The following is a 57,671-nucleotide window of genomic DNA, read 5'->3' as shown; positions in this document are numbered from 1 at the left end:
CGACGCGCTGGCGGCTCGGCCGGCGCCCGTGGCGCCCCTGCCGTTGCCGGAGGCCGCCGGGGACTGACCCCACCGGCGGGCGCCGCTCACCGCTGGCGGGCGCCGCTCACCGCTGGCGGGCGGCGCTCACCAGCGCAGCGGCTCCACCGATCGCGAGTGGGCGGTGCGGCAGGCCCGGCAGTTGCCCCAGGTGACCAGCTGGAAGGGCGTGGTGGGCCGGCCGCACTCGGGGCAGGGGACGACGTCGCCGGCCTGCGCGCGCGCCTCGTCGCGTTCGCGGGCGCGCTGCTCGTGGACGGCGGCGTCGCCGCGGCAGGTGCACCCGAGGTGGGCGTCGGCGCAGCGGGACCGGGGGCTGGCGATGGGGTGCCTCCTGGGTGGGCGGGCGGATGAGCACGTGCCGTCGGCCGGGCACCGGGCCCGGGAACGGACGAGGCCCCGGCGCGGAACGCCGGGGCCTCGTCGCATCGCTCAGATCGGGCGGACGTTCTCCGCCTGCGGGCCCTTCTGGCCCTGCGTGACGTCGAACTCGACGCGCTGCGCCTCGTCCAGCGACTTGTAGCCGCTACCGCTGATCGCCGAGTAGTGGCAGAACACGTCGGGGCCGCCACCGTCCTGCTCGATGAAGCCGAAGCCCTTCTCGCTGTTGAACCACTTCACGGTGCCCTGGGTCATGTCGTCCTCGTCCCGGTGGGGGGGTGTCCGGCGCGACAGTCGTCGGACCGGGACCGCCGTACCGACCGGCAGGACCGAGAGGGAACGTCAGGCAGAGACGACTGCGGACGTCCGGGAACGAAGCAGAGGCACAACGGCGATCACCGTGGACTGTACGGCCTTGACGCCCGGCCGTGGTGGTCGGCAGGGACGACGGGCCCCGTCGCGCCCGCTGCGGCCCGCCGGGAAGGGACGCCCACCACCGTCGACGACGGCCTGGACCCGGCACCCCGTGCTCACGCCGGCCGGGCGGCCAGGACGCGCGCCGCCTCGCGTTCGGCCTCCCGGTTGGCGACGCCGGCCCGCGAGCCGGCGAGCTTCGCGCGGATGTGCTCGCCCACCGTGATGGGCGGGTACACCGACCTGCCCTGCGCGTCCCGGCAGGTCGGGAGCGTCTCGATGACCGCGTCGATGTTGCCGTCGTGGAAGAACGCCGCGGAGCGCCGGCGCTCGATCCGGCCGGCCACGATCGGCGGCTTGACCCGGTGCAGGGTCGACATCCAGCGCTCGCCGGTCCACCGGGCCATCAGGTCGCCGAGGTTGATCAGCAGCGCGCCGTCGGCGGGCATGACGTCGTGCCAGGCGCCGTCGCGGCCGAGGACCTGGAGGCCCTTGACCTGGTCGGCCCACAGCACGGTGACGATGCCGTAGTCGGTGTGCTCGCCCATGCCGGTGAGGTCGCCGTCGAGCGTCACGTCGCCGGGCGGCAGGGCGTAGTTGTTCATCCGCAGCACGTCGAGGCTGTGGTCGGTGTACGCCTCGAAGAACCGGGCCGGCAGGTCGAGGGCGTCGGCGAACAGGGTGGTCAGCGTCCGCGCCACCCGGCCCGCCTCGGCGAAGTACCTCTCCACCGCGGCGCGGAACCCCTCGGCCTCCGCCGGCCACACGTTCTCGGGGTAGTCGGCCACGGGCAGGTCCAGCCCCGGGTGGTCGGTGTGCGCGGCCCCGACGTTGAAGGCCTCGAAGAAGTCGTGCATCCGGTTCGAGGGCGCCAGCCCGAGGCTCAGGCTCAGCGACTCGGTCTTCGGCGGGCTGTAGCCGCGGTTGACCTCCGGCGGGGTGCGGTACGCCGCCTTGGCCTCCAGCGGCAGCCCGAAGAAGGCGTCCAGGGCGTCGGCGAAGGCATCGGTGACGTCGGTGGGCACGCCGTGCCCGAGCACCTGCACGAAGCCGACCGTGCTCGCCGCCTCGTCGAAGGCCTGCGCCGCCGCGCGCCGGCTCTCGGGTGAGCCCGCCGGGTCGACGTAGGGGGAGATGTCCACCGCGGGCACGCGGAAGTCGGTCATGGCTGGAGCTCCTTGGTCTGGGCGGGCAGGGCAGGGGGTGTCGGGCGAGGTGCGTCCGGCGTGGCGGCGACCATCTCCTCCGCGCGGGCGCGCAGGTCGGCCTTCTCGGTCGCGTCGAGCCAGCACGCGTCGATGGCGTTGGCGGTGAAGGTCGCCAGCTCGTCGCGGCGGTAACCGAGCGCATGGGCGAGCACCCGGAGGTCGTGGGTGGGGTCGGTGCCGAACATCGGCGGGTCGTCGGAGTCGATGGCGACGCACAGCCCGGCGTCGACCATCTGCGCGATCCGGCGGTGGGTGCCGTCGCCGCTGCCGGAGTAGCGGCCGATGTCGGAGCTCACCGGGGTGCAGATGAACGGGATGCGCTCGGCGACGCACCGCGCGGTGACCTCGGGGTCGTCGACGACGTGGTAGCCGTGGTCGACCCGGCTGCAGCCGAGCTCGTCGAGCAGGGTGCGGACGTTGCCGGGCGGACCGGACTCCGAGTGCGCCGTGCGACCCAGGCCGGCCCGCCCGGCGAGCCGGTACGCCTCGACGAACCGTTCGGGCGGGCCGTTGACCTCGGCGTAGTCCAGCCCGATGCCGACCACCTCGTCGACGCGGTGCTCGATCACCTGCTCGACCAGCTCGACGGCCTCGGCGGCGCTGCGCTCGCGGTTGATCCCGACCACCAGCCGGGCGTCGATGCCGGTGTCGGTGCGGGCGTCGCGCAGCCCGGCGAGGACGCCCTCCAGGATCCGCGGGTAGGGCACGCCCGGATGCCCCGGTGGGCTCAGCTGGATCTCGCGGTACAGGACGCCGTGGTCGGCGCCGCCGGCCGTGAGCGACTCGTAGGTGACCCGGTGGAAGTCCTCGGCGTCCCGGACCACCGACCCGACGACGTCCAGCACCCGGAGGAACTCGCCGAGGTCGGCGTAGCTGTCGTGGTCGTAGAGGTCCTCGGCCGAGCGGTCCAGCCGCACGCCGTGCCGCGCCGCGAGGTCGACCACCGTCTGCGGGGCGACCGAGCCGATGAGGTGGCAGTGCAGGCTCACCTTCGGCAGCGCGGCCACCATCGCGTCGACCGCGGGGTCGTCCGGGACCGGCCGGGAGTGCGGTGGGTACCGCGGAGTGCGGCGGGCGGTCGTCATGCCCGGTCGGCCTGTCCGAAGCGGCTGAGCACGGCCGTCTCGACCAGCTGGGCGACCAGGTAGAGCAGCAGGGAGACCACCGTGATCACCACGACCAGCGCCCACACCCGCCCGATCTGGGAGCGGGCGGCGGCCGAGACCACCGCGTAGCCGATCCCCTGACCGGTGGCCAGCCACTCGGCCAGGAGGGCACCGGTCATCGAGCCGGGCACGGCGATGCGCACAGAGGCGAACAGCGCCGGGAGCGCGGAGGGGAACCCGACCGTGCGCAGCACCGTCATCGGTGAGCCGCCGTAGACCAGCACCAGGTCACGCATCTGCGGGCTCACCGAGCGCAGCCCGACGACGATGTTCACCAGCGCCGGGAACAGCACCACGATGGCGCTCATCAGGGCGACGATCGGCCAGCCGCGGCCGACCAGCAGGATCAGCATCGGCGCCAGCGCGATCAGCGGCACGGTCTGCAGGACCAGCGCCACCGGCATCACCGCGCTCTCCGCGGCGCGGAACCGGACGACGGCGGCGGCCAGCAGGACGGCGGTCAGCATGCCGGCGACGAACCCGATCCCGGCGTCGAGCAGCGTCTGCCCCAGCAACCCCGCGATCTCGGCCCGCAGCTGGGGGGCGTCCTCGTCGAGGAAGAGGATCTCGACGACGTCGGCGGGCCCCTTGCCGACGAAGCTGGAGACGTCGAAGGCCCACAGGCCCAGCACCCACAGCGCCACGACCACGAGCAGCACCAGCGCCATGGTGCCCACGGTCCGGAGCGTGGCCGCCAGCAGCGGGTGGCTGCCCCGCGGCGCGGGGGAGCCGGCGGCGGGCCGGCCGGGCACCAGCAGGTCGGTGCTCATGCCGCTCCCCGGGACCAGGGCGTGGCGACCCGGGCGAGGAGGGCGAACAGCCCGTAGCAGGCGCCGGCCACCAGCGCGCAGCCGAGGCCGATCGCCCAGGCTCCGGCCACGTCGACGTTCTGCTGCGCGATCTTGAGGGTGACCGCCACGCCGCGCTGCACCCCGCCGACGTACTCCCCGAGGATCGCGCCGAGGAAGGCCAGCGGTGCCGCCAGGCGGAGGGCGGCCAGCACCGCCGGGAGCGCGGCGATCAACCGGACCTTGGTCAGCTGGCGGACGACGCCACCCCCGAACACCCGGACCACCTCCAGGCTGGCGGGGTCCGCCGACCGAAGGCCCAGGACGGTGCCGACGACGGTGGTGAAGAAGACCGACAGCGCCGCCAGCGCGGTGGCGGTGCCGGCCCGCTCGCCCTCGGCGGGGTTGCCGATCACGATGAACAGCACCGGTGCGATGGCGACCAGCGGGACGCAGTAGGTGATCACCGCGATCTGCATGACCAGCTGCTCCAGCGCGGGCACCAGGAGGGTCAGGGCGGCGAGCGCCACCGCCGCGACCGTGCCGTAGCCGAAGCCGATCGCGGCTTCCTCCAGCGTCATGCCGAAGTGCGTGGCGTAGTAGCTCCACCCCCGGTCGACGGCGGCGGAGACCACGCCCGCCGGGGAGGGGATGCGGGCGTCGGCGAGCACGGTCAGCTGGAGCAGCCACCAGACGGCGACCACGCCGGCGAGGCCGAGAGCGCCGAGGGCCGCCGAACGCAGCGAGTCGCGGGCGAGCACGGCGCTCACCCCGCCGCCGAGCCGTCGCCGAAGAGCAACTCCGAGGCGTGGTCGTGCAGCGCGTGGAACTCCGGTGTCCGCAGCATCTCGGGGTGCCGGGGGCGGGGCAGGTCCACCTCGATCACCTCCTTGACCCGACCGGGCCGCGGGCTCATCACCGCCACCTGGTCGGAGAGGAAGATCGCCTCGGAGATGCCGTGGGTGACCATCAAGGTGGTCGCCGGCTTCTCCGTCCAGATCCGCAGCAGCTCCACGTTGAGCCGTTGCCGCGTCATGTCGTCGAGCGCCCCGAACGGCTCGTCGAGCAGCAGCACCGACGGCTGGACCACCAGCGCGCGGGCGATCGAGACCCGCTGCCGCATGCCGCCGGACAGCTGCGCCGGCTTGGCCTTCTCGAAGCCGGAGAGGCCGACCAGGTCGATCAGCTCGCGGACCAGCGCGGCATCGGGCCGGGTGCCGGACACCTCGAAGGGCAGCCGGATGTTCGCCTCGACCGACCGCCAGGGCAGCAGCGCGGAGTCCTGGAACGCGATCCCGAGGGCGTGCTCCCGGCGGAGCTCCAGCGGGGTCATGCCGTCGACCAGCGCGGTGCCGCCGGTCGGCTCCTCCAGACCCGCGAGGATCCGCAGGATCGTGGACTTGCCGCAGCCGGAGGGACCCAGCAGGGACAGGAAGCTGCCCCGGTCGGTGTGGACGGTGGCGTCGGTCAGGGCCTGCACCTGCTTGCGGCCGGAGCCGAAGGCCTTGGTGAGGCCCTGGAGGTGGATGCCGGTGCCCCCGGCCGGCCGGGGAGCGGCCGGCCGGGGGACGTCGGTCTCGTCGAGCGAGGTCACGATGGGTAGCGCTCCGGGGTCGTCGGGGGACGGGAGGTCAGGAGGCCGCCGTGGGCACCTCGACGAGCTCCGGCTTCTCCTCCAGCAGCTCCTGCAGCAGCGAGAGGTCGAACAGGTCGGCGGCGTCGGTGACGTCGATGTCGGCCGCGGCGAGGGTCGCGAGGTTCTGCTCGATCAGCTCGTCGCTGATGGTGAGCAGCCCGTTGGTCTCGACGTCGGGCGTCACGATGAGGGTGCTCTGCACCTCCGCCTGCTGGACCTCCTTGGCCAGGTCGAGGTCGAGGTCGGCGCCGTACTCCTCGACCGCGAGGCGGGCGCCCTCCTCCGGGTCGCGCAGGTAGTCCTGCCAGCCCCGGATCTCCGCCTCCAGGAAGGCCTTCACCTTCTCCGGCTCGTCGGCGATCATCTCGTCGGTGGTGATGATGCTCTCGGCGACGAACGGCAGGCCGTTGTCGGCGAAGGGCAGGTTGGTCACCTCCTCGCCGGCGTTCTGCACGGTGATCGACTCGTTGGTGAGGTAGGCCAGGAAGCCGTCGACCTCACCGTCGATGAGAGGCGCGGGGTCGTACTCGACCGGCACCTTCTCGACCTCGGCGGGATCGATCCCGTTGACCTCCAGGAGGGCGTCGAACAGCGTCTCGTTGCCGCCGGCCTGGACGCCGATCCGCTTGCCGACCAGGTCCTGCGGCGTGGCGATGTCCCCGCCGCCGGCCAGCGACAGGATGGTGAAGGGGTTCTTCTGGAACTTGGTGCCGACGATCTTGAGGGGGGCGTCCTCCTCCGCGATCACCTGGGCGGTGGCGACGGCGTTGCTGAGCCCGAAGTCCGCCTCCCCGCTGGCGACCAGCGTCTCGATCGGCCCCGGGCCGGGGTCCATCGTGACGGTGCCGAAGCCCGCGTCGGTGTAGTGGCCGTTGGCGTCGGCGAAGTACTCGCCGGCGAACTCGGCGTTCTTGATCCAGGAGAGCTGCAGCGTCACCGGGCCGAGGTCGCCGTCGGCTGCGGCGCTGTCGCTCTCGCCGGAGCCGCCGCAGGCGGTGAGGAGGAGTGCGGCGCCGGTGAGTGCTGCGGCGGTGCGCAGCGTGCGCGTGGTCATGGGCGTCTCCTGGTCGCAGAGGGGCTGATCCGGGTGGGGGAGTGCGTCGCCCACCCGCCGGAGGAGGACGCTAGGAGCGGTGGGTTTCGGCGCCGGTGGCCGCGCGTTGCGGGTCTGTTAAGAGAAACGTCGATCTCACCGTGGAACGGTCGTCTCGCCCGGGACCGGCGTCAGTAGTCGACCCGCAGCGGGTTGTCGCGCCAGGCCAGGAACGGTGCGACCGCGGTGTCCAGGCGCAGCTCCTGCACCGGGGTCGGCCAGGACGGCGGCGGGGAGGCGAGCAGGTCGTAGAAGGCCCGGTCGTCGAACCCACCGTCGGCCGCGTCGTCGCGGTTGGCGGCGAACACGACCCGGTCCAGCCGCGCCCACAGGGAGGACGCCGCGCACATGGGGCACGGCTCGCACGAGGTGAACAGCGTGCAGCCGGCGAGCGTGAAGGTGCCCAGCTCCCGGCAGGCCGACCGGATGGCGACGACCTCGGCGTGGGCGGTGGGGTCCAGGTCGGGGGTCACCCGGTTCACCCCGCTCGCCACGATCGTGCCGTCCCGGACGACGAGCGCCCCGAAGGGGCCGCCGCCGTCGGCCACGTTCGCGGTGGCGAGGGCGACGCACTGCTGCAACCACTTCTCGTCGGCGACGGACGTCATGGTGTTCCTCCTCGGGTCAGGCGCCAGATGCGGTCCCGGCTCATCGGCAGCTCGGTGGGGCGCACGCCGACGGCGTCGCGCACCGCGTTCGCGATGGCCGGGGCCACCGGGTTGTAGGGGGCTTCGCTCATCGACTTGGCGCCGCGCGGGCCCAGGGCGTCGGAGGTGCCGGCGAACAGCACCCGGGTGGGCGGCACGTCCCCCAGCTGGGGCGTCCGGTAGTCCCGAAAGCCGCGGGTGAGCACGTGGCCGTCGGCCACGACCAGTTCCTCCTGGAGCGCCGAGCCGATCGCCTGGGCGACGCCGCCCTCGACCTGCCCGCGCAGCTGCTCGGGGTTGAGCACCACCCCGGCGTCGACGGCCTGCACCGAGTCGAGCAGGCGCACCTCGCCGGTGGCGGCGTGCACGGCGACGCGGACGGCGTGCACGTTGAACGCCACCGACCGCCCGGTACCGGTGTTCACGCCCGTTCCCGACAGCGCCCGGTCCAGTCGGCCGAGGCCGCCCAGCGCGTCCAGCCGGCGACGCACGTCCTCGGCGGCGTGCTGCACCGCCTGGCCGGCGACCACCGTCCCGGTCGACCCGAACGCGCCCGAGTCGTATCCGGCGGTCGCGGTGTCCGACGTGACCAGCCGGACGCGGTCGGGGGAGAGCCCGAGGACGTCGGCGACCAGCTGGGTGTGCACCGTGGCGGTGCCGTTGCCGAACTCCGCGGTGCCCACCTCGACGGTGGCGGTGCCGTCGACGTCGAGGACGACCCGGGCGTTCGAGTGGTGGCCGCGCGGGGGGATCGTGGCGATCATCGCCAGCGCCATCCCCTCACCGAGGGCCCACCCGTCGCCCTCCGGCACCGGGGTGGGCCGCTCGGCGAGCGCCTGCTCGGCGAGGTCCAGGCACTGGTCGAGCCCGTAGCTGCCGAACGCGAGATCGGTGTTCGGGTACCCGTCCACCACGAACGGGTCGCCGGGCACGACCACGTTGCGGCGGCGCAGGTCGAACGGGGAGATGCCCACCTGCCGGGCCAGCTCGTCGAGCGCGGACTCGATCGCGAAGACGACCTGGCCGAGGCCGTACCCCCGGAAGGCGCCGCTGGGCGGGTTGTTCGTGTACACGGCCTCGGCGTCGACCCGCTTGTTCGCGGCCCGGTAGACCGCCACCGACTCGTGCACGCCGTGGTACATCACCCCGGGCCCGTGGTTGCCGTACGCGCCGGTGTCGCTGAGGACGTCGACGTGCAGCGCGGTCAGCCGGCCGTCCGGGTCGGCGCCCACGGCGACCGAGACGCGCATCGGGTGCCGCATCGGCACGGCGGTGAACTGCTCCTCCCGGGTCAGCTCCAGCTGCACCGGCCGGCGGTCGCCGCGCTCGGCCAGGCGCAGCACGGCCAGCGCGACGACGTCCTCGACCAGCAGCTCCTGCTTGCCGCCGAAGCCGCCACCGACCCGGGCGGCGACCACCCGCACCCCCGCCGGGTCGCGGCCGAGCACCCGGGCGAGCTCCGCCCGGACCAGGAAGGGCACCTGCGTGCTGGTCCGCACCACCAGGGTGCCGTCGTCGTCGACCCAGGCCCGCGCCCCGTGGGTCTCCAGCGCGGCGTGGGTGACGCGGGCGCTGGTCCAGGTGCCGCGGACGGTGTGCGCCGACGCGCCCAGCGCAGCCGTGACGTCCCCGACCTCACCGTGCGAGGCCGCCACCACGTTCCGGCCGGGCTCGGCGATCCGGGACGCCGCAGGGTCCTTGTCCCCGTGCAGCAGCGGCGCGCCGGGCGACCGGGCCGCCTCCGGGTCGAAGACCGCCGGCAACGGCTCGTACCGCACCTCGACCAGTGCCGCCGCCCGCGCGGCGACGGCGGCGGAGACCGCCACGACCGCGGCGACCCGCTGCCCGCGGAAGCGCACCACGTCGTCGAACAGGCGGGTGTCGTCCGGGTCGTCGAGCCGGTTCTCGTGCCGGCCGGTGGAGTACAGGACGTCCGGGGAGTCGGCGGAGGTGAGCACCAGCTCGACCCCGGGGAGCGTCTCCGCCCGCGAGGTGTCGATCGAGACGATCCGGGCGTGCGCCTGCTCGGCGCGGACCAACCGCACGTGCAGCACCCCGGCGTCGGGCAGGTCCAAGGTGTAGGGCTCGCAGCCGGTGACCACCCGCGGGCCGGCGGGGGCGGCGACCGAGGCGCCGACCGCCCCGCAGCCCGGGCCGGCGTCCTGCACGTTGGCCCGGCCCGCGAGCGCGTCGCGGACGGACCGGTAACCGGTGCACCGGCAGAGGTTGCCCTTGAAGGCGAGCTCCGGCTCGTCGACGCCGACCGCCCCGTCCGCGTCGGCCAGCGCCGTCGCGGTCACCACCCAGCCCGGCGTGCAGAAGCCGCACTGGAAGCCGGCTGCCGCGACGAACCGACGCTGCACCGGGGAGGGCTGTTCCGGGGTGCCGAGCCCGGCGGCGGTGGTGACCGGCCGGCCGGTCGCGCGAACCGCCGGGGTGATGCAGGAGTGCACCGGCGCCCCGTCGAGCAGCACGGTGCACGCGCCGCAATCGCCGGAGTCGCAGCCCTTCTTCACCGCCGTGCCGCCGTTCTCGCGGATCCAGGTGCGCAGGCACTGACCCGCGGCCGGACGCCCGGGCACCTCGGCCCCGTCGAGGATCATGCCGCCCCTCTCGTCAGCTCGCCCCAGACCTGGGTCGCGAGCAGCCCGGTCTGGGCGGCCCGCCAGTCGGGGGCGCCGTGCGCGTCGGCGTACCAGCCGACCTCGGCCCCGGCTCGGGCCACCACGTCGCGGACCGCGCCCGCCGACGTCGCGGCCGGCAGCGCGAGCACGACCGGCCGGGGCACCGAGCCGGTCACGGTCAGGACGACGGCGCCGGCCTCGCGCCGGCCGACGACCAGCGCGGCGCTGCGGCCGTACGTGGTCAGTGCGGCTCGCCGGACCGCCGTGCGCGCCCGGAGCGCCGGGCCGGGCAGGTCCACGGCCCGGACCACCTCGCCGGGCCGCAGGTCGACCACCCCGGCGCCTCGGACGAACGCCGGCACGGGCACCCGCCGCTCGCCGCCGTCGGGCGTCCACACCACCACCTCGCCGGCCAGGGCCGCGGTCAGCGCGATCATCGCGCCCGCCGGGAGCGCCAGGCACAGGTTCCCGCCGACGGTCGCCGCGGCCTGCACCTTGAACGACATCAGCAGCGCGTCCGCGCACCGCCGCGCCAGCCCGGGCGCCGGCCAGGGCGCCTGTTGCACCTGCGCGATCGTGCAGGTCGCGGACAGCCGCAGCCCGCCGTCCGGCAGCGGCTCCCACGGCGCCCAGTCCATCGTGGTCAGGTCGACCAGTCCGGTGACGTCCGGCTGCGGCTCGGAGAACAGCCAGGTGCCGCCGGCCAGCAACCGTTCGCCCGGCCGCAGCGCGAGGCTGTCCCGGTCCGTCGCGTCCCGATGGGTCTCCACCCACGCGAGGTCCATCACTCCACCTCCGCCAACTGGTCGTAGGTCGCGCTGATCGCGGTGACCCGGTCGCGCCCGGTGCGCCCTCTCCGGGTCAGCACGCCGTCGGCGAGCACGGCGACCACGCTCATCGCGGCGGCGTAGGAGTCGTAGGCCAGCGCGCCCTGCACCGGGCACGGCAGCCACACCCGGGCCGCGCCGGCGTGCCCGGCGGCGGTCGGGTCGCCGAAGAGCAGGACGTCGGCCCCCGTGGCCGCGGCCGCGGCCAGGAACGCCGCGAAGCCGGCCGGCCGGCGGCGGAAGCCGACGGCGACCACCGCGTCGCCGGGCCCCAGATCGGCCAGCTCCTCACCGACCACCTGCCCGGGGAGCGGGGCGAGCGCCACCCGCGGGCGGGCCTGCACCAGCTGCCCGCGCAGGTGCAGCGCGACCGGGTGGCTGTTGCGCCAGCCGGCGACGAGCACCGAGCGGGCGTCGGCCAGCACCGCCACCGCGTCGGCGACCGCCGGCTGCAGCACCGCGGCGGCGACGGCGTCCGCCTCCGCCCCGGCGTGGGCCGCGAGGTCGGGCGGGCCGGCGACCCGCCCCGGCTCGCCCGCGCTGCGCAGGGCCCGCAGGTGCGCCCGGACCTCGTCGAAGTCGGCGAAGCCGAGCGAGCGGAACAGCCGGCTCATGGTCGCCTTCGACACGCCGGCCAGCGCCGCGAGCTCGGCGGCGCGGTAGATCGCGAGGTCGTCGAGGTGCTCGAGCAGCGTCTCCGCGGCGCGCCGCTCCTGGGCGGTCAGCTCGGTGCGGCGGCGGGCGATCCGCTCGTCGATGCGCGGCCCGGTCACGGCCGGGCCGCCGCGGTCGCCGCGACGCGCAGCACCGCCGCCGCGAAAGCGTCCAGCCCGCGGGCGACGTCGACCTCGCGGACGTCCTCGTCCGGGGAGTGGCTCACCCCGTCGGCGCAGCGCACGAACAGCATGCCGACGTCGGTCACCGCGGCGATCGCCATCGCGTCGTGGCCGGCGGGGCTCCACAGCGCCATCGGCTCGTCGGCGCCGACGTCGTCGGTGGCGCGGATGCCGTCGACCACGGCCTGCTGGAGCCACGGCGCGCATGGGGCGGCGGCGGCGCGGTGGGTCTCCTCGACCTCCAGGCGCAGCCCGCGCCGGTCGCAGATCGCGGTGATCTCGGCCTGCAGCAGCTCCCACATCCGGTCGCGCGCGCCGTCGGTGGCCGCCCTGAGGTCGAGGGTGAGGTCGACCCGGCCGGGGATGACGTTGACCGCCCCGGGGGAGACCTCCAGCCGGCCGACGGTGGCGATGCAGTCGCTGGCCCGGGCGAGCCGCTCGATCGCGACGACGGCCTCGCTGGCGCCGATCAGCGCGTCGCGCCGGCGGGGGTACGGGGTCCCGCCCGCGTGCCGGGCCTCGCCGAGGACGGCCAGCCGGAACCGGCGGGCTCCGGCGATGGCGGTAACGCAGCCCAGGGACCGGTCGGCGGCCTCCAGGTACGGGCCCTGCTCGATGTGCGCCTCCAGGTAGCCGACCAGCTCGGCCGGCCGGCGAGCGGCCTCGCCGACCCGGTCCGGGGCGAGGCCGAAGTCGAGGAAGGCCTGGTGCAGGGAGACGCCGTCCCCGTCGCGCAGCGACCACCAGGCGGCGTCCCACGTGCCGGCGGCGGCCTGGCTGCCGAGCAGGGCCTTGCCGAACCGGGCACCCTCCTCGTCGCTGAACCCGACCACCTCGAGGGCGAAGGGCAGCGGGGCCTCCCGCAGCCGCTCGGCCACGGCGATCGCCATGACCACCCCGAGCATCCCGTCGTAGCTGCCGGCGTCCGGCACGGTGTCCAGGTGGGAGCCGAGCACGAGCGCCGGCAGGCCGGCGGAGCCGCCCTCGCGCCGGCCCCACTGGTTGCCGGCGGCGTCCTGCCAGGTGCGCAGGCCGGCCTGGGCCATCCAGCCGGCCACGTGCCGGTTGGCCGCGGCGTGCTCCCCGGTGAGGTACCGGCGCTCGAGGTGGTCCGGGGCGGCGGAGAAGCGGTCCAGCTCCGCGCAGCGGGCCAGGACCTCGGCGGCTGACGTCCGGGGTGTGGTCATGCCCCGTACACCTCGCGCGCGGCACCGACCCCGCCGCCCGCGGGCACCGGCACCCCGCAACCGCGCAGCACCTGCTCCAGCGCGGCCAGCGTGGTGAGCACCGCGTCCCGGCGGGCGTTGTAGCCCATCGTGCCGATCCGCCAGACCCGGCCGTGCAGCGGCCCGAACGAGGTGCCGATCTCGATGCCGAAGTCCGCCAGCAGCGCGGTGCGCACCCGGTCGGCCGACACGCCGTCGGGGACCTCGACCGCGACGACGTTGGTCATCTTGTGCGCGACGTCGCCGAAGACCGCCAGGCCCAGGCCGCCGACCCCGGCGAGCATCGCCCGGCCGTGCAGCTCGTGCCGGGCGACCGCGCGCTCGATGCCCTCCTCGACCAGCAGCCGGGCGCACTCCCGGGCCGCGTAGAGCATGGTGGTGGCCTCGGTGTGGTGGTTGAGCCGGCGCGGCCCCCAGTAGGCCATCACCTGGGCCAGGTCGAAGTAGTTGGACGCGATGCGCGTGCCCCGGTCGACGTCGTCGTCGGCCCGGATGCCGGCCTCCACGTGCGTCCGGCCCCCGATCAGCTCGACCGCCCGCGGCGAGAGGGTGATCGGCGCGCTGCCCGAGGGGCCGCCGAGGCACTTCTGGAGGCCCGCGGTGACGACGTCGAGGCCCCAGGCGTCGGCCTCGAACGGGTTGCCCCCGAGCGAGGCCGTCGCGTCGCAGTAGAACAGCACGCCGTGCCGGCGGCAGATCTCGCCGATCTCGGCGAGCGGCTGGCACATCGTGGTGGAGGTGTCTCCCTGGACCACCACGAGCAGCTTCGGCCGGACCCGGGTGACCGCCGCCTCCACGGCCTCCGGCGGGACGACCTCACCCCACGGCGCCTCGACGGTGTGCACCTCGGCACCGCACCGCGCCGCGATCTCCGCGAGGAGGTGGCCGAACCGGCCGAACACCGGCACCAGCACCCGGTCGCCGGGCTCCAGCAGCGACACCAGCGCCGCCTCGATCCCGGCGCGCGAGGTGCCGTCCACCAGGAACGTCTGCTCGTTCGAGGTGCCGAACACGGTGCGGTACAGCGCCATCGTCTCGTTCATGGTCGCGGTCATGAACGGGTCGAACTGCCCGACCAGCTGCGCCGACATCGCCCGCAGCACCCGGGGGTCGACGGTGATCGGGCCGGGGCCCATGAGCAGCCGGGGCGGGACGTGCAGCTCTCCGGTGGCCATCAGGCGCTCCTCTCCAGCTGGGTGCCCCAGGTGTGGTCGGGGCGGGCGGGGTGCACGGCGCGCCCGCGGACCACCGTGTGCGTCACCCGGCCGGGGAAGGTGGCGCCGTCGTAGGCCGAGATCGGGTGGCGGTGGGCCAGCCGGTCGGCGGAGATCGCCGTGTCCGCGGCGGTGTCGTGCACGACGAGGTCGGCGTCGGCCCCCACCGCGATCCGGCCCTTGCGGGGGAGCCCGGCCAGGTCGGCGGTGTTCCGGGACGTCCACCGGCTGACGGTGGCGATGCCGATCCCGCGGCGGGCGGCCTCGGCGGCCACGGCGGTGAACCCGACCTGCAGGCCGGAGATCCCGCCCCAGGCCTGCTGCAGGTCGCCGTCGCCGCGGGTCTTCTCCTCCGCGGGCGCGGGCGAGTGGTCGCTCACCACGCAGTCGATGAGGCCTGCGGCCAGCGCCGACCACAGCTCGTCGCGGTTGCCGGCGTCACGGATCGGCGGGCAGCACTTGAACTGCGGCGCGGCGTCGGGGATCTGCTCGGCGCTGAAGGTCAGGTAGTGCGGGCAGGTCTCCACCGTGACGGGCAGCCCCTCGTCCCGGGCGGCCTGCAGCAGCGGCAGCGCCCGGGCACTCGACAGGTGCAGCACGTGCACCCGGGCGCCGGTGCTCCGCGCGCCGTCGACGACCTGCCGGATCGCCCGGGTCTCGGCGTCGTCGGGTCGGCTGAGCAGGAAGTCGGCGTAGGCCCGGCTCGGCCGCGCCGGTGCCGACTCCAGCACGCCGGCGTCCTCGGCGTGCACGATCACCAGCCCGCCGAACCCGGCGACGGTCGTCAGCGCGCGGGTGAAGCCGGGCGGGTCCAGCGGCGGGAACTCGTCGACGCCGCTGGGGGAGAGGAAGCACTTGAAACCGAACACCCCCGCCGCCCAGAGCGCCTCGAGATCGCCCTCGTTGCCCGGGACGGCACCGCCCCAGAACCCGACGTCCACGGCGAGCCGGCCGTCCGCCGCCGCCTGCTTGCCGCGGAGGTGGGCGACCGTGGTGGTGGGCGGGACCGAGTTGAGCGGCATGTCGACGAGCGTGGTGACGCCGCCGAGCGCGGCCGCCCGGGTGGCGGTGGCGAACCCCTCCCAGTGCGTGCGGCCGGGTTCGTTCACGTGCACGTGCGTGTCGACGACGCCGGGCAGGACGTGCGCGGTGTCCGGCACCTCCAGCACCGGGCCGGAGACCTCGGTCCCGGCGTAGGGCTCGATCGCGGTGATGACGCCGCCCGCGATCCGCAGCGTCGCCGGGCGGACCGTGTCGCCGACGAGCACCTGCCGCGCCCGGACGGCGGCGACGTCCGACTCGGCGGTGGTCACGCGATCTCCTCTGTGGCCGGCGTTGCGGCGACGCAGGTGGGGCGCTCGCATCGCGTTGCCTGAGCCGTTCCGCTCACGCGAATGCCGGGACGCCGGCCCAGGCGCGGGGTTCGGCGGGCGCGCCCGCCCGCTGGACGGTGGCCTGGATCAGCCCGTAGGGCCGGTCGGCGGCGAGGAAGACCTCACCGCCGTTGGTCATCCCGAACGGCGTCAGGTCGACCTCGAAGTGGTGCTTGTTCGGGCAGCTGATCCGCAGCTCCGCGACCTCGGGGACGGCGTCCAGCGCCGCGGCGCCCATGGCGTGGATGGTCTGCTGCAGCGCCAGGCTGTGGGTGCCGGCGAAGGCGTCGACCATCGCGGTGCGGATCGCGGCGGAGGCGGCGTTCCAGTCGAGGGCGGTGCTGGTGTACCGCCACCAGGCGGTGACGCTGGTGGCCAGGATCCGGTCGTCGGTCTCGGCGAGGGTGGTGAACCGGTCGCGCGGGAAGCCGGAGAACTCGCTGCCGGTGCTCTTCAGCACGACCAGGCCGGTCAGCCCACCGAGCACGAAGGTCTCGTCGCCGTCGGTCTGCACCACCGCGGTGCGCGTCTCCCGGCCGGTCCGGGCGAAGGAGTGCCCCGCGCCGCCCGTACCGCCGCCGATGCGCTCCCAGGCGTACTGCTCGGCGGACATCTGCGTGCCGGTCACCCAGGGCTGGCCGCGCCAGTGGCCGGCGAGGAGCAGCAGGAACGCCTCGAGGGAGCCGACGCCGTGCTCCTTGGCCAGCGCGTAGACGGTGTTCTTCTGCGTGTCGGTGGCGTGGACGTGCCCGTTGTCGCCGTCGGTGTAGGCCGGGGCGAAGTCGCCGCGCAGCTGGGTGCTGACGTTCAGGTCGGCGATCGCGTGCACGGGGGTGTCCCGGTCGATCCGGACCAGCCGGCACTCGGCCTTGCCGTACTGGTTGGGGCCCAGCACGTAGGAGTTGCTCATCAGGACCCCCGGTAGGTGGTGTAGGCGAACGGGCTCAGCAGCACGGCGACGTGGTGGTGCTCGCCCGGGGTGACGGTGAAGGCGACGGTCACCTCGGGGTGGAAGGTCTCGCGCTGCTGCGCGGAGAACCACGCGCCGGTCGCGAACCGGACGGTGTGCACGCCGGCCGGCAGGTCGGCATCCGGCCGGTGGCGCCCGTCGGCGTCGGTCCGGCCGGTGCGGGTGCTGCCGTCGGGCAGCGTCAGGACGAGGTCGACACCGGCCGCGGGCCGGCCGAGGACGGCGTCGAGGACGTGCGTGCTGAAGGTGCTCACGGGGTGAGGAGTCCTTCCAGGCGGAGCAGCGCGATCTCGGCCAGCTGGGCGCGCGTCACCGCGAGCTCGGTCGCGGGGTCGTTGCCGAGGCGCTGCTCGAGGAGGTCCAGCAGCTCCGGGCCGGTGCGTCCCGCGGCGCGGACCAGGTAGATCCGGCCGAACCGTTCCTCGTAGCGCCGGTTGCCCTCGGCGAGGCGCCGCTGCAGGTCGGCGTCGGCCGGGTCGACCCCGGCCTGCTCGCGGTCCGACCGGGCGTCGGCCGGACCGGTGCCGGTGGACCGCTCGCCGATGCGCGGGTGGTCGGCCAGGGCGGCCGTCACCTCGTCGTCGGTCCAGGTGGCCGCGTGTGCGCGGGCTGCGGTGAGCAGTGCGCCGACGTCGGCGTACGGCCGTCCCGCCACGAGGGTGGAGACGAACGAGGGGACGTCGGCGCACTGCCGGACCAGCGCCGCCGCGTCGGCGGCCGGCAGGTCGTCGAACTCGGCGAGGTGCACCCGGCGAACGTAGGAAACCGCGGTTTCACCCGCGTTGCGTCCGTTTCAGCGTTGTGTGTCCTGGGTGGCTCGAGCGTGATGGACAGCCCAGGCGAGCAGGTCCCGGTCCCGCCCGGCCGCGGCCACCAGGCAGACCCCGGCGGGGAGCCCCTCGCTGGTGCGGGTGGGGATGCTGACCGCCGGCAGCCCGGCGATGCCGGCCAGGCAGGTCAGCCGCATGGTGGCGTTGCGGTTCTCCGGCGTCGTGCCGGTGGAGGTCGGCGGCGCGACCGACGGCGCGCTGGGCAGCACCAGCACCCGGTCACCGACCAGCTCGCGCACCTGCGCGCGGGCCGCGTCCAGCACCGCGCGGGCCCGGGCAGCGGTGCCGGCGTCGACGGTCGCGGCGTGCGCGAACCGGGACCGCACGTCGGCGCCGAGGACCTCCAGCCGGCCGTCGAGCCAGCGGCCGTGGGCCGCCCAGGCCTGGTACGCCTGCCAGGTCTGGAAGGCCACGCGCCACTCGTCCAGGTCCTCGATCCGCGCGTCGACCTCCGTGGCGCCGGTAGCCGCCAGCCAGGCGTGCACCGCCTCGGTGACGTCCGGCTCGGCGAGGTCGAGCAGCCCGGGCACGAAGACCAGGTCGTCGCTGCCGCCCGGCGACCCGGACGGCAACAGCACGTCGCCCGCCGCCTGCAGCAGGGCTGCGGACCGGGTCAGCCAGCCCACCGCGTCGAAGTCCGGGGCGAGCGGCAGCAGGCCGGTGCGGTCGACGGCGCCGGAGGTCGTGCGGATGCCGTACAGCCCCTGGTAAGCGGCGGGTACGCGGATCGACCCGCCGGTGTCGGTGCCCAGGCCGATCGTGGCGTGACCCAGACCGACGGCGGTCGCGCTGCCGCTGGTGGAGCCACCCGGCAGGCGGTGCGGCGCGGCCGGGTTCGGCGGGGTGCCGGAGTGCGCGTTGGCGCCGGCCAGCGAGTAGGCGAACTCGTCGGTGCGCGCGATGCCCCGGACCGCCGCGCCGGCGTCGAGCAGCCGGGCGACGGCGGTCGCGTGCGCCGGCTCCGGCGGAGCTTCCGCCAGCCAGGCCGGATTGCCGGCGCCGACGGGATGGCCGGCGACCGCGTAGAGGTCCTTGACCGCGACGGTCTGCCCGGTCAGCGGGCCCTCGCCCGCCGGCGGGACGAGCGGATCACCGACGACCCGCCAGATCCGGGTGTCCAGCGCCGGTGGCGGCACGGACACGTGGGCGGCGGTGACCTGCCAGCCGCCGTGCCCGGCTCCGCCGGTGGACCGCGCCCAGAGCTGGGTCTGCAGCCCCCGCCCGCCCCGGGCCAGCTCGGTGACCGCGACGACGACGGCGTGGTCGTCGTCGATCACCTGGACGTGCAGCTCCGCCAGGGTGCGCTGCGGCGCCCCGCCACGGGCCGCGCGGAAGGCGGCGATCCGGTCGTGCCCGACGAGGACGCCGGCGGAGTCCGCGCGCAGCGTGGCCGGCCCCGGGGCGAACAGCCGGTCCAGCGTGGCGACGTCGTCGGCCATGAGCGCCGCCTCGTAGGCGCGGACCGCGTCCAGCAGGCCCGGCGGAGCGGGGGCGGTCACGCGAAGTCCGCCTTCCGGATGGTGGCGTGCACGCCCTTCACCACGTCGACCACCTGGCTGATCCGGAAGTCCGTGGCGGCGGACAGGTAGGCGTAGGCCAGCCGAGGGTCCATCCCGAACCGGGCCTGCAGCAGCGCGATCGCCGCCCGCACGCAGTCCTGCACGGCACGGTCGAGGTCCTCGTCCAGGCCGGTGGGCACCAGGAACTCGGCGGTCTCCGCGAGCGGGCCGGCCAGCTCGCCGAACCGGGCCAGCGCGTCCTCCCGCGCGACGACGTCGAACCGGAGGGTCGCGCGCAGGCTGGCCTCCATGGCGGTCAGGCTGACCTCGCCGTCGCCCTGGGCGAAGTGCGGGTCACCGACGCAGGCGAGCGCACCGTCGACCTGGATCGGGAGGTACAGCGTGCTGCCGGCCGTCAGCAGGGCGATGTCGAGATTGCCGCCGTGCCGGCCCGGCGGCACCGAGTGCGGTCGCTCGCTACCCGGGACGGCGACGCCCATGATCCCCAGGAACGGGCGCAGCGGGAACCGGACCGTCCGCTCGCTGCCCTCGGTCAGCGGCAGCAGGCCGTGCGTGCCCTCGTCGTCGACGGTGGCGAACGCGCAGTACAGCGCTTCCGCGTCGCGGGGGTACTCCCCGGCGAGGGCGCCACGGCCGTGCCGGTTGGAGATGACGCCGTACGGCACCCGCGGGGTGGCGTCGAGGACGGTGACCGCCAGCAGGTCACCGACCCGGGCGCCGTCGACCTCGATCGGCCGGCTGACCACGTGCGGCCCATCGACCCCGAACCGGTGCGGCGCCTCGCTGCGCGCCAGCGCGATCGCGTCGTCGAGCACGTCGTCGGCGCCGTGCCGGCCGAAGAAGGCCGCCGGGTCGCGCCCCTGGTCCTCCAGGATGCCCTCGTGGCTCACCGTGTCCACGGTGACCTCGGTGCCCGGGTCGACGGTCAGCACCGGCGCGTCCTGCTCGCACGGCAACCGGCCCCACAGCACGTGCTCCGGTACCGAGGAGAGGTAGGTGGCCGCGCGGATCGGGCCGCGCCCGGGCTGGAGGACGGGGTGGGTCACCGGCCGCAAGCTACGAGACCGACGTTTCCGGCGTGTTCCCGTGCGATGGCCGGGTGCGGGGGCCGTCGACAACCGGTCCGGAACGGCGGACCACAGCGCCCACCTGCACCGGTACGTCCGAGGCGAATGCGGCGCGATCAGAGAGGCCGCGACCCGCCCACCGGTGCGGCGTGGCTCCTAGGGTCGGATGGCACTGCCCGCCTGCGGACGGCCGGAGGAGCCGCATGCCGCGTCGACAGTCCACCTCCTGGCCCGCACCAGCCTCACGCCGGCCCGGCCCGGCCACCCCGTACCCAGGGCGGGCAGATGACCGTGCTCCTGCCCGTGCTGGGCCTGGCCGTCGTCGACAGCCTCAACCCGTCGGCGATCCTGGTGGCCTCAGCCGCACCCGGCCCGATGAGCCGTCACCCGCCTGCGCATGTCGAGCACGCGCCGGTGACGCCGGGGGCGGGAGGCAGCGGACCAGGAGGAGGACCTCCGCGTCCGGGTGAGATCGGCGACCGGGGGCACCATGCCGGAGCGGCCGCCGTGCCTGGAGCTGCTGGCCTCAGGCCAGGTCGTCGGCCAGGTCGTCGGCCAGCTCCGCGGGGAGCGGCAGCAGCAGGGACTCGACCGGCAGCCGCTCCCGCGGAGCGCGCTCCCGGGCCGCCAGCGCCTCGGGCAGCTCGGCCGCGTCGTCCCGGCGGCCGACGGTGAGGACGACGAGCGGCTCGACGGTGCCCGGCAGCTGGAGCAGCGCGGCGACCCGGTCGCGGTCGAAGCCGCCGAGCTGGTGGACCACGAGGCCCTCGTGCTGGGCCTGCACGTTCAGGTGCGCGACCGCCTGGCCGGTGTCGTAGGCCGCCCACGGGCGGGGACGGCCGTCCGCCCCGGCGGTCTCCGCCGCCACGACGACGAGCACGGACGCCGCGTGCGCCCACAACTGGTTGCCCGGGGCCAGGGCGTCGCGCACGGAGGCGAAGCCGGCGGTGCCCCGGCGGGTCACCGCGAACCGCCACGGCTGGGTGTTGCTCGCGCTCGGTGCCCAGCGGGCGGCCTCCAGCAGCGCGGCCAGCTGGTCGTCGCCGAGCTCGTGGCCGGCGTCCAGCCCGCGGGGGCTCCACCGCTCCGCGAGGAGAGGGTGCAGGGGAACGGCGGTCACTGCGCTCTTGCTGACGCTCATGCCACGGGCAGCGTCGGTCGCCGGCGCGGCCATTCCGTCACCTCGATCACGCCCGGCCGCTGCGGGCTGCCGGGAGGGCGACGGTGTCCGACGGCTCCGGCCCGGGAGTCTCACTGGCCCGGAGTCGGTCCCGCCCGAGCCGGCCGCCGAAGGGCGCGTCCGACGCGCCGATCCGGTCCCGTGATCGGGACGGCCCCGGAGGCGGGCACACTGCGGGGGTGACGGACCCCGGCCAGACCACGACCGAGCCCGGCACCGGTCCCGGGCAGTCCGCGTTGCGCGGCGACGGTGCGACGGAGCAGAGCGCCGCGATGCTGATCCCCGGCGAGACCTGCTGGCGGATCGACCGGGCCACCCGGTTCGCGGTCTTCGTCGACGCGGCCGGCTACTTCGCCACCCTGAAGAAGGCGGTGCTGCGGGCCGAGCGGCGGGTGCTGTTCATCGGCTGGGACTTCGACCCGCGCATCCGGCTCGACCCGGTCGACGGCGGCCGGCCCGAGGAGGACCGGCTCGGGGACGTCCTCGAGGGGGCGGTGCGCGCGAACCCCGACCTGGAGATCAAGGTCCTGCAGTGGGACCTGGGCATGCTGCGCGCGCTCGGTCGCGGGCTGCAGCCGATCGTCCTCCTCGACCGGCGCGCGCCCGACCGGCTCACCCTCGCCGTCGACACCCACCACCCGGTCGGGGGCGCGCACCACCAGAAGATCGTGGTGATCGACGACTGCCTGGCCTTCGCCGGCGGCATCGACGTCACCGCCGACCGCTGGGACACCTCCGACCACGCGGACGTCAACCCGCACCGGCGTCGGCCGGCCCCCGGTCGCGGCGACGGCCGGCCGACCGGGCCGTGGCACGACGCGACCAGCATGCTGACCGGGCCCGCCGCGCGGGCGGTCGCCGAGCTCGCCCGCGAGCGGTGGCGGAGCGGTACCGGGGAGCAGCTCGAGCCGCTGGCCGAGGAGCGGGACTGCTGGCCCGCCGAGATCGAGCCGCTGTTCACCGACGTCGACGTCGCGGTCTCCCGCACCCGGCCGGAGCACGGCGGCACGGAGCTGGTGCACGAGATCGAGCTGCTGTGGCTGGCGACGATCGCCGCGGCACGCCGGACGGTCTACGTGGAGAGCCAGTACTTCGCCAACCTGCGGATCGCCGAGGCGATCGCGGCGCGGCTGCGGGAGCCCGACGGCCCGGAGTTCGTGGTGGTCAACCCCCGGGTGGCCGATGGCTGGCTCTCGGAGAAGGCGATGGGCACCGCGCGGGCCCGGACCCTGCAGCTGCTGGACGACGCCGACGTGCACGACCGGTTCCGGCTCTACACGCCGGTCACCGAGCAGCGCGAGGACATCTACGTGCACGCCAAGGTGACCGTCGTCGACGACCGGTTGCTGCGCCTGGGGTCCAGCAACCTGAACAACCGGTCGATGGGGCTGGACACCGAGTGCGACCTGGCGATCGAGGCGGTGGCGGGCGAGCCGGGGGCCGAGGAGGTGGCCGCCACCATCACCGGTTTCCGGGACCGGCTGCTCGCCGAGCACCTGGGGTGCCACCCGGACGAGGTGGCGGCCGCGATCGCCGACACCGGTTCGCTGGTGCGCGGCGTCGAGCGGCTGCGCCGGCCGACCGGCCGCTCGCTGGTGCCCTTCGAGCCGCCCGAGCTCGGTCCGGTCGACCGGTCGCTCGCCGAGACCGAGGTGCTGGACCCGGAGAAGACACCGAACCGGTGGCGCCGGGTCGAGCGCTTCTTCGCCCGCCGCCGGACGCCGCACGTACGGGCCTGACCGGTCCGGCCGGAGACGGTCGAAGCGGTCGCGGGGTCGGTTCGTGGCGGGTCGCCGCGGACACGCCGGGGCGTGCCCCTCTGTGGTTGCCCGGGTCGGGCCGCGGGTGTCCAGTGGGGGCGCCCGCTGGCGACCCGAGGAGCTCCCATGCCACGACGACGGTCCACCCTCCTGGCCCTCACCGGGCTCACCGCCGGGCTGGTCCTCGGCGGCCCCCTCGCCCCGGCGGCGGCCGCCCCCGTCCCGGACCGGCAGCCGCTGGCGGTCGGCACCGGCGGCGCCGTCGCCACGGTCGACCCGGACGCGACCCGCGTCGGCCTGGAGGTGCTGGCCGACGGCGGCAATGCCGCCGACGCCGCGGTCGCCGCGGCAGCCGCACTCGGGGTGACCGAGCCGTACTCGGCCGGGGTCGGCGGCGGTGGGTTCTTCGTCTACTACGACGCCGCCAGTCGCACGGTGTCGACCATCGACGGCCGGGAGACCGCGCCGCTCGCGATGGGGGCCGGCGCCTTCCTCGACGAGGAGGGGGCGCCGCTGCCCTTCGCGGAGGCGGTGCAGAGCGGACTGTCGGTCGGAACCCCCGGTACGCCGCTGACCTGGGCCCGCGCGCTGGAGCAGTTCGGCACGCTCTCGCTGGGCGAGGCGCTGGCGGGTGGCACCAGGCTGGCCCGGGAGGGCTTCGTCGTCGACGAGACCTTCCGGGAGCAGACCGCGGAGAACCAGGAGAAGTTCGCGCGCTTCGCCGCCTCCGCCGACCTCTTCCTGCCTGGCGGCGCGCCCCCGGAGGTCGGTTCGGTGTTCCGCAACCCCGGCCTGGCGGGCACCTACGAACTGCTGGCCACCGAGGGCGTGGCCGCGTTCTACGCCGGTGAGCTGGCGGGTGAGGTCGTGCGCACCGCGCAGGACCCGCCGGAGGCCGACGGCGCCGCCGAGGTGCGGGCCGGGCTGCTCGCCGAGGAGGACCTGGCGCGGTACGACGCCCCACGGCGCGAGCCGACCCGGGTCGACTACCGCGGCCTGGAGGTGTACGGCATGGCGCCGCCCTCCAGCGGCGGGTCGACGGTGGGGGAGGCGCTGAACGTCCTGGACCTGTTCCGGCTCAGCTCCCTGCCCGACGCCCCGGTGCTGCACACCTACCTGGAGGCCAGCGCGCTGGCGTTCGCCGACCGGAACACCTACGTCGGCGACCCGGCCTACAGCCAGGTGCCGCTGGCCGAGCTGCTGGACCCGGGGTTCGCTGCCGAGCGGGCCTGCGCCATCGACCCCGCGCGGGCGTCGACCAAGCCCGTCCCGGCCGGTGACCCCGACGGGGAGTACGGACCGTGCCCCGCCGAGGACGCCGCCGCCGGTGCCGGCGGTGCGGAGGGGCCGAGCACCACGCACCTGACCGTCGGTGACGCGGCCGGCAACATCGCCAGCTACACGCTGACCATCGAGCAGACCGGCGGCAGCGGGATCACCGTGCCCGGCCGCGGCTTCCTGCTGAACAACGAGCTCACCGACTTCACCTTCGCCGCCGCCGACCCGACCGTGCCCGAGCCGAACCTGCCGGCGCCCGGCAAGCGCCCGCGCAGCAGCATGGCGCCGACGATCGTGCTGCACGACGGGGAGCCCGTGCTGGCGCTGGGCTCGCCGGGTGGCAGCACGATCATCACCACGGTGCTGCAGACGCTGGTCAACCGGATCGACCGGAACATGGACCTCGCCGAGGCGATCGCCGCCCCCCGCGCCACCCAGCGCAACACGGAGTCGGTCGTGGCCGAGCCGGCGTTCCTCGCGGCCCACGGGGAGCAGCTGGCGGCGCTCGGGCACACGTTCACCGAGACCCCGGAGATCGGCGCGGCGACCGGGATCGAGTTCCTGCCCGGTGGGCTGCTGCTCGCGGCCGCGGAGTCCGAACGGCGGGGCGGCGGGAGCGCCGGCGTGGTGCACGACGTGCCGGGTGACCGCGCGGCAGGTGGCTCGCTGGCCCCGCAGCTGGGCGCGGGGCGCTAGACCCCGGCGCCAGTCCGTCCCGCACGCGCGGCCCAGGGCGGCCGGTCCGGGCCCGTGGACGGCGTCCGCGGGCCGGCTGCCCGGCGCCGCGACGACGCTGTCCGTCGGGGCCGGCCACTCACCAGCCGAGCTGGTTCCGGTGCGCAGCGAAGCCGGGCGTTCCGAGTCGCGCGGGGGCGACGGCTGCGCCACCGTGAGGACGCGCAACGGAGCGTGAGGGGGGAACTGTCGTGCCTGAGTTCGAGCTGGCGACCGTCGACCTCGTGGTGATCGGCGCCTACGTGGTCATGATCCTCGCGATCGGGTTCTGGGTGGCCCGGCGGACCGGGGACTCGGACGACTTCTTCCTCGCCGGACGCGGCATGGTGTGGCCGCTGGTCGGCTTCTCGCTGATCGTCACCAACTTCTCCGGCACCCAGTTCCTCGGGCTGGCCGGCGCCGGTTACGACAGCGGCATCGCGGTGTGGAACTTCGAGTGGATGGCCACGCTGGTGCTGCTGGTGTTCGCCGTGCTCATCCTGCCGATCTACCTGCAGTCCAAGATCAGCACCGTTCCCGAGTTCCTGGAGAAGCGGTACGACCGGCGCTCGCGGTACGCCTTCTCGGGCTTCACGGTGCTCACCGGGATGCTCATCGACTCCGCCGGCGGCATGTTCGCCGGCGCACTGGTGCTCAACCTGCTGTTCCCCGACGTGCCGCTGATGGTCCACGTCATCGCGATCGCCCTGCTCGGTGGCGTGTACGTCATCCTCGGTGGGCTCCGAGCGGTGATGATCACCGACACCATCCAGGGCGTGCTGCTCTTCGTGGCGGCCGGCGTCATCTTCGTGCTGGTCTTCGGGGAGTTCGACTACCGGTGGTCGGCGATCCCCGAGCTCGCGCCGGAGGACGGCTTCACCATCGCCCCGCCGCCCGACGACGACTTCCTGCCCTGGCCGGGCATCTTCACCGGAGCGATCTGGCTGGGCTTCTACGTCTGGGTCGCCAACCACGTCGTCGTCCAGCGGGTGCTCGCGGCGAAGAACCTCGACCACGGTCGCTGGGGTGCCCTGTTCGCCGGGTTCATGCAGCTGCCGCTGCTGGTGCTGCTGATCTTCCCCGGGATCCTCGCCCGGGACGTCTTCCCGGACCTGGAGAACCCCGACCTCGCCTGGCCGTCGCTGATCTTCGAGTACATCCCCATCGGCCTGCGTGGCCTCGTCGTCGCCGCGTTGCTCGCCGCCCTGATGTCCACGCTGGACTCGGTGCTCAACGGTGCCGCCAGCCTGGTCATCAACGACTTCGTCAAGACCCGCGACAAGGAGTACAGCGAGAAGCAACTGCTCCGGATGAGCCGCATCCTGGTCGGGATCCTGATGGTGGTCGCCGTGGCGTGGGCGCCGGTGATCCTGTCGTTCGACACGCTCGTCCAGTACTTCCAGTCGTTCCTCGGCTACGTGACCATGCCGCTGGTCGCGGTGCTGCTCGGCGGGATCTTCTGGAAGCGTGCCACCCCGCGGGCGGCCTTCTGGACCTTCGTGGTCGTCATCCCGCTCGGGCTGGTCGGCTTCGTGACCGGGGAGATCTTCGACCTGCACGGCGTCCAGTTCCTCTACGCCACCGGGATCATGTTCCTGCTCAGCGTGGTCAGCCTGGTCGGCATCTCGCTGGTCACCGAGCCGCGGCCCGCCGAGGAGATCGCCGGGGTGGTCTTCGACCGGAGCACTTGGCGGGAGGAGTCCGCGGAGCTCCGGGACAAGCCGTGGTACCGCAACTACCGGTACCTCGCGCTGGGCCTGGGGGTGTTCACCGTGGCCGTGGTGGTGCCGTTCATCTGAGGGTCCCGTCCCCGTCCTCACCCGGGGACGGGCACCAGCGAGGCGGCCCGGGCCGGACGACGCCGCTCGCCGTGGCGGTGCCGGTCGGGTGGCCTCCGGGGCGGTGGCCTCCGGGGCGAGGAGGCGGCCCGGGTGAGCCCGGTGCCGCCGCCGTGGTTCAGTCCCGGGCGGTGGCCAGGTAGACCGTGTTGGTGGCCACCCGCTCCTGGAGCGGGTTGGGGAAGTCGATCACCTGCGCCTCGACGTCGGCGAAGACGGCGGACAGCGCCGCCAGGTACTCCTCGTCGGGTGGGTCGTTCGACCACAGCGAGAAGACCCCATTGGGCCGCAGGAGCGCGGACAGGCGCGCCATGCCGGCGGGGCGGTAGAACGGCGCGTTGTCCTCGTCGAGCAGGTGCCGGGGGGAGTGGTCGATGTCCACGACGACGGCGTCGAAGGTCCGCCCGGGGGTGGCCGGGTCCAGGCCGTCGCCGGCGACCATCGCGAAGAAGTCGCCCTGCACCAACCGGCACCGGGGGTCCTCGGCGACGAGGTGCCCCACCGGCAGCAGCCCCTGCCGGTGCCAGTCGATGACCGGCTCCAGCAGATCGACCACCACGAGGTCCTGGACGCGCGGATCGGCCAGCACCGTCTCCGCGGTGTAGCCGAGCCCGAGCCCGCCGACCGCCACGTCGAGCCGGTCGCCGTCCAGCCGCGCCAGGGCCAGCCGGGCGACCTCCACCTCGGCGACCGTGAACAGCGACGACATCAGGAACTCGTCGCCCAGCTTGATCTCGAACACGTCGGAACCGGTCACCGGATCCCGTCGCCGGCGGAGGCTGAGCTCACCGATCGGCGTGGAGCTCCAGGCCAGCTCCTCCAGGCGCTTGCTCATCCGATCCACGACTCCTGCCCGCTCGTCCCTCGGCCCGCAGGGCCCCTGCCGTCCCCGTGGCCTGTCCTGGTGGCCGGCCGGGGGCGCTCGTCCGAAGATCCCAGTGTCGCGCCCCGACCCGCCGACGAGCTGGCCGGGGCGGGAAGCACGTCGCCGGAGGTGCGCGGCCCCGCGACCGAGCTAGCGGACGCCGGGCCGGGCTCGGGCTCGGGCTCGGGCTCGGGGAAGCCTCAGGTGAAGTAGGCGAAGGTGCGGAGCTCGATGCTGTGCCGGGGCGCCCCGCCCTGCCCGGCGGGATCCGGGAACGCGGAGTGCGGTGCCGCCCACGCGGCGCCGCGGTCGGTGTCGCCCAGCTTGATCAGCAGCACCTCGTCCCGGGTCATCCCGGGGAAGTACCACCACTCCTGCGCGGGGTCGTGGCAGGTCTTCCAGCTGCTGCCCACCGGCTTCAGGTCGTCGACCGGACCGAACGGGTCATCGGGCAGCTCGTCGACGAAGTACGTGCTGACCGGCGCGCCGTCGTCCGCGGAGATCGTGCGGACGTCGCAGAGCGCGAGCGGCCAGTCCTGGGGTGGCGGGCTGAACACCCGCCAGGTGCTGGTGACGACCGCCCGCCGGTAACCGGGGCCGTCCGGGAAGTGACGTGCGTAGGCCCGCCCCACCATGCCCGGCACGTGGTCGGGCGCGTAGTCGACGTGCACCCCGCCGGCCGGCGGCTGCGCGCCGTGCTCGGCCGGGGAGACCGAGCGGCGCAGCTCCCAGCCCCGCGAGAGGACCTGGTCGGCGCCCAGCTGCTCCTGCACGAACCGGCAGACCTCGGGGACGTAGACGGATCCCAGCTGGGCCGGGTCGGCGAAGTCGGTGACCGCGCTGCGGTGGTCGACGATCGTGAACCCGTGCACGTCGAGGGCGAAGGATCGCTGGACCGGGCGGCCGTTCCGGATGGTCACGGGGTGCTGCTCGCTGCGGACGGTGGACGTCCGGGCCCCGGGGGCGATGAACTGCCGCAGCAGGGTGGACCGCGGGTCCAGGAAGCTCAGCTTCGTCCGGACGGCGGGCCGCTCGCTCTCGCTCATCGGGAGCGATCCTCTCGTGGCCGTCGCCGTGCCACGACGGCGGCACGGCGACGGGGACCGGCCGGCTCAGCCGCCGCCGGGTGTGGCACCGTCGGCGGGGCCGGGAGGAAGCCGACGCCGGTGGCGAGCTGGCAGACCGGGCAGAGGGAGCGCCCGTCGTGGGCGCACGCCTCCGTCTCCAGTCGCCGCTGCAGCGACGCCACCAGGTGCCGCGCCCACCGGTCGCGCCACCAGGCCGACCGCACCCGGTCGGGGCGCCTGCTCACGAGCCGACGTCCACGGTCACCGAGGCGCTCAGCGGGCGGGTCCGGCAGGTGAGCACGTGCCCCGCGGCCACCTCGGCCGCGCTGAGCTGGTGGTTGGTCACCATCTCCACCTCGCCGTCCACCACCCGGGCCCGGCAGATCCCGCACATGCCGCCCAGGCAGGAGAACGGCACGTCGGCGCCGAGGCCGCGCGCCGCGTCCAGCAGCCAGGTCGACCGGGGGACGGTCGTGCTGACCGCCGCACCGCCGGACAGCACCCGCACCGTGCTCGTCCCCGTCACCGGAGCCACCACGGTCGGCGCGACGTCGAACAGCTCGGTGTGCACCCGGCGGTGCGGCACCCCGAGCGAGGCCAGCACCGGCCGGAGTGCACCGATCAGCCCCTCCGGCCCGCACAGCCACACGCCGGTCAGCCGCGACAGCGGTCCGTCCGCCGCGAGCAGCCGGCGCCAGTCGTCGGCCGACGGGCGGCCGCCGCCCGGCGTCCGGGTCCACATGTGGGTCAGGGAGAGCCGTCCGGGGTGCTCCGCCAGGAGCTGGTCGACCTCGGCGGCGAACATCCGGCTCGCCGGTGTGCGGTCGACCTGGACCAGCCGGATCCGGGCCCGCGGGTCCCGCAGCCGGCCGGCGACGACCGACAGCACGGGGGTGATCCCCGCCCCGGCGGCCACGAAGAGGGCCTCGCCGCCCGGGGCGCCCGCACCGAAGGCACCGGCCGGTTCGCCGACCTCGACCACGTCACCGACCGCCAGCCCGCGTACGAGCCAGGAGGACACCCGCCCGCCCCCGGGGCGCTCGCGCACCCCGATCCGGAGCGGACCACCTGGCGGCGCACAGACGGAGTACGACCGGCGCAGCTCCGCACCGTCCAGCCGGGCGCGCACGGCGACCCACTGACCGGCGCGGAAGGCGAAGCGGTGCCGGACGGCGGCCGCCACCTCGAAGGTGACGGCCGCCGCATCCGGGCCCAGCCGCTCCACCCGGGCGACCGGCAGGGGGTGGAAGATCAGGAGAGACCCCACAGCTCGCGGTACACCTCGGTGTAGGTGTCCCCGCCCCACAGCGACTCGTCGTCGAAGCTGGCCTGGTCCACCTCGACCGAGTCGATGTTGGAGGAGTCGAACGCCCGGCTGGGGCCGATGGAGCTCTCCAGCGGCTCGGCGCCGGTCAGCATCCGCAGCACCTGGTCGGTGACCGCCCAGCCCGCCCAGCGGTCGCTGCCGAGGGCGTCGTAGGCCTGCTGGCCCGAGGCGACCCGCTCGAGCGACGCGATGTCGCCGATGGCGCTGACCACCTTCACGTCGCCGCCGGTGGGCGCGTTCTGCAGCCCCTGCAGGACGTAGCTGACGTTGGCGTCGAACTCCGAGACGACGTAGTCGATCTCCGGGTCCTGCAGCAGGGCGGTGCTGACCTGGGTGCCGAGCTGCGACAGCTGGGACGCCGTCGTGGTGATCACCGTCGTGGTGCAGTCGGGGCACACCTCCTCGAACCGGGGGAGGAGCCCCTCGTCGATGTAGGCCCGCTGCTGCGGGCTGTCCACCTGCGCGACGACGAGCACGTTGGCCTCGCCACCGGAGTCGACGGTCACCCAGTCGGCCATGTCGGTGATGATCTGGTCGCCACCGGTGGCGAGGTAGGCCAGCTCCGCGGTCCCGGGAGCGGCTTCCTGCCCGCTGACCAGGATCGAGATGCCGGCCTCCTGGAGCTGGGCGACGCCCTGCGCGGCGAGACCGAGCGGGATCTGCTCGAGCACGACGACGTCGACCTCCTGGGCGAGGGCCTGGTTGATGCAGGCCGCCACGCCGGCCGGGTTGAACTTGCCGTCGCAGGAGCTGGCTTCCATGCCCACCTCGCCGGTGGCCTCCTGCACCGCCGCGAAGACCGACTGGAACGCCGGGATCTGCAGTGAGATGGGGATGTAGAGCAGCTTCTTCCCCGCGACCTGGTCGACGCCCTCGAGTGCGGGCCCGGGGGCGGTGAACGGCTCCGGGACGGCGAGGTTGGCCTCCACCGTCGCGAGGGCCTCGCTGTTGACGTCCGCGGTGGGGGCGCTGGTGCCCGAGCCGTCCGCGGCCGCCGCGGTGTCCGGCTCGTCGGCCGACGAGCAGCCGGCCGTCAGCAGCAGCGTCCCGGCGCAGGTGAGGGCGGTGAGGCCTCGGACCACGGCGGTGTGGCGAGGACGTGTCGACATGGGGGTTCCCTTCGAGTGGAGGTGCGGGAGGGGTGGGGAGGAGCGTCAGAACCGGGCCCGGCGCCGACGCAGCAGCGTCGACACGGTCACCGCGACGACGAGCGAGCCGCCGAAGAAGACGTCGCTGATCCAGCCGGTGAGGCCGAGCAGCTGCAGCCCGACGATCCCGGTGGCCAGGAAGAACACCGCGATCCAGGTGCCGAGCGGGTTGAACCGGCCGGGGAAGAGGATCGCCGTGCCGAGGAAGGTGGCCGCCAGCGCGGGGAGGAGCTGGATGCCGGAGCTGGTCGGGTCGAAGCCGCCGATGTTGGCGGCCAGCAGCACCCCGGCGAGCCCGGCGATGGTGCCGGAGAAGGTGAAGGCCCCGAACCGCATCCGGTCGACCCGGATCCCGGCCAGCCGGGCGACCTCGCGGTTGGCGCCGACGAACGCCATGTGTCGGCCCAGCGGGGTGACGTGCAGGACGTAGGCGAACGCCAGCGTGAGGGCGACGCCGTACCAGAAGAACAGCGGCATCCCCAGGAACCGGTCGGTGACGATCTCGCCGAAGGACACCGGCAGCCCGGTCACCGTGCTCATCCCGGAGATCCACAGCGCGACGCCCTGCAGGGCGGTGGCCACGCCGAGCGTGGTGATGATCGGGTCCACGCCCAGGACGACGACGATGACGCCGTTCAGCGCACCGGCGAGAGCCCCCAGGAGCAGGGCGAAGGCCACCGCGGCCGGCAGGCTCCAGCCCTGCTGGGCGTACATGACGGTCACCGTCACGCCGGTCATGCCCATCACGCCGGCCACCGAGAAGTCGAACTCGCCCACGCAGAACGGGGCCAGCACGGCCATGCAGAGGAACACCAGCTGGCCGTTCGCGCCGAAGATGATGTTGAACGTGCCCTCGCGCAGGAACAGATCAGGGTTGACCAGGGCGAAGACCGCGGCCATGGCGGCCCACAGTCCGACCACCGCCCAGCGGCGGAGGAGGTCGCCGCCGGACACCCGGCGACCGGCACGTGCCCGGGGGCCGGCCGGGGCCGGGGCACCGGGGCCCGAGGCGGGGCGGGCGGCGTCCACGCCGTCGGGGCGGTCGGTGCCGGAACGGTCGGCTGCGGAGACGGACGTGCTCATGCGGACTGCCCTTCGGTGATGGTCTCGGAGGTCCTGGTGCCGGACGTCGTGGTCCCGGACGTCGTGCTCTCGGAGTGGAAGACGGCGTCGAGGACCTGGTCGGCGGTCAGCGGTGCCCGCAGCTCGCGGGTCACCGTCCCGCCGTCCAGGACGAGGACGCGGTCGCAGACGGTGGCGAGGTCCTCGTTGTCGATGGAGGAGACGAGGACGGCCGCGCCGGCGGCGGCGGCCTCGCGGATGCTGCGCAGGATGTCCCGGCGGGCGCCGACGTCGACGGCCTGGGTGGGCTCGTGCAGCACCAGCACGCTCGGCCCGGCGACCAGCCACTTGCCGAGCAGCAGCTTCTGCTGGTTGCCCCCGCTCAGCGCGGCCACGAGGAGGTCGCCCCGCGGGGGTGCGATGCCGAGGTGCTCGACCACCCAGGCGAACTCCTCGCGCTGCCAGTGGGAGGTCACCCGCCAGCGCCCGCTGCGGGCCCGCACCCGGGGCAGGGACAGGTTGTCCTGCGCGCTCATCGACACGGCGAGGCCCTGCTGTGCCCGGCCCTGCGGGACCAGGGCCACACCGGCGTCGAGCAGTACCCGGGGGTCGGCGCCGGCCAGGTCGATCTGCTCGCCCTCGACCCGGACGTTGCCCCGGCCGGCGCTGACCCCGGCCAACACGTAGGGCAGCTCGTCGTGCCCGGCTCCGGTCGTGCCGGTCACTCCGACGACCTCGCCGGCGCGGACGGTCAGGTCCAGTGCGTGCAGGGTCGGCGAGGTCACGCCGCGCAGTTGCAGCACGGCCGTGCCGGGCCGGGTGGGGACGGCGTCGTGCAGGGCCTGGGTGTCGGCATCGGCGCCGAGCATCAGCCGGGTGATCTCCCGGCGGCTGGTCCGCGCGGTCGGGATGCCGGCCGCCGCCACCCGCCCGTCCTTGAGCACCGTGACCCGGTCGGTGAGGGCGATGACCTCGTCGAGCTGGTGGCTGACCAGCAGGATCGCGCACCCGGCGGCCGCGAGCTCCCGCACCGTCGCGTAGAAGCCGGTCAGCACCTCGCGGGGCAGGGACTGGGTGGACTCGTCGAAGACCAGCACCCCGCCGTCGCCGCCGTTCTGCAGGGCGCGGGCGATGGCCACCAGGGCCCGGTCCGCGGGCGGCAGGGTGGACACCAGCGCGTGCGGGTCGATGTCGGAGCGCAACCGGGCCAGCGATGCGGCGACGGACTGCGCCTCCAGGTCGCGGCGCACCCGCCGGGAGAACCGGCCGCGGCGGTAGCGGCCCACCCGGACGTTGTCCAGCACGCTCTGGCTCTCGACCAGCCCCAGGTCCTGGTGCACGAAGGCCACGCCGAGGGCGTCGAGCTGCGCCACGCTGAGCGGGAGGGGGTGGCTCTCCCCGCCGCTGACGACGGAGCCGGCGTCGGCCCGGTGCACCCCGGACAGCACCTTGATCAGCGTCGACTTGCCCGAGCCGTTCTGGCCGACCAGCCCGTGCACCTCGCCGGGGTGCAGGGCCAGGGTGACGTCGTCGAGCACGCGGGCCGGGCCGAAGCTCTTGGACACCGAGACCATGGCCAGCGTCGGCTCGGCCGCCGGCGCGGCGGGAGCGGGGCTGCGGTGGACGGGTGCCGACGGCATCGTGTGCACCTGCGACCTCCATTCGGTAGGGGCGTGATCCCGGCGGTGTGACCCGGGCTACACCGGGGCTCAGCATGGGGACCGTGGGGTGGCGTCCGGAAACGCCGTTCGGATATGGCCCGCCATCAGCGCGGCGGATGACCGGCCGGGCCGCGGGCAGCCCGCAGGGAGCCGGCAGCCGCCCGGGAAGGGCCGCTGCCGGCTCGCACGGCGCGGCCGGGCCGCGCCGGGTCGGCGCGGCCCGGGGGCAGCCGGGTCGGCTCAGGCGAGGCAGGTGAGCGGCCGGCCGCCGTTGAAGGCGACCATGTCCTGCAGCGCGGCCATCACGTCCAACGGCCGGCCCCGTTCCCCGGGAGCGCCGGCGAGGTCGGCGTAGGCGCGGTGCAGGTTGCCCACGATGCGCTCGGGGTCGCCGAGCTCGGCGAAACGTCCCAGGTCGGTGGCCCGGGCCAGCTCCAGCGGGGTGACGCCGGCGGCCAGCCCTTCCCGGGCCAGGGTCTCCACGAAGCGCAGGTAGGCCAGCACGTCGTCGATGACCTCCGGCCCGATGACCGCGCCGTGGCCGGGCACGATCGTGCGCGCCCCCAGCGGCCGGACGAAGCGCTCCAGGACGTCGATGGCGCCCAGGACCGACCCGGAGAGCAGGAACGGCGTGCCCCCGTTGAACAGCAGGTCGCCGGCGAAGAGCACCGAGCGGTCCGGGATCCAGACCACGACGTCGTTGGTGGTGTGCGCCGGCCCGCCGCAGTGCACGACCTGGCACTCCAGGTCGTCCGACCACAGCGTGACCCGGTCGCGGAAGGTCAGGAACGGCGGCGCCAGCGACAGGTCGCCGTAGTCGACGGGCGACCAGATCGGCCCGTTGCCGACCTGCCCGAGCGCCAGCACCTCCCGGCGGGCGTCCTCGTGGGCGACGATCGTGGCCCCGGTGAACAGCGAGTTGCCCGCGGTGTGGTCGGGATGGCTGTGGGTGTTGACCAGCGTCCGCACCGGCGCGGGGCTGTGCTGCGCGACCGCCCCCAGCAGGTCGCGGGTGCGCCGCTCGGTGGAGGCGGCGTCGATCACGCTCACCCTGTCGCGGCCGACGATGAAGCCGGCGTTGTTGATCATCCAGCTGCCGTCCGGCTGGACGAAGGCGAAGACGCCGTCGGCGACCTCCTCGGCGCGGCCGGGCCCGACGGCCAGCCGGTCGATCGCGTGGTGGGCGCTCATGCCGTCCGCCAGGGGGTGATCGGGTGACGGGCGGCCCCGGCCACGACGCGGTTGCGGGTGCCGCCCAGGCCCTCGACCGATGTCGTGACGACGTCGCCGGGGCGCAGCGGTGGCAGGTGGTCGCGGCCGTGCCGCCCCCACAGCTCGGCGAGGCAGCCGTTCTGGCAGGTGCCCGAGCCCAGTAGGTCGCCCGGCCGGACGTCGGCGCCGCGCGAGGCGTAGGCGACCAGGGCCTCGAAGGTCCACGCCATGTTGGCCAGGGTGTCCCCGCCGATGAGCTCGTCGTTGACCCGGACCTCCATCCGCAGGTCGTAGGAGGGCCCCGACCGGTGCGGCGCCAGCTCGTCCGGGGTGAGGAAGAACTGCCCGAGGGTCGTGCTGCCGTCCTTGCCCTTGGCCGGGCCCAGCCGCATGCGCATCTCGTGGAACTGCACGTCGCGGGCGGAGAAGTCGTTGACGACGACGAACCCGGCGATGTGCTCGGCCGCGTCCTCGACCGCGATGTCCCGGCCGGCCGCGCCGATCACCGCGCCCACCTCGAGCTCGAAGTCGAACAGCTCGCAGCCCGGCGGCACCGGCACGTCGGCGTACGGGCCGTCGATCGCGTAGGGGTTGGAGAAGTAGAAGGTGGGGATCTCGAAGAACTCCGGGGCCACGCCGCCCGCGGGGTCGCCGTTGCGGGAGATGCCGTTGGCGTGCTCGTAGAAGGTGGAGAAGTCGCGGAAGGTCGGCGGCGCGAGCGGCGCGAGCAGCTCGGCCCCCGCCAGCCCGACGACGTCCGCCCGGGACCGCAGGGCGGCGTCGGCCGCCTCGGCCAGGCGGCCCGCGGTGCCGATCAACGCCGGCAGCTCCACCCCCGGGGTGAGGCCGACCAGCTCCTCGCCGTCGACGACGGCCAGCCGTGGCTGCCCGCCCGTTGCGTGCCGCGCGATCCTCATCGGGTTGCCTCCTCGGGCTGCCGCACGTCGAGACCCAGCAGCCGGGCGGCGTTGCCGCCGCTCACGGCCTGGGTGGTGGCGGCGTCGAACCCGGCCGCCTCGAGCCGGTCGACGGGGTTCTCGACCCCCATGTCGAAGGGGAAGTCGCTGCCCAGGGTCACCTGGGTCGGGCCCATCACCGCGACCAGGTGCCGCAGCTGCTCGGCGTCGTAGACCAGGGAGTCGACCCAGGTGCGGCGCAGCAGCTCGCTCGGCGGCAGCGAGGTGGTCCGGGCGTCGCCGCGGGCCCGCCAGGCGTGGTCGGCCCGGACGGCGTAGCTGCCCAGGTACCCGCCGCCGTGCGCGGACCAGATTCGCAGCTGCGGGTGGCGCTCCAGGAGCCCGGAGAAGACGATCCGGGACAGCGCGAGCGCGGTCTCCGTGGGGTTGCCCACGGTGTTGAACAGGTAGTAGGCGTCCAGCCGCTCACCGAGCGTGCAGCCCCAGGGGTGGATGAGCACCGCCGTGCCCAGCTCCTCGGCGGCGGCCCAGAACTCCGCCAGCGAGGGGTGGTCCAACTCGCGGCCGGGGCCGGCGGAGGTGGAGATCTGCACCCCGCGCAGCCCCAGGTCCTGGACACCGGTGCGCAGCTGCTCGACTGCCAGGTCGGGCTCGTGCAGCGAGGCCGTGCCGATCGGCAGCAGGCGGTCGGGGGCCTGGTCGCAGTACGCCCGGACCCCCTCGTTCGTCGTCGTGACGAACCGGTCGGCCAGTTCGCGGTCGGCCCAGTGCGCCGGTGCCGGCATGGGGCTGACGACCTGCAGGTCGACCCGGGCGGCGTCCATCGCGGCCAGCCGCAGGTCCAGGCCGGTCAGCCGGGGCATCAGCTGGGCGAGCTGGCCGATGTTGTACTGCAGGGACGCCGGTCCCAGCGTCGCGGCGTCGGCGCGCCGCTGGTCGGCCAGGCCGGGCCGGCCGTCGAGCAGGGCGTCGACCTGGGGGAGGGCGACGTGCGCGTGCACGTCGATGGTGGGTGGGGGTGGGGATGTCGGCACTGACTCTCCTCGGGTGTGGTGGGTGCTGCGGGGCGGGTCAGGCGGGCTGCGCGATCACGCCCTGGACCCGTCCCATCAGCCCCGGCAGGTCGCCCTGCACGTGCTCGTGCTGCCAGCGGGCCAGGGTCACCGAGCCTTCGACCACCGTCTGGACCCGCGCGAGCCGGCGCTCGTGGAACCGGTCCCACAGGTCGGCGTCGACCGCCGGCGCGGCCAGCAGCAGCTCGCTGAGCACCATCGCGTCCTCCAGCGCCAGCGCCGCGCCCTGGGCGAACGTCGGCGGGCAGACGTGCGTGGCGTCCCCGATGAACACCACCCGGCCGCGGTTCCACGGCGCGGGCAGCAGGTGCTCCTCGAAGAGCGTGTAGTGGATGGCGTCGGGGTCCTTGACCGACTCGCGGATCTCCTGCCAGGGACCGCCGTAGTGCGCGGCGAGATCGCGGACGATGGCGACCTTCTCCTCCGGGGTGACCGTGGAGCGGTCCTGGGCGTCCTCGACCAGGAACGCGTAGAGCATGTCCGCCGACGTGGGCGTGTACCCGGCGATGTAGCAGCGGCCGCCGTAGTACAGCTCGCCGGTCGGGACGTCGGCCGGCCGCGGCGCGAACACCCGCCAGATGCCCATGCCCAGCGGGCGGGTCTCGAGCTCGACGCCGAGCAGCGCCCGGGTGGGGGAGCGCACGCCGTCCGCGGCAACCACCAGGTCGTACCGGTGCGCGCTGCCGTCGCTGAGGATGACGTCCACGCCGTGCTCGTCCTGCACCAGCTCCGCCACCGTGGTGGCGAAGCGGAAGGTGACGCCCGCGTCGGTCGCGCGGTCGGCGAGCAGCGCCGCCAGCGTCGGCCGGTACATGCCGATGGCGTTCGGCAGGTGGTCAGCGTCCGCGCTCTGCGGGGCCTCCCCGCCCATCGTCGCCAGCACGGTCGCCGCGGGGTCGGGTGCCCGCAGCCGCAGCTGCGTCGAGTCGGCGCCCTCGACGAGGCACTGGTCGAGGATGCCGACCTCGCGCAGCACCCGCAGGGCGTTGGACTGCAGGGTGATGCCCGATCCCAGCGCGGAGACCTCCGGCTTCACCTCGACCAGCTCGACCGTGACGCCGGCGTCGGCCAGCAGGGTGGCTGCGGCCAGGCCGGCCGCGCCGCCGCCGATGACCAGGACCTTCTGCACTGCACTCATCTCCGTCGCCCCCCGCTCAGACCGGGGGCGCGACGAAGACGCCGCGGTCGGGGTCGTTGAAGCTCTCCTTGCCGACCAGCTCGTCGAACGGGTTGGCGGTGCCCCACTGGTCCTGCACCTCGAGGTCGGTGACGTCGTAGAGGCTGGGGTGCCAGCTGTCCTCGTCGAGCTGCTCGAGCTCGGTCGTGTACTCCATCGTGTTGCCGTGCGGGTCGATGAAGTAGCTGAACGTGTTGTCGCCGGCCAGGTGCCGTCCGGGGCCCCAGATCATCCGGGTGCCGGCGCGCAGCAGCCGGCCGGTGCCGCGCATGTACTCGTCGATGCCGCGCATCTCGAAGGAGATGTGGTGCAGCGACGCGTGCGGGGCCTTGGCCACGGCGAAGCTGTGGTGTTGCGGGTTGCACCGCATGAAGGTCATCAGGTCGCCGACGAAGGGGTGGGTGAGCTTGTCCGACGTCGCGAAGCCCAGGTGCTGGGCGTAGAAGGCCTCGGTGCGCGCGGTGTCGGGGGAGTTGACGACGACGTGCGAGAGGCGGACCGGGATGGCCTCGCGCTCCTCGATCCGGCGGTGCCGGCGGTCCGCCACCTCGGTGGAGATCTCGACCGTGCGGCCGTCGCAGTCGAAGAACCGGAAGCCGTAGCCACCGCCCAGGGTCTGCAGGGCGTCGGGCTCGCTGACCAGCTGCACGCCGGCCGATCCCAGCCGCGCGGCCATCGCGTCGACGTCCTCCCGGGAGCCCGCGCCGTAGGCGATGAGGTCCAGCCGCTTGTCGGCGTCCTTGCGCAGCCGGACGACGTACTGCTCGGGAGAGCCTTCGGCGGCCAGGTACACCAGGCCGCCGTCCTCGGCGACCGGGGTGAGGCCCCACAGCTCGGTGTAGAACTGCCGCTGCTTCGCGTAGTCGGGCACGGCGATGTCGACGTGCCGCAGGTGGGTGATGAGCCGGTCGGACATGGCTGCCCTCTCTCGGTGCGGTCGTTGGGTGGTCAGGCCTCGTCGACGCAGCGGTTGGACTGCGCGCCGAGGCCGGTGATGGTGGAGTCCATGACGTCGCCGGCCCGCAGCAGCCGGCCGTGGGCCAGGCCGTTGCCGGCGGGGCTGCCGGTGAGGACGAGGTCGCCCGGCTGGAGCGTGGCGACCTGCGAGCACCAGGACACGATCCGGGCGACGTCGTGGACCATGTCCTTCGTCGACTCGTCCTGCATGACGTCGCCGTTCAGGCGCAGGGTGATGCGCAGGTCGCCGGGGTCGGGCAGCGCCTCGCGCGGCACCAACACCGGCCCGGTCGGTGAGAACGTCGGGGCGTTCTTGGCGGCCAGCCAGTCGGCGCCGAGGGCCGCCGAGTCCTTCCGGAACAGCTTGTCCCGCAGGGTCACGTCGTTGACGATCGTCCAGCCCGCGACGACGTCCAGCGCGTCCTCGACGGGCACCCGGCGGGCCCGCCGGCCGATGACGGCGGCCAGCTCCAGCTCCCAGTCCGGCTGCTCGCCGTCCCGCGGGAGCACGACGTCGTCGTGGGCGCCGCAGATCGCGCTGGGCAGCCCCTGGAAGACGAACGGCGGCAGCGCCAGGCGCTCGTCCATGTGGGCGGCGGCGTCTGCGCGCACCCGCTCGGGGGATCGGCCGTCCGCGCCGTCGTGGTGGGCGACGACCAGGTCCAGGACGTGGGTGCGGTAGTTGGCCCCGGCCTGGAACACCTGGCGGGGCTCGACCGGGCTCAGCACCGTGAACCCGCTCAGCGGTGCCCAGCCCTCGGTGGTCAGCGCCAGTTCGCGCAGCAGCGGCAGCACGTCGTCCCAGCGGTCGAGCAGTGGTCCGGTGCCGGTGGGGTGGCCGAGCTCCGCGCGGTCGGACAGGTCCAGGACGCGGTCCCGGCTGACCAGCGCGGGGAACTCCCGGCCGGCTCCGTTCCGCAGCCGGGCCACCGCCCAGGGTCCCGCGTGGTCGATCTCCGGGACGCCGGCTCCGCTGTGCATCTGACTGGGCCCCTCACGTGTGTCCGACGGTGGACGCCCGGCCGGACGAGCACGTCCAGTGGGCGGGCCCAGCATCTGCGACGGGGGTCACACAGCGGAAACGCCGCTTGGATATGGCCGGTCATCCGCGCCGCGGATGACGCAGGTCACCCCGGCGCGCCGTCCCGCCCGGACGGGGGGCACCGCGGGCCGGCCGGCGACCGACGGCCGCCGGTCCCTCTACGCTCCCGCGACACCGGTCACCGACGATCGGAGAGGAGAGCGCATGGAGCTGCCCAGCCTGGACGTGAACCTGGTGATCGTCCTGCACGCGCTGCTGGAGGAGCGGAACGTGACCCGGGCCGGTGAGCGGGTGGGCCTGAGCCAGCCGGGGACCAGCGCGGCCCTGGCCCGGCTCCGCCGGCACTTCGACGACACGCTGCTGGAGCGGACCGGGTCGACCTACGAGCTGACCCCGCTCGCGCACGCCCTGCGAAGCCAGGTCAGCGACACCATCCAGCGACTGGAGCTGCTGCTCAACGCCCGGCCCGACTTCGACCCGGCGACCTCGGAGCGGCAGTGGGTGGTCCAGTGCTCCGACTCGGTGCAGACGCTGCTGGGTCCGGGCATCGTCCGGGAGGTCATGTCCGAGGCGCCGCACGTGAACCTGGACTTCCAGCCGCTCGACCCCCGGTTCGCCGTCGATCCGCTCACGTCGGCGCGCGACATCGACGTGATGATCGCGCCCCGGGGCCTGTTCACCGCGCCGACGCTGAGCTCGGTCGAGCTGTACCGGGACCACTGGATCTGCGTCACCTCGGCCGGCAACACGTCGGTGGGGGACAGCCTCACCCCGGAGCAGGTCGGCGGCGCCCGGTGGGTCGTGTCCTTCCGCGACCCGCCGATGAACTCCCCGGTGGACGCCGCCCTGGCCGCGCTGGGCATCGACCGGCGGAGCGCGGTGAAGGTGCAGAACCTGACGTTGCTGCACCGGCTGGTGGCCGGTACCGACCTGCTGGTCCTGGCCCACGAGCTGGTCGCCGGAGACCTGGCGGCACAGGGCCTGCGGTGGGTCGAGCTCCCCGTCGCGCTGCCCCCGGTGATCGAGACCGCGTGGTCGCACCCCAGCCGGCAGCTGGACCCCGGCCACCACTGGCTGCTGGGCGTGCTGCAGCGGGTGGCGGCCGGCATCACGCCGCCCGGCTGACCCCGGGGCAGCCCTTCTCCGCTACGGCTGGCGGGCGGGGCGGTCGGTGGTGCGCCCGTGCCGGGCGGCGACGTCGGTAATGTCCTGCGGGAAGCGACCCACGAGCGCCGGGCACCGTCCCGAGGACGGTGCGCTCACCGAACGGCGCACGGCAGCTGGGGGAGCCCCGCGTCTGCCGTGCCAGGACCCGCGGAGCTCGCGCGTGAACGGGGCCCGGGTCAGCGACCGGGTGCCGGCGGAGGAGTGCCGCACGTACGGCTCGTCGATCACCGTCAGGCGCGCCGGTTCCACCGCCGTCCCAGTAGCGCTGGACGATCCAGGTCAGTGCCTCCTGGACCACGAGGCGGATCCCCGGGTCCGCGCTGGGGACAGGGTCGGTCCGGTCCGCGGACGCATGCCCGAGGGAGAGCGGGCGCGCCGCCGTTCCCGGTGGTGGCGGACGTCCAGGTTGTCGCGGGGTCTCCGACCCGCCAAGGTGGTCGCACCCGTCAGAGCCGTTCCGCGCGAACGGCCCTCGAAACGGACCCACCGGACGGAGGCCGCGTGTCCCCCGACGTCATCGGACTCAGCCTGCTGGTGCTGGGCGTCCTGCTCCTGGTCGCCAAGCTCATCCGGATCCGCTCACGGATCGCGCAGAAGCTGTTCCTGCCCAGCTCCATCATCGGCGGCTTCCTGGCCCTGCTCATCGGCCCCGAGGTGATCGGCTCGGTGGCCGAGGCGATCGGTGGGGAGGACGCACCGCTGACCGGGGGTCTGTGGCCCGCCGAGTTCCTCGACGTCTGGGCGTCGCTCCCCGGCCTGCTCATCTCGGTGGTGTTCGCGACGCTCTTCCTCGGCGAGCGGATCCCCAGGGTCAAGGAGGCCGCCGAGCTGGCCGGCCCCCAGCTGGCCCTGGGCGTGACCATGGCGTCGGGCCAGTACGTGATCGGGCTGCTGCTCGCCGTGCTGCTGCTCGTGCCCTTCCTCGGCCAGGACCCGATGGTCGGCGCGCTGATCGAGGTGGGGTTCGAGGGCGGTCACGGCACGGCCGCGGGGCTGGGCAGCACCTTCGCCGACCTGGGCTTCCCGGAGGGTCAGGACCTGGCGCTGGGCCTGGCCACGGTGGGCGTCGTCTCCGGCGTCGTCGTCGGCATCGCCCTGATCAACTGGGGGGTGCGCACGGGCCGCGCCCAGGTGCTCGAGGACGACGCGAAGACGTCGCTGGCCGAGCAGCGCGGGCTCTACGAGCGGGAGGAGCAGAAGCCGGCCGCGATGCTGACGGTGCGCACCGCCTCGGTGGAGCCGCTGGCCATCCACTTCGCGATCGTCGCCGTGGCGATCCTGGTCGGGCTCGCGCTGCTGGAAGGGCTGCAGGCGCTGGAGGCCGCGCTCTGGGCCGACACCGTCGAGCTCTTCGAGTTCGTGCCGCTGTTCCCGCTGGCGATGATCGGCGGGGTCGCGGTGCAGAAGGTGGTCGACCGCTTCGACCGCACCGGCATCGTCGACCGGCAGATGATGCTGCGCATCCAGGGGATCGCGCTCGACCTGCTGATCATCAGCGCCCTGGCCACGCTGTCCATCCAGGCGATCGCGGACAACTGGGTGACGTTCCTGGTCCTGGCGGTCGCCGGCCTGTCCTGGAACGTGTCCGTGTTCGTGTTCCTGGCGCGGCGGATGATCCCGCGGTTCTGGTTCGAGCGGGGGATCGGCGACCTGGGGCAGTCCCTGGGCGTCACGGCCACCGGGCTGATCCTGATCCGGGTCGCCGACCCCAACGCGGCCACGCCGGCCATGGAGGCCTTCGGGTACAAGCAGCTGGCCTTCGAACCCTTCTTCGGCGGCGGGCTGGTCACCGCGGCGTCGCTGCCGCTGATCGCCCAGTTCGGGGCGGTGCCGCTGCTGGTCGTCATGGCCGTGCTGCTGGTGGTGTCGCTGGGGGTCGGCATCCTCTGGTTCGGGCGGCGGACGCCGGCCGAGGAGGAGGCCCGGGCCCCGGACGGCTGATCCGGCGATTGCCTGCCCGCCCGGCCGTCTCCAGCGTGGTCGCTCCAGCCCGAGGGCACGAGGGCACGAGGGCGCTGTGCGTGCTGCGGAGCTGCAGCCGGAGTGCCTCGGATCCTCGTGGCGAGCCGGTCCGGGGCCTGAACGCGACAACGCCCCACGGCCTGACCCGGAAGGACGTCGAGGCGCTCGGGGTCCGGTGTCCGAGTCGCACTCGATCAGGCGCGGCCGAGGACCCAGAAGTTCTCGCCGCGCTGGGCCTCGAGCTCGCTCAGCAGCTCGCGGTGGATCTCACGAACCCGGGCCGGGGTGATCGCCTCCGCCGGGTCCACCTCCTCGATCTGCAGGCTCGTCTTGTCCTCGTAGAGGTGCTCGCCGGCCAGGCGGGCCTGCTCGTCGTAGGGCCACAGGAAGACCTGCCGGCTGGAGACGTGGTACAGCCCGTCATCGCTGGGGACGTCGTAGCCGACCGCCCGCAGCTCGGCCCCCTTGGCCAGCTGGTGGAAGGTGAGCTCGTCCGCCACCCCCCAGTCGGCGACGGCCACCAGGTCGTCGGAGTTCCACAACACCGACTCCCCGACGCTGCGGTAGAAGCCCAGGACGCCGTCCTTGCCCTCGATCACCGCCGGGGTGTCGCCCCAGGTGACCCGGTAGACGGGGTGGTCAGTCATCATGTCCGCCGCCACGATGCGCTCGAAGTCGCCAGCACCTTCCAGGTGCACGTGGCGCCAGTAGTTCAGCAGGATCGCCCGGTGCCGCGGATCGGTCGTCCGCTCCAGCAGCTGCGCCGTCGGGTTCATGCACTCGTACACGGCCTTCTCGAACCGGTTCATGTTCTGAGCGTTCCTCACCATTTTCGGCGGGGCAACCACAGGCCGGGCTGCATCGGTGCCGCAGCCAGGCCGCGTCATCGGAGGGGGCGGGGCCGGTCCGGCCGCTCGGTGACCTGGACCCGACTCGGCCGACAAGGCGCAGGGGCCGGCCACGGCCTCGCCGACGGGCACCTCGAACCCGCGGCCTGACCAGGTCCTGCGTCCGGGCCGCCGGCCGATCGGGGACCCGGACGTCCGGTCGCTCGTCGCGGACGCCGTGGCCCGGGGGCTGGTCAGCGCTCCGGCCGCTGGGGTGTACTCCCCGGGCGAGCCGGGCTCGCCGCACGGCCGCCGACGCGGCCGGCGTTCAGCAGAGGGGGGCACACGTGCAGGTGACCATGACGGATGCCGCCGAGCAGCACCGGTACGAGGGACGTGTCGACGGCGAGCTGGCGGCGATCGCGGAGTACATCCGGACCCCGGACCTGGTCGTCTTCACCCACACGGAGGTCCTCCCCGGGTACGAGGGCCGCGGCATCGCGTCATCGCTCGTGCAGCAGGCGCTGGACGACGTGCGACGGCAGGAGCTGAAGGTGCTGCCGTTGTGCCCCTTCGTCGCCGGCTGGATGCAGCGGCACAGCGACGGCTACGGCGACCTGGAGTACCGCTCCCGGACGACCATCACCGCCGCTACCGCCTAGCCCATCGCCGGTGAGCCACCGGGCGCTCCCTCGCCCGGCCGGGCAGCGAGGGCCGGTGGGGCTCCTGCGTCAACGCGGCCGCCGCAGGGCACCGTGCGGCTGTTCGACCCGTCGCGCCGACGTCCCTGGCGGCGGGCTCCCGCTCCGGGTATCCGATGGTGCGCGCCCCCGCCAGTGGCTGCTGGCGCCAGCCCCCGGCGCCCCGCGGCCACCGCGCCTCGATCGCAGCTGTGTCGTGTGATCGTCGAGGTGGCGGGTAGCGGCGCTGTGATGGCTGCCAACGTCTTCGTACTCGGAATGGACGACCTCAACGCGGAGATCCTCGATGACCTGCCCGGGGACCGCTATCGGTTCCACGGGCTGCTGCCCAAGGACGAGTTGATCGGGGTCGAGGACATCGACCTGCCGGCGCTGCTCGACCGGGCCCAGACGCACCTCGAGGCCTTCGACGGACCCATCGACGCGATCATCGGCTACTGGGACTTCCCGGTCAGCTCCATGGTGCCGATCCTGTGCCGCCGGTTCCACGTGCCGGGCCCGTCGCTCGAGGCGGTGACGAAGTGCGAGCACAAGTACTGGAGCCGGCTCGAGCAGCGGAAGGCGATCGAGGAGGTGCCCGAGTTCGCCCTCGTCGACGTCGACGAGCCGGCCCGGCTGCCGGCTGACCTGCGCTACCCCGTGTGGCTCAAGCCGGTGAAGTCGGTGTCCTCGGAGATGGCCTTCCGGGTGGTCGACGACGACCAGCTCTCGGCCGCGCTGGCGGAGATCCGGGAGGGCATCGGGAAGTACGCCGAACCCTTCGAGTTCGTGATGGACCAGCTCGACCAGCTCCCGCCCGACATCGCCGAGGTCGGCGCCCGGGTGTGCCTGGCCGAGGAGGCTGCGGTGGGCCGGCAGGTGACCGTGGAGGGCTACCGGGCGGCGGGCCGCTCGCACGTCTACGGCATCGTCGACTCACTGCACTACCCCGGTACGTCCAGCTTCCGGCGCTACCAGTACCCCTCTCAGCTGCCCGACGAGGTGCAGCGCCGGATGGCGACGCTGTCGGAGCGGGTCATCGACCAGATCGGCCTGGAACAGATGACGTTCAACATCGAGTACTTCTGGGACCCGGAGACCGATCGGATCCAGCTACTGGAGGTCAATCCTCGGCACTCGCAGTCCCACGCGCTGCTCTTCGAGCGCGTCGACGGCGTCTCCAACCACGAGCTGCTGGTCGAGCTCGCCCTGGGGCGGCAGCCGACCGAGCCACGCGGCGACGGCAGCTACGGGATCGCGGGGAAGTGCTTCCTGCGGGCCTTCGACGACGGCCTGGTGACGCGGACGCCGTCCCCGGAGGACGTCGCGCGCGTCGAGCGGGAGGTGGACGGCGTCACCGTCGAGGTGGTCGCGGAGCAAGGGCACCGGTTGTCGGAGCTCTCGCAGCAGGACAGCTACAGCTACGAGCTGGCGCTGCTGTTCATCGGTGCGCAGGACGAGGCGGAGCTCGACGCCAAGTACGACCAGTGCGTGCGGATGCTGCCCTTCGAGTTCGAGGAGGCCGCCCGTGGCTGACGCCGAGCTGCGACTCCTGCGGGAGCTCCCCGGCGAGGTCGTCGAGGACGAGCACGTCTGGATCCCGATGTCGGACGGGACGCGGTTGGCCGCACGGATCTGGCGGCCGGCGGACTCCGCGGACCAGCCGGTGCCGGCGGTCCTGGAGCTGATCCCGTACCGCAAGCGCGACCTCACCGCCTACCGCGACTCCATCCACCACCCCTACATGGCCGGCCACGGCTACGCGTGCGTGCGGGTGGACCTGCGGGGGAGCGGCGACTCCGAGGGGGTGCTGACCGACGAGTACCTCGAGCAGGAGCTCACCGACGCCGAGGAGATCCTCGCCTGGCTGACCGAGCAGCCCTGGTGCAACGGGTCGACCGGCATGATGGGCATCTCCTGGGGTGGTTTCAACGCCCTGCAGGTCGCGGCTCGCCGGCCACCGGGACTGGATGCGATCGTGACGGTCTGCTCGACCGACGACCGGTACGCCGACGACGTCCACTACATGGGCGGGTGCCTGCTCAGTGACAACCTCTCCTGGGCCTCGACGATGTTCGCCTACAACTCGACCCCGCCGGACCCGGCCCTGGTGGGGGACCGGTGGCGGGAGATGTGGCTGGACCGCCTGCACGGCAGCGGCCTGTGGCTGGAGGAGTGGTTGCGCCACCAGACCCGGGACGAGTACTGGCGGCACGGCTCCATCGGCGAGGACCCCTCGGACGTCCAGTGCGCCGTCCTGGCGGTCAGCGGATGGGCCGACGGGTACTCCAACGCCGTCTTCCGGATGATCGAGAGCCTCGAGGGGCCGCGCCAGGGGCTGATCGGTCCCTGGTCGCACAAGTACCCGCACCTGGGCCAGCCCGGCCCGGCCATCGGCTTCCTGCAGGAGGTCGTCCGGTGGTGGGACCGCTGGCTGAAGGGCATCGACAACGGCGTCACCGAGAACCCGGCGCTGCGGGTGTGGATGCAGGACAGCGTGCCGCCGCTGACGGCCTACGAGGAGCGCCCCGGCAGGTGGGTGGGGGAACCGAGCTGGCCCTCGCCGCACATCCGCCAGGTCGCCTACCCGCTGGCCCGCAACCGGATCGTCACCGGCGGGGAGGCACCGCCGGAGGAGTCGTTGGGCATCGAGTCGCCGCTGTCGGTGGGGCACTTCGCCGGCAAGTGGTGCTCCTACAACGCGCCCCCGGACCTGCCCTACGACCAGCGCGAGGAGGACGGCGGCTCGCTGGTGTTCGACAGCGACGTCCTGGAGCAGCAGTACGAGATCCTCGGGGCTCCGGCGGTGGAGCTGGAGCTGACCAGCAACCGACCGAACGCGATGGTGGCGGTCCGGCTCTCCGACGTGGCGCCGGACGGGCGGGCCACCCGGGTCACCTACGGACTGCTCAACCTCACCCACCGGGACGGGCACGCCGACCCGCAGCCGTTGGTCCCCGGGGAGCGCTACCGCGTCCAGGTCCAGATGAACGGTGTCGCCCACGCCTTCGCGGCCGGCCACCGCATCCGCCTGTCGCTGTCGACCTCGTACTGGCCGCTGGCCTGGCCCTCACCGGAGTCACCACGTCTCGAGGTGACGACCGGGTCGAGCCGGCTGCTCCTCCCCAACCGGCCCCTCGCGGAGTCCGACGAGGTCACGCTCCAGCCCTTCGAGGAGCCCGAAGGGGCCGAGCCGATCACGGTCACCAACGTGCAGCCCGGCGAGCACCGCTGGCAGGTCACGCGGGACCTGATCGGCTACGAGTCCGCGCTGGAGGTCGTCAACGACCTGGGGACCGTGCGCTTCGACGACATCGATCTGGAGGTGACCCGGCGGGCCGAGGAGCGCTACAGCTCCGTGGGGGACGACGTGGGGTCCGTCGGCGGGGAGACGACGTGGCGGTTGGCGTTCCGGCGGGGTGACTGGCTCGTCCGGACGGTGACCCGCACCGTGCTGACCTCCACCGCGACGGACTTCTGCCTGCACGCGGAGCTGGATGCCTACGAAAACGACCGGCGCATCGTGTCGCTGAACTGGGACCGGACGGTGCCACGGCATCTCGTGTAGGTCGATCCCCGCCACGCGCTCGGCGCCGTCCCCCGACGACGCAGTCGCCGCTGACCGGCCGGGTCAGCGGCGACTGCGCGGGCGCACGGCCCGGGGGAACAGGGCGGTGGCGGCAGGCATCCACCCGACGCGGCCGAGGCGGCGCGAGCAGAAGCCCGCGGACCTCGAGCAGGCGGGCCCCGTCTCACGTACTCCGCAAGCGGATGCGCGCCTGGGAGATCAGTCCTCCGGGGCGGGCGCCAGGGTCTTGGTGAAGAAGACGCGGCGGTGGCGTGGGTCAGTTGGGTGCATCCCGGTCACCCGCAAGCCTCACCCGGAGGCGCGCACCCCCCAGCCGCCGACACCTCGCCCTCCACGGGGCCAGCCTTCCAGTTGGGCCTGTCGCAGCGTGGTGTTCGGGTCGTCGGCTTCCGCGGGAGGTCTGATCACGAGCCCGTCCCCGCACCTCGCGACCACGATGGGCCGGCCGCGACCACGGGACGAAGACGGCGGGTGAGCGCACTGGTGCGCGGCGCGCGGGTCGGCGATCGTGGGGGCTGGTGGTGTCGCTGGGGGTCGGCATCCTCTGGTTCGGGCGGCGGGCGCCGGCCGGGGAGGGGGCGCGCAGCCCGGACGGCTGACCGCGCACGTACGCCTTCCCCTGCAGCATCCGAGGGTGCCGCGGAGACCGCGGGTATCGGTCGCGGTACCGGCGCGGCGGCCTTCCGTCCCGGTCCGACCACCGTGGCGTCCTGCTCCCGGTGTGGCAGGGTCGGGTGTGCCCCCGTCCGTGCGGGAGGTGGTGCTGGACGGTCGGGTACCCCGTGCGGGCGCCGGGCGAGGGGAGCCATGAGCGGGGAAGCCATCCGGGACGTCGACGCAGAGCAGGACGGGCCGGCCTCGTCGCCCCCCGCCTCGTCGCCACCCACCTCGTCGCCACCGGCGTCCGGCCCGGCTCAGGGAGCCGAGGTGCCGGTACCGGCGGTCCCGGTCCCCGGCGGGACCGTCCCCCCGGAGGCGCCGGAACCCCCGTCGGTGCTCGGCGCGATGGCGATCCTGCGGATCGGCGGCTTCCTCGTCCTCTACCTCAACGCCGCGGCGGTCTTCCTGGGCGTCATGGCGCAGGCGATCGCCCGCAGCTGGCTGGCCTTCGAGCTGACCGGGTCGAACGCCGCCCTGGGCGGGGTCCTGCTGGCCTTCGGCGTGGCGCTGCTGGTGGCCACGCCGTGGGGTGGCGTGGCCGCCGACCGGCTGCCCAAGCGGCTGGTGCTGCAGATCTCGGTGCTCCTGCTGGCGGTGTCGAGCGCCTGGATCGGGCTGGCCGTCGTCTTCGATGTCATCGCCTACTGGATGCTGCTCGGCGCGGGCGTGCTGCAGGCCGTGGGCTTCGCGTTGTTCAACCCGGCCCGGATGGCGTTCCTGACCGAGCTGGTGCCCCGCGGGTCGGTGCCGCAGGCGGTCTCGCTGCTCCTGGTCAACGCCGAGGTGAACCGGGTGGTCGGCCCGGCGCTGGCCGGCGTGGTCATCGGTGCGTTCACCTGGGGCGTCGAGGCGATCTTCCTGTTCAGCGCGGCGCTTGCGGCCGTCGGGGTGCTGCTCACCGCCGCCCTGCCCGCCGGGCGGCGGCGGGGGGAGGCCTCCGGCCGGTCCCCGCTCGGGGAGCTCGCCGACGGGGTGCGCTACGTCCGGCGGCACCCCGAGCTGAGCGCCCTGGTGTGGTGCGGCATCGGCGTCGCCATGATGGGGCTGCCGTACCTGGCGTTCATGCCGACCATCTCCAGCGACCTGTTCGGCCTCGGCTCGGTCGGCTACGGCGTGCTGGCGGCGACGTCCGCGGTCGGCGGGGTCGCGGCGGGCCTGCTGCTGGGCCGGCGCACCTCGTGGGTGCGGCAGACCCGGGTCCTGGTGGGCTCCGGCGCCGTCTTCGGGCTCGCCATCTGCGCGCTGGCGATCGCGCCCAACGCCTACGTCGCAGTGGTCGTGCTCCTCGCCGTCGGCGCGTCGATGCTCGCCTTCCAGACCACCAACCAGTCGCAGCTCATCGCCCTGTCGGACATGGAGTACCACGGGCGGGTGCAGGGGCTGATCATGCTCAGCTTCAGCGCGTTCGGTATCGCCGCGCTCCCGCTGGGCCTGCTCGCCGACCTCATCGGGCTGCGGTGGACGCTCAGCGGGATGGGCGCCGGCGTGCTCGCCTTCGTGGCCCTGTACGCCGTCCTCAGCCGGCGGAGGATGGCGACCGCGAGCCGGCTGCGCGACCTGGGCTGAGCCACCGGCCGCAGCGGTCCGGGCGGGGCGGGGTCAGCGCCAGTCGACGCCGGGCAGGGTGGCGCTCCAGGACTCGGCGATCTGCCCGTCGGCGACCCGGTGGACCACCAGCCAGGTGACCACCGAGGTCTGCCCGGTCTCGAGGTTCAGGCCGGTCGTGGTAGCCCGCGTCCAGATCCGGTCCTCGGCGGTCACCTGGTCGTCGACGGTCGTGGCCGGGTCGTGCAGCAGCTGCCAGGACTCGCGGACCTCCCGCTTGAACTGCGCCCGGGTCAGCGACCGGGTACCGGCCGAGGAGTGCCGCACGTAGGGCTCGGCGATGAGCTCGTCGATCACCGTCAGGTCGCGCCGGTTCCACAGCCCGTCCCAGTAGCGCTGGACGATCGAAGTCAGTGCCTGCTGGTCCACGGGGCGATGCTAGGGCCGCCGCGCGGCGGAAGGGCGCAGTCGCTCCCGCGGAGGCTCCCGCTCACCCCGCCCGGAAGTGATGTCTGCGGCGCCAGAGGGTAGTGCCCTGAGAACGGCGACCTACTGGAGGGAACGACATGGGCCTCATCTCTGGACTCATCAAGGCCAACCTGCTCAAGCGACTGCTGAGCCGGTTCACCGGAGGCCGGCGCGCCTGATCGCCGGTCCGGCGACAGCGCCCCGCCGCAAAGCGGCCCGGACGGCCCCGGTTGACCTCCTTTCCGAGGAGGGCGGCCGGGGCCCTTTTCCGTCTCCCGGCCGGTGGCGGGGTACCTGGACCGGCCGCCGCCGACGCCCGCTGAAGCCGCGGTGGCACGCGCGCCGAGTGACTGCGGTGGGTCACGACATACCGACGCAAAGTAGGTTGAGTCTGCAACCGAACTCGTGAGCGGACGGCGGTGCGGCCGGTGCCCACGGCTGGCGTGCGGGCAGGTCACGAACGGTGGAAAGGGCAGGCCAGGCGCGTCCGGCCGGCCGTCCGGCGGCGGCCGAGGAGGTGCGTCGGCACCCCGGAATCAGCCCCTCCGGAAGCCCGGCGGAGGGGATCGGGGGGATTGCCGTGGCCGATCGCCGTCTGCCTACCGTGCGCTCGTCCACCGACTGCGGAGGACCCCGGATGGCGGCCCGCCGAACCTGCCCACCGCCACGGGACCAGACGACACGACGGGCAGGCGCGGGGGACCCACGCGCAGGACCGGGCCCTCGGGCCCTGGGGTGAAGCCGCATCCGCGGCCGGGCAGCTCTCGCCCGAACCCGACAGCTAACTCCGCAGGCGGTGAGAGGCGCACATCCATGGCACAGCGACACCCGGGACGGCACCTCCGTCCCACCCGGCGCCCGAGCATGGCGTCCGTGACCCGGCCCGCTCTGACGATCGCGGCAGCAGTGGCCGTTCCCCTCGCGGTGGCCGCCCCGGCGCATGCCGCGGAGCACACGGTCGCTCCCGGCGACACCCTCAGCACCCTCGCCGCGGCTCACGGCACCACCTGGCAGACCATCTACGCGGAGAACGCCGGCACCGTCGGCGCCGACCCGAACCGCCTGCGCGTCGGTCAGGTGCTCACCATCGGCGGTACCGGTGCGGCACCGGCGGCTCCGGCGATGGCCTCGCAGAGCGCGTCGGGGGAGTACGTCGTCCGGGCGGGCGACACCCTCGGCAGGATCGCGGCCGCCCACGGCACCACCTGGCAGGAGGTGCACGCGCTCAACCGGGAGGTCATCGGCGGGAACCCGAACACCCTGCGCGTGGGTCAGCGGCTCGCGATCGGCGGCACGGTGGCTGCTGCCGCGACTCGGGTCGCCGAGCGGCCAGCCAGCCGGAGCGCGGACCGTGCGGCTCCGGCGGCTCCGGCGGCTCCGGCGGCGAGCGCGGGGGCCTACGACGTGTGGGCTCCGCACGTCCGCCCCGCGGTCCAGGAAGTCGCCGAGCGGTTCGGCGTCGGGACGGTCGTGACCCGGCCCGGCCACAGCCCGACGCAGGACCTCGCGGCCGACTTCATGGTCCACACCGACCGGGCCAAGGGTGACGCCGTCACCCAGTACGTCATCGACAACGCGTCCCGGTTCCGGGTCGAGTACGTGATCTGGCAGCAGCGGATCTACCAGGTCCGCACGGGCACGTGGCAGGGCATGGCGGACCGGGGGTCGCCCACCGCCAACCACATGGACCACCCGCACGTGTCGTTCCTGCCCGGCTGACGCCCACCGTGGTGGGCCGCTGAGGCCGGACCGTCGGACGAGCGCCCCTGCCCGGCTGTGACCGGGCAGGGGCGCTCGTCCGATCCGGCGCCCGGCTGCCGGTCCGCGCGGTGCGCCCGACAGCGCGGGTGATGTGATGACCCGGCCGGCGCTCTCCCGGACTCGTCACCCGGTTGCGGCCGGCACCGCAGTGGCCACCGCTAGACGAGAGCGTGCGCTCCGCGACTCGCGGGCGCCCTGTGCATTCGGCCCTGGCGTGAGCCAGGCATCTCGTGTCGGAGAGGCGACGCGATACTCCCGCACACGGTTCCAACCCGTTGGCTCAGGTCGTCACTCGCCCGGAACCAGGCTGCCCCGGGCGAGGTCGAGGACCTCCGCCAGGGCCAGTCGGCTGCCCGAGGCGAACAGCTCGTCGAACCGCGCAGATCCGGCCGCCGCGCGCACTGCGTCCACCAGGTCGCCGTCCCCGCGCATCGACGCGTACACCCGGAGCCCTGCGCGACGACGCAGGCCCTCGGTCGCCCCGGCGAGCAGTCCGGCCCGCTCGTCGTCCCCCTCGGCGAGGGACATCGCGGAAACACCCGCAAGTGCCAGGCAGAGGCAGTGCGTGCTGTGCCCGGACTCGCTGAGGTCGAGCGCCTCGCCGAGGAGAGCGCGGGCCTCGTCGAGATCGCCTCGGCCCACTGCGAGCCCGGCCAGGACCACCCGCGACACGGCAGCCAGCCAGGGGGTGTCGAAGCGATCCGCCAGGTGGTGCGCCTCGGTGGCGTGGCGCAGGGCGTCGGCGGGATCGCCGAGGGCGGCCTCCACGGATCCGGCGGTCACCAGCGCGAACCCCGTCCACATCGGCTCGTCCAGACCGCGCAGCCGGTCGAGGGCGGTGCGCAAGCCCCGCCGGGCGCCGCCCAGGTCGCGGACGAGCGCCGCGGCCCAGGCGAGGAGCAGGCGCGACACGGCGTCCAGGTACGGGTCCTCGACCTCGCCGATCAGCGCGGTCAGCCGCTCGCTGGTCGCCCGGACGGCCGTCGCGTCGCCGACCTCCAGGGCGGAGACCAGGGCCGTGCTCAGCAGTTCCGCGCGCGAGGCTGCCGGCAGGCCGTCCTCGGTCGGCAGCAGCTCGGCCACCCAGGAGCGGGCCTCGCCGATGATCACGTCCCCGAGGCCCAGGAACGGCCAGAGGACCCGGAACGGCGACAGCACCCGGAACAGGTGGGGGAGCGGCGCCCGGTCGTGGGCGAGGTGCCAGCGCACCGCGGTCACGACGTTGTCGCTCTCCCGGACGAGGATCTCGGCGCACGCCCGCTGGCGGAAGCCGCGCAGTGGCCGATCGGCGCTCTCGGCCAGCGCCCGGTAGTGCTCGGCGTGGCGGCGACGCACCTCGTCGACGTCGGGACGCGCCGCCAGCCGTTCGGCGACGAAGGCGCGCACCGGGTGCAGCATCCGGGGTCGCGGCCCCGTGGGCCGCACCGCGACGTGGATGAGGCTGTGGCGAGCCAGGCTCTCGGTCAGGTCCAGCACCCGGTCCTCGTCGAGGCCGGCGACGTGGGCGGCGGCCGCGAGGCTCCAGCCGTCGGCGAACACCGCCAGCACCTCGAGCAGCGACCGCTCCGCGTCGTCGAGCATGCCGATGCTCCAGTCCACCGTCGCGCGGAGGGTGCGCTGCCGTTCCGGGAGATCGGCCGCGCCCGTACCGAGCGTGTCGAGGGAACGGGAGAGCCGGCTCAGCACCGTGCCCGGGTCGAGCAGCTGCACGCGGGCGGCGGCCAGCTCGATGGCCAGCGGCAGGCCCTCCAGGCGGCGGCAGATCTCCACGACGGCCTGGGCGCCGTCCGCGGTCAGCGCGAAGCCCGGGCGCACCGCCCGGGCGCGCTCCAGGAACAGCCGCACCGCCGGGTTCTCCGCGACGTCCGGCAGGTCCGACGTCTCCGGGACCGGCAGCGGGGGAACGGGGTACGCCTGCTCGGCCTGCACTCCCATGACGGTCCGGCTGGTCGCGAGCACCGCCAGTCCGGGGCACCGGGTCAGCAGCTCGGCCAGCTCGGGGCCGGCCGCGACCAGGTGCTCGAGGTTGTCGAGGACGAGCAGCCACCGGTCGCGCCCGAGGAGGTCAGCGAGGGCGGGCACCGGCGTGGTCGCGCCGGCGAGGTCGGCCCCCAGGGCCCAGCCGATGCGTGGCACGACGGCGGCTGGGTCGGTCAGCTCGGCGAGCGGGACGAAGACGGTGCCCGCGTCGAACCGTTCGCGCAGCTGCTCGGCGGCGGCCAGCGCCAGGCGGGTCTTGCCGATCCCGCCCGGTCCGGTGAGGGTGACCCACCGCCGGCCGGAGCGCGAGAGCAGGTCCGCCACATCGGCGACCGCCTGCTGCCGACCGACGAGCGACGTCGTGCTCACCGGGAGCGGCGCGAGCGTGAGGACGGACCGGGCGACCGGACGCGCCGCCGTCGCACCCGCGACCGCCGGAGCCGCCGGCGCGGTGGGTGCGGCGGTGAACCGCTCGCTCAACAGCTGGGCGAGATCGTCGCGGACCAGCCGGCCCAGCTCGGCGGGGGTCCGGAACGGGCGGTAGGCCGCCTCCCGCCCGATCCGGCGGATCAGCTGCGTCAGGCGCGGGTCCCGGTCGGGAGCGGGTGTCTTCAGGTACAGCAGTCGCGGCATCCCCTGCGACAGCTCGAACTCCTCCTCCAGGCCGGAGACGTCCAGGCCGGGGACGAGCTCGCCGTACCGCTGCCAGTACACGCCGACGAAGACGTCGCTCTGCGCGAGGTAGGCCCGGTACAGCTCGCCGGGGAGATGCGGGCGCGCTCCCGCCTCGAACATGACGGCGGTGAGCCGCAGCGCCGAGACGGCGCGCGCGACGGCGCGCCGCTCGGCCGCCAGCTCGTGCAGGGTCGAGCTCACGAAGACGCGGAGCCGCTGGTCTGGTGTTCGGATGCCCGGCATGGGGCAGGCCTCTCGTGGGGCGTGGAGCGTGGAGCGGGGTCAGGGGCGGGCAGCGACCATCAGCGCGGCGCCACGCGGAAGACCGGCCAGCCGATCTCCGTCCGCCACGCGGAGGGGTCGGCCGTGTCGTGCGGGCCGACCAGGTAGATCTCCCGCACCGGCCCGGCCACCGCCAGGGCGTTGGCCACCACCCAGGTGCCCAGTTCGCCGTAGGTGACGTCGATGTCGTCGTGCTCCCCGGCGTGGGTGGTGACGGCCAGCTCGGCGGCCGGCAGGGTCACCGGGTGCACCCGGCCGCTGCGCGGAGGATCGGACGTCGGCCGGTACACGAGCACGTGACCGTGGCCCTCCTCGAACAGCGCGTTGTCGTAGAGGCCCCCCGGGACGCCGGTCGGCTCCTGGACCACCGCGTCCAGCTCGGCCATGGCGCCGGCGTACCAGGCGAGCACCTCGTCGTGCGCCACGTCGTCCTCGACCGCGGCGACCGTCGTCGCCGGCGCCGCGCGCAGTTCGACGTCCAGCGGTGGTGGCTCGGGGCGCAGCAGCCGGCGCAGCGACGCGACCGCGCCGCGGGTGCGTTCCAGCTCGTCCTCGAGCCGCTGCAGGTGGTCGGCGACCAGGCCGGCGCGGGTGCGCGGATCGGGGGAGCGCAGGATGCGCTGCACGTCGCCCAGCGGGACGTCGAGTTCGCGGAGCCGGTGGATGACCTGCGCGGTCGGGATCTGGTCCGCGGTGTAGTACCGGTAGCCGGTCGCGTCGTCCACCGTCGCCGGCTCCAGCAGGCCCGCGTCGTGGTAGCGGCGCAGCGTGCGCACGCTCAGGTGGGTCAGCCGGGAGAACTCACCGATCGCCAGCACGCGTGCACTGTGCACCCTCTCCCAGGGGGAGAGTCCAGCGCTTGACCCTCCCGGTCCGGGAGGTCGCACGGTCGGGCCATGAGCACACCGACCAGCATCCAGCCCGACCAGCTCCCGGCTCCGATCCGCGGCTACCTCGCCGCGCACGACGCCCGCGACGCGGATGCCGCGCTGCGCGCCTTCACGCCCACCGCCGTGGTGGTCGACGAGGGCATCACCTACCGCGGGACCGAGGAGATCCGCGGCTTCCTGACCAAGGCCGGAGCCGAGTTCACGTACACCAGCACCCTCGTCGCCGCGGAGCGCACCGACGACGCGCACTGGGTCGCCACCAAGCACCTGGAGGGCGACTTCCCCGGTGGCGTCGTCGACCTCCGCTACCGCTTCGCGGTGGACGGCGACGCCATCGCGGAGCTCGTCATCGCGCCGTGACGACCGGCTTCCAGCAGTCATCCCTCGAGCCGACAGCCGTGGGCCAGGTGCGACACCGTCCGCACGCCCCCGTGATCGGTGGACCACCGCCGGCCGTGACTGGAGACGATCCGCTGGCGGGTGCACCAGGCCTCGTGGCAGTGCTCGATGCCCTCGGGGGGTGGTGGTAGTGCGCATCGCGGGGCCTCTTCGTCTCCGTCGGGGTCCGCGGACGGGCTCGCTCCGTCGGACGGGGTGAGGGGGACGACTCTCGACGAGGTCGGACCGGCTCCGCATCCGTCATGTGACCGGGCTCGGTGCTGTTCCCGGTCGGCCGGTGCGGCCAGCTGCGTCGTGCCCTCGTCGAGGTCCCGACGTCGGCTCTCGGCGCAGCCGTCGGTGACCAGCGTGCGGCTGGACGAGCCACGGCGAAGGCGAGTGCTGGGACGGCCTTCGCCCGGGCGCGTTCGGCATGACCGACGACGCCGCACCGGGCTGCTGATCGCCTCGTCGCAGGGAGCCCAGGAGTCCTCCGGCCCCCGCACCGGCGGGTCAGGAGCGGATGAACTCCAGCAGGTCGGCGTTGATCGTCTCGGCCTGGGTGGTCGGCATGCCGTGCGGGAAGCCGGCGTAGGTCTTCAGCGTGCCGTTGGGCAGCAGCTCGGCCGAGAGCGGACCGGAGTCCGCGTACGGGACGACCTGGTCGTCG

General features: G+C 74.2%; 48 protein-coding genes and 1 riboswitch (1 of these 49 running past the window's edge). Of the genes, 12 read left to right on the top strand and 36 right to left on the bottom strand.

From position 1 onward, the window contains the following. Positions 1-67, top strand: partial view of a DEAD/DEAH box helicase gene (locus ACI79A_RS06715; RefSeq protein ID WP_457081257.1) — the end only. 1,994 nt of this gene lie to the left of the window's left edge; the window shows 67 of its 2,061 coding nt (coding positions 1,995-2,061); its start codon lies beyond the left edge, outside the window; it ends in the stop codon at positions 65-67. Positions 68-471: 404 nt separating this feature from the next. Here the strand turns inward: ACI79A_RS06715 and ACI79A_RS06710 are convergent, their stop codons facing one another. The 20 genes from ACI79A_RS06710 to ACI79A_RS06615 all read right to left on the bottom strand — a co-directional run bounded on the left by ACI79A_RS06710 (position 472) and on the right by ACI79A_RS06615 (position 21,000). Then, positions 472-675 (bottom strand): cold-shock protein, encoded by a 204-nt coding sequence (locus tag ACI79A_RS06710; protein ID WP_457076956.1) that lies wholly within the window; start codon positions 673-675, stop codon positions 472-474. 275 nt (positions 676-950) lie between these two features. After that, positions 951-2,000 carry an isopenicillin N synthase family dioxygenase gene (locus ACI79A_RS06705; protein WP_457081255.1) on the bottom strand — a complete coding sequence of 350 codons (1,050 nt, stop codon included), beginning with the start codon at positions 1,998-2,000 and terminating at the stop codon, positions 951-953. Then, positions 1,997-3,127, bottom strand: coding sequence for an adenosine deaminase (gene add / locus ACI79A_RS06700; RefSeq protein ID WP_457081253.1), 1,131 nt, complete (start codon positions 3,125-3,127; stop codon positions 1,997-1,999). Before add ends, ACI79A_RS06705 begins: the two co-directional genes overlap by 4 nt. Further along, positions 3,124-3,978: an ABC transporter permease gene (locus ACI79A_RS06695; RefSeq protein WP_457081251.1), complete on the bottom strand. Its 855-nt coding sequence runs from the start codon at positions 3,976-3,978 to the stop codon at positions 3,124-3,126. The genes add and ACI79A_RS06695 overlap by 4 nt, the downstream gene beginning before the upstream one ends. Further along, entirely contained in the window at positions 3,975-4,757 is a 783-nt protein-coding gene (locus tag ACI79A_RS06690) for an ABC transporter permease subunit (RefSeq protein WP_457081249.1), read from the bottom strand. The genes ACI79A_RS06695 and ACI79A_RS06690 overlap by 4 nt, the downstream gene beginning before the upstream one ends. 5 nt (positions 4,758-4,762) lie before the next feature. After that, entirely contained in the window at positions 4,763-5,590 is an 828-nt protein-coding gene (locus ACI79A_RS06685; protein ID WP_457081247.1) for an ABC transporter ATP-binding protein, read from the bottom strand. A gap of 37 nt (positions 5,591-5,627) precedes the next feature. Next, positions 5,628-6,686 carry an ABC transporter substrate-binding protein gene (locus ACI79A_RS06680; protein WP_457081245.1) on the bottom strand — a complete coding sequence of 353 codons (1,059 nt, stop codon included), beginning with the start codon at positions 6,684-6,686 and terminating at the stop codon, positions 5,628-5,630. Positions 6,687-6,856: 170 nt separating this feature from the next. Next, a complete protein-coding gene (locus ACI79A_RS06675; protein ID WP_457081243.1) occupies positions 6,857-7,333 on the bottom strand; it encodes a nucleoside deaminase in 477 nt (158 codons plus the stop codon). Next, the gene (locus ACI79A_RS06670; RefSeq protein WP_457081240.1) at positions 7,330-9,975 is read right to left on the bottom strand and encodes a molybdopterin-dependent oxidoreductase; all 2,646 of its coding nucleotides are present in this window, start codon (positions 9,973-9,975) and stop codon (positions 7,330-7,332) included. Before ACI79A_RS06670 ends, ACI79A_RS06675 begins: the two co-directional genes overlap by 4 nt. Beyond that, positions 9,972-10,781 (bottom strand): FAD binding domain-containing protein, encoded by an 810-nt coding sequence (locus ACI79A_RS06665; RefSeq protein WP_457081238.1) that lies wholly within the window; start codon positions 10,779-10,781, stop codon positions 9,972-9,974. The genes ACI79A_RS06670 and ACI79A_RS06665 overlap by 4 nt, the downstream gene beginning before the upstream one ends. Continuing rightward, complete coding sequence (locus ACI79A_RS06660) at positions 10,781-11,596, bottom strand: MurR/RpiR family transcriptional regulator (protein WP_457081236.1); 816 nt, start codon at positions 11,594-11,596, stop codon at positions 10,781-10,783. Before ACI79A_RS06660 ends, ACI79A_RS06665 begins: the two co-directional genes overlap by 1 nt. Then, positions 11,593-12,846, bottom strand: coding sequence for an allantoate amidohydrolase (locus tag ACI79A_RS06655; protein ID WP_457081234.1), 1,254 nt, complete (start codon positions 12,844-12,846; stop codon positions 11,593-11,595). The genes ACI79A_RS06660 and ACI79A_RS06655 overlap by 4 nt, the downstream gene beginning before the upstream one ends. Next, a complete protein-coding gene (locus tag ACI79A_RS06650; RefSeq protein ID WP_457081232.1) occupies positions 12,843-14,060 on the bottom strand; it encodes a pyridoxal-phosphate-dependent aminotransferase family protein in 1,218 nt (405 codons plus the stop codon). The genes ACI79A_RS06655 and ACI79A_RS06650 overlap by 4 nt, the downstream gene beginning before the upstream one ends. Next, positions 14,060-15,412, bottom strand: coding sequence for an allantoinase AllB (allB, locus tag ACI79A_RS06645; protein WP_457081230.1), 1,353 nt, complete (start codon positions 15,410-15,412; stop codon positions 14,060-14,062). The genes ACI79A_RS06650 and allB overlap by 1 nt, the downstream gene beginning before the upstream one ends. 73 nt (positions 15,413-15,485) lie before the next feature. After that, a complete protein-coding gene (gene pucL / locus ACI79A_RS06640) occupies positions 15,486-16,382 on the bottom strand; it encodes a factor-independent urate hydroxylase (RefSeq protein ID WP_457081228.1) in 897 nt (298 codons plus the stop codon). Further along, positions 16,382-16,696 carry a hydroxyisourate hydrolase gene (gene uraH / locus ACI79A_RS06635; RefSeq protein WP_457081226.1) on the bottom strand — a complete coding sequence of 105 codons (315 nt, stop codon included), beginning with the start codon at positions 16,694-16,696 and terminating at the stop codon, positions 16,382-16,384. The genes pucL and uraH overlap by 1 nt, the downstream gene beginning before the upstream one ends. After that, positions 16,693-17,190, bottom strand: a complete 498-nt coding sequence (gene uraD, locus ACI79A_RS06630) for a 2-oxo-4-hydroxy-4-carboxy-5-ureidoimidazoline decarboxylase (protein ID WP_457081224.1) — start codon at positions 17,188-17,190, stop codon at positions 16,693-16,695. Before uraD ends, uraH begins: the two co-directional genes overlap by 4 nt. A 45-nt stretch (positions 17,191-17,235) precedes the next feature. Beyond that, the gene (locus tag ACI79A_RS06625) at positions 17,236-18,771 is read right to left on the bottom strand and encodes an AtzH-like domain-containing protein (protein WP_457081222.1); all 1,536 of its coding nucleotides are present in this window, start codon (positions 18,769-18,771) and stop codon (positions 17,236-17,238) included. Further along, on the bottom strand, positions 18,768-19,838 hold the full coding sequence (locus ACI79A_RS06620) for an acetamidase/formamidase family protein (protein WP_457081220.1): 1,071 nt from the start codon (positions 19,836-19,838) through the stop codon (positions 18,768-18,770). Before ACI79A_RS06620 ends, ACI79A_RS06625 begins: the two co-directional genes overlap by 4 nt. A gap of 547 nt (positions 19,839-20,385) precedes the next feature. Continuing rightward, complete coding sequence (locus tag ACI79A_RS06615; protein WP_457081218.1) at positions 20,386-21,000, bottom strand: nitroreductase family protein; 615 nt, start codon at positions 20,998-21,000, stop codon at positions 20,386-20,388. Between the two features lie 218 nt (positions 21,001-21,218). Here ACI79A_RS06615 and ACI79A_RS06610 point away from each other — a divergent pair, with 218 nt between their 5' ends. From ACI79A_RS06610 to ACI79A_RS06600, 3 genes are all read left to right on the top strand, one after another. Next, positions 21,219-22,778 carry a phospholipase D-like domain-containing protein gene (locus tag ACI79A_RS06610; RefSeq protein WP_457081216.1) on the top strand — a complete coding sequence of 520 codons (1,560 nt, stop codon included), beginning with the start codon at positions 21,219-21,221 and terminating at the stop codon, positions 22,776-22,778. A gap of 147 nt (positions 22,779-22,925) precedes the next feature. Further along, positions 22,926-24,773, top strand: coding sequence for a gamma-glutamyltransferase (gene ggt, locus ACI79A_RS06605; protein WP_457081214.1), 1,848 nt, complete (start codon positions 22,926-22,928; stop codon positions 24,771-24,773). Positions 24,774-25,003: 230 nt separating this feature from the next. Continuing rightward, positions 25,004-26,590: a sodium:solute symporter family transporter gene (locus ACI79A_RS06600; protein WP_457081211.1), complete on the top strand. Its 1,587-nt coding sequence runs from the start codon at positions 25,004-25,006 to the stop codon at positions 26,588-26,590. A gap of 157 nt (positions 26,591-26,747) precedes the next feature. Here ACI79A_RS06600 and ACI79A_RS06595 read toward each other — a convergent pair whose 3' ends face one another. The 12 genes from ACI79A_RS06595 to ACI79A_RS06540 form a co-directional block, all read right to left on the bottom strand. Beyond that, complete coding sequence (locus ACI79A_RS06595; protein WP_457081209.1) at positions 26,748-27,464, bottom strand: spermine/spermidine synthase domain-containing protein; 717 nt, start codon at positions 27,462-27,464, stop codon at positions 26,748-26,750. 230 nt (positions 27,465-27,694) lie between these two features. After that, positions 27,695-28,540 (bottom strand): CmcJ/NvfI family oxidoreductase, encoded by an 846-nt coding sequence (locus ACI79A_RS06590; protein ID WP_457081207.1) that lies wholly within the window; start codon positions 28,538-28,540, stop codon positions 27,695-27,697. Positions 28,541-28,802: 262 nt separating this feature from the next. After that, positions 28,803-29,828: a 2Fe-2S iron-sulfur cluster-binding protein gene (locus ACI79A_RS06585; RefSeq protein WP_457081205.1), complete on the bottom strand. Its 1,026-nt coding sequence runs from the start codon at positions 29,826-29,828 to the stop codon at positions 28,803-28,805. Then, on the bottom strand, positions 29,813-30,997 hold the full coding sequence (locus ACI79A_RS06580; protein ID WP_457081203.1) for a sugar ABC transporter substrate-binding protein: 1,185 nt from the start codon (positions 30,995-30,997) through the stop codon (positions 29,813-29,815). Before ACI79A_RS06580 ends, ACI79A_RS06585 begins: the two co-directional genes overlap by 16 nt. Before the next feature lie 45 nt (positions 30,998-31,042). Then, positions 31,043-32,119, bottom strand: coding sequence for an ABC transporter permease (locus ACI79A_RS06575; RefSeq protein WP_457081200.1), 1,077 nt, complete (start codon positions 32,117-32,119; stop codon positions 31,043-31,045). Beyond that, a complete protein-coding gene (locus ACI79A_RS06570; protein ID WP_457081198.1) occupies positions 32,116-33,738 on the bottom strand; it encodes a sugar ABC transporter ATP-binding protein in 1,623 nt (540 codons plus the stop codon). The genes ACI79A_RS06575 and ACI79A_RS06570 overlap by 4 nt, the downstream gene beginning before the upstream one ends. A gap of 261 nt (positions 33,739-33,999) precedes the next feature. Then, positions 34,000-34,950: an MBL fold metallo-hydrolase gene (locus ACI79A_RS06565; RefSeq protein ID WP_457081196.1), complete on the bottom strand. Its 951-nt coding sequence runs from the start codon at positions 34,948-34,950 to the stop codon at positions 34,000-34,002. Further along, the gene (locus ACI79A_RS06560) at positions 34,947-35,888 is read right to left on the bottom strand and encodes a fumarylacetoacetate hydrolase family protein (RefSeq protein WP_457081194.1); all 942 of its coding nucleotides are present in this window, start codon (positions 35,886-35,888) and stop codon (positions 34,947-34,949) included. The genes ACI79A_RS06565 and ACI79A_RS06560 overlap by 4 nt, the downstream gene beginning before the upstream one ends. Next, on the bottom strand, positions 35,885-36,922 hold the full coding sequence (locus ACI79A_RS06555; RefSeq protein ID WP_457081192.1) for an amidohydrolase family protein: 1,038 nt from the start codon (positions 36,920-36,922) through the stop codon (positions 35,885-35,887). The genes ACI79A_RS06560 and ACI79A_RS06555 overlap by 4 nt, the downstream gene beginning before the upstream one ends. 37 nt (positions 36,923-36,959) lie before the next feature. Next, complete coding sequence (locus ACI79A_RS06550; RefSeq protein ID WP_457081190.1) at positions 36,960-38,099, bottom strand: FAD-dependent monooxygenase; 1,140 nt, start codon at positions 38,097-38,099, stop codon at positions 36,960-36,962. 16 nt (positions 38,100-38,115) lie between these two features. Continuing rightward, on the bottom strand, positions 38,116-39,054 hold the full coding sequence (locus tag ACI79A_RS06545; RefSeq protein WP_457081188.1) for a VOC family protein: 939 nt from the start codon (positions 39,052-39,054) through the stop codon (positions 38,116-38,118). Positions 39,055-39,086: 32 nt separating this feature from the next. Further along, positions 39,087-40,076, bottom strand: coding sequence for a fumarylacetoacetate hydrolase family protein (locus tag ACI79A_RS06540; protein ID WP_457081186.1), 990 nt, complete (start codon positions 40,074-40,076; stop codon positions 39,087-39,089). A 265-nt stretch (positions 40,077-40,341) separates the two neighbouring features. Here ACI79A_RS06540 and ACI79A_RS06535 point away from each other — a divergent pair, with 265 nt between their 5' ends. Together ACI79A_RS06535 and ACI79A_RS06530 are read left to right on the top strand one after the other, a co-directional pair. Next, on the top strand, positions 40,342-41,262 hold the full coding sequence (locus ACI79A_RS06535) for a LysR family transcriptional regulator (RefSeq protein ID WP_457081184.1): 921 nt from the start codon (positions 40,342-40,344) through the stop codon (positions 41,260-41,262). Positions 41,263-41,805: 543 nt separating this feature from the next. After that, a complete protein-coding gene (locus ACI79A_RS06530; RefSeq protein WP_457081182.1) occupies positions 41,806-43,245 on the top strand; it encodes a sodium/glutamate symporter in 1,440 nt (479 codons plus the stop codon). 215 nt (positions 43,246-43,460) lie between these two features. Here the strand turns inward: ACI79A_RS06530 and ACI79A_RS06525 are convergent, their stop codons facing one another. Further along, the gene (locus ACI79A_RS06525) at positions 43,461-44,075 is read right to left on the bottom strand and encodes a hypothetical protein (RefSeq protein WP_457081180.1); all 615 of its coding nucleotides are present in this window, start codon (positions 44,073-44,075) and stop codon (positions 43,461-43,463) included. Between the two features lie 377 nt (positions 44,076-44,452). Here ACI79A_RS06525 and ACI79A_RS06520 point away from each other — a divergent pair, with 377 nt between their 5' ends. The 4 genes from ACI79A_RS06520 to ACI79A_RS06505 all read left to right on the top strand — a co-directional run bounded on the left by ACI79A_RS06520 (position 44,453) and on the right by ACI79A_RS06505 (position 50,588). After that, positions 44,453-44,755: a GNAT family N-acetyltransferase gene (locus ACI79A_RS06520; RefSeq protein WP_457081178.1), complete on the top strand. Its 303-nt coding sequence runs from the start codon at positions 44,453-44,455 to the stop codon at positions 44,753-44,755. Positions 44,756-45,025: 270 nt separating this feature from the next. After that, positions 45,026-46,309, top strand: a complete 1,284-nt coding sequence (locus ACI79A_RS06515) for an ATP-grasp domain-containing protein (RefSeq protein ID WP_457081176.1) — start codon at positions 45,026-45,028, stop codon at positions 46,307-46,309. Then, complete coding sequence (locus tag ACI79A_RS06510; protein ID WP_457081174.1) at positions 46,302-48,341, top strand: CocE/NonD family hydrolase; 2,040 nt, start codon at positions 46,302-46,304, stop codon at positions 48,339-48,341. The genes ACI79A_RS06515 and ACI79A_RS06510 overlap by 8 nt, the downstream gene beginning before the upstream one ends. A gap of 948 nt (positions 48,342-49,289) precedes the next feature. Then, positions 49,290-50,588 (top strand): MFS transporter, encoded by a 1,299-nt coding sequence (locus ACI79A_RS06505; RefSeq protein ID WP_457081172.1) that lies wholly within the window; start codon positions 49,290-49,292, stop codon positions 50,586-50,588. 33 nt (positions 50,589-50,621) lie between these two features. Here ACI79A_RS06505 and ACI79A_RS06500 read toward each other — a convergent pair whose 3' ends face one another. Next, a complete protein-coding gene (locus ACI79A_RS06500) occupies positions 50,622-50,996 on the bottom strand; it encodes an ester cyclase (protein ID WP_457081170.1) in 375 nt (124 codons plus the stop codon). 733 nt (positions 50,997-51,729) lie between these two features. After that, positions 51,730-51,826, top strand: a riboswitch (cyclic di-AMP (ydaO/yuaA leader). Between the two features lie 82 nt (positions 51,827-51,908). Here ACI79A_RS06500 and ACI79A_RS06495 point away from each other — a divergent pair. Continuing rightward, positions 51,909-52,754 (top strand): LysM peptidoglycan-binding domain-containing protein, encoded by an 846-nt coding sequence (locus ACI79A_RS06495; protein WP_457081166.1) that lies wholly within the window; start codon positions 51,909-51,911, stop codon positions 52,752-52,754. 330 nt (positions 52,755-53,084) lie between these two features. Here the strand turns inward: ACI79A_RS06495 and ACI79A_RS06490 are convergent, their stop codons facing one another. Both ACI79A_RS06490 and ACI79A_RS06485 read right to left on the bottom strand, forming a co-directional pair. Then, on the bottom strand, positions 53,085-55,652 hold the full coding sequence (locus ACI79A_RS06490) for an ATP-binding protein (RefSeq protein ID WP_457081164.1): 2,568 nt from the start codon (positions 55,650-55,652) through the stop codon (positions 53,085-53,087). Between the two features lie 101 nt (positions 55,653-55,753). Next, positions 55,754-56,551, bottom strand: a complete 798-nt coding sequence (locus ACI79A_RS06485; protein WP_457081162.1) for a MerR family transcriptional regulator — start codon at positions 56,549-56,551, stop codon at positions 55,754-55,756. A 78-nt stretch (positions 56,552-56,629) separates the two neighbouring features. Between ACI79A_RS06485 and ACI79A_RS06480 the strand changes: the two genes are divergently transcribed. Next, positions 56,630-56,983, top strand: a complete 354-nt coding sequence (locus ACI79A_RS06480; RefSeq protein ID WP_457081160.1) for a nuclear transport factor 2 family protein — start codon at positions 56,630-56,632, stop codon at positions 56,981-56,983. Positions 56,984-57,671 lie beyond the last annotated feature (688 nt).

It is taken from the genome of Modestobacter sp. SYSU DS0657, assembly GCF_054050925.1.
The sequence above is the reverse complement of the archived record's forward strand: the minus strand, read 5'-3'. Positions and strand labels throughout refer to the sequence as shown.

What these genes read in the sequence shown, in the direction of transcription:
- ACI79A_RS06710 (WP_457076956.1), bottom strand. Translation starts at nt 675, where the DNA reads ATGACCCAGGGCACCGTGAAGTGGTTCAACAGCGAGAAGGGCTTCGGC.
- ACI79A_RS06705 (WP_457081255.1), bottom strand. Translation starts at nt 2,000, where the DNA reads ATGACCGACTTCCGCGTGCCCGCGGTGGACATCTCCCCCTACGTCGAC.
- add (WP_457081253.1), bottom strand. Translation starts at nt 3,127, where the DNA reads ATGACGACCGCCCGCCGCACTCCGCGGTACCCACCGCACTCCCGGCCG.
- ACI79A_RS06695 (WP_457081251.1), bottom strand. Translation starts at nt 3,978, where the DNA reads ATGAGCACCGACCTGCTGGTGCCCGGCCGGCCCGCCGCCGGCTCCCCC.
- ACI79A_RS06680 (WP_457081245.1), bottom strand. Translation starts at nt 6,686, where the DNA reads ATGACCACGCGCACGCTGCGCACCGCCGCAGCACTCACCGGCGCCGCA.
- ACI79A_RS06675 (WP_457081243.1), bottom strand. Translation starts at nt 7,333, where the DNA reads ATGACGTCCGTCGCCGACGAGAAGTGGTTGCAGCAGTGCGTCGCCCTC.
- ACI79A_RS06670 (WP_457081240.1), bottom strand. Translation starts at nt 9,975, where the DNA reads ATGATCCTCGACGGGGCCGAGGTGCCCGGGCGTCCGGCCGCGGGTCAG.
- ACI79A_RS06665 (WP_457081238.1), bottom strand. Translation starts at nt 10,781, where the DNA reads ATGGACCTCGCGTGGGTGGAGACCCATCGGGACGCGACGGACCGGGAC.
- ACI79A_RS06655 (WP_457081234.1), bottom strand. Translation starts at nt 12,846, where the DNA reads ATGACCACACCCCGGACGTCAGCCGCCGAGGTCCTGGCCCGCTGCGCG.
- ACI79A_RS06650 (WP_457081232.1), bottom strand. Translation starts at nt 14,060, where the DNA reads ATGGCCACCGGAGAGCTGCACGTCCCGCCCCGGCTGCTCATGGGCCCC.
- pucL (WP_457081228.1), bottom strand. Translation starts at nt 16,382, where the DNA reads ATGAGCAACTCCTACGTGCTGGGCCCCAACCAGTACGGCAAGGCCGAG.
- ACI79A_RS06615 (WP_457081218.1), bottom strand. Translation starts at nt 21,000, where the DNA reads ATGAGCGTCAGCAAGAGCGCAGTGACCGCCGTTCCCCTGCACCCTCTC.
- ggt (WP_457081214.1), top strand. Translation starts at nt 22,926, where the DNA reads ATGCCACGACGACGGTCCACCCTCCTGGCCCTCACCGGGCTCACCGCC.
- ACI79A_RS06595 (WP_457081209.1), bottom strand. Translation starts at nt 27,464, where the DNA reads ATGAGCAAGCGCCTGGAGGAGCTGGCCTGGAGCTCCACGCCGATCGGT.
- ACI79A_RS06590 (WP_457081207.1), bottom strand. Translation starts at nt 28,540, where the DNA reads ATGAGCGAGAGCGAGCGGCCCGCCGTCCGGACGAAGCTGAGCTTCCTG.
- ACI79A_RS06580 (WP_457081203.1), bottom strand. Translation starts at nt 30,997, where the DNA reads ATGTCGACACGTCCTCGCCACACCGCCGTGGTCCGAGGCCTCACCGCC.
- ACI79A_RS06575 (WP_457081200.1), bottom strand. Translation starts at nt 32,119, where the DNA reads ATGAGCACGTCCGTCTCCGCAGCCGACCGTTCCGGCACCGACCGCCCC.
- ACI79A_RS06570 (WP_457081198.1), bottom strand. Translation starts at nt 33,738, where the DNA reads ATGCCGTCGGCACCCGTCCACCGCAGCCCCGCTCCCGCCGCGCCGGCG.
- ACI79A_RS06565 (WP_457081196.1), bottom strand. Translation starts at nt 34,950, where the DNA reads ATGAGCGCCCACCACGCGATCGACCGGCTGGCCGTCGGGCCCGGCCGC.
- ACI79A_RS06560 (WP_457081194.1), bottom strand. Translation starts at nt 35,888, where the DNA reads ATGAGGATCGCGCGGCACGCAACGGGCGGGCAGCCACGGCTGGCCGTC.
- ACI79A_RS06550 (WP_457081190.1), bottom strand. Translation starts at nt 38,099, where the DNA reads ATGAGTGCAGTGCAGAAGGTCCTGGTCATCGGCGGCGGCGCGGCCGGC.
- ACI79A_RS06545 (WP_457081188.1), bottom strand. Translation starts at nt 39,054, where the DNA reads ATGTCCGACCGGCTCATCACCCACCTGCGGCACGTCGACATCGCCGTG.
- ACI79A_RS06540 (WP_457081186.1), bottom strand. Translation starts at nt 40,076, where the DNA reads ATGCACAGCGGAGCCGGCGTCCCGGAGATCGACCACGCGGGACCCTGG.
- ACI79A_RS06535 (WP_457081184.1), top strand. Translation starts at nt 40,342, where the DNA reads ATGGAGCTGCCCAGCCTGGACGTGAACCTGGTGATCGTCCTGCACGCG.
- ACI79A_RS06525 (WP_457081180.1), bottom strand. Translation starts at nt 44,075, where the DNA reads ATGAACCGGTTCGAGAAGGCCGTGTACGAGTGCATGAACCCGACGGCG.
- ACI79A_RS06520 (WP_457081178.1), top strand. Translation starts at nt 44,453, where the DNA reads ATGACGGATGCCGCCGAGCAGCACCGGTACGAGGGACGTGTCGACGGC.
- ACI79A_RS06515 (WP_457081176.1), top strand. Translation starts at nt 45,026, where the DNA reads ATGGCTGCCAACGTCTTCGTACTCGGAATGGACGACCTCAACGCGGAG.
- ACI79A_RS06480 (WP_457081160.1), top strand. Translation starts at nt 56,630, where the DNA reads ATGAGCACACCGACCAGCATCCAGCCCGACCAGCTCCCGGCTCCGATC.